38 protein-coding genes (1 of these 38 cut by a window edge) are annotated in these 57,295 nt (G+C 37.2%); 17 read left to right on the forward strand and 21 right to left on the reverse strand.

Annotated elements, in window-relative coordinates:
- From EO244_RS05335 to EO244_RS05370, 8 genes are all read right to left on the reverse strand, one after another.
- A protein-coding gene (locus tag EO244_RS05335; protein ID WP_129253619.1) for a RagB/SusD family nutrient uptake outer membrane protein crosses the window boundary here: on the reverse strand, positions 1–837 show its 5' portion. Its footprint begins 678 nt before the window's first position; only the first 837 of its 1,515 coding nucleotides appear in the window; it begins with the start codon at positions 835–837; the stop codon falls past the left edge of the window.
- An 80-nt stretch (positions 838–917) separates the two neighbouring features.
- Complete coding sequence (locus tag EO244_RS05340; protein WP_129253620.1) at positions 918–3,893, reverse strand: SusC/RagA family TonB-linked outer membrane protein; 2,976 nt, start codon at positions 3,891–3,893, stop codon at positions 918–920.
- Positions 3,894–4,120: 227 nt separating this feature from the next.
- Positions 4,121–5,242 (reverse strand): ROK family protein, encoded by a 1,122-nt coding sequence (locus tag EO244_RS05345; RefSeq protein WP_129253621.1) that lies wholly within the window; start codon positions 5,240–5,242, stop codon positions 4,121–4,123.
- 9 nt (positions 5,243–5,251) lie between these two features.
- A complete protein-coding gene (locus EO244_RS05350; protein WP_129253622.1) occupies positions 5,252–6,406 on the reverse strand; it encodes an MFS transporter in 1,155 nt (384 codons plus the stop codon).
- Between the two features lie 3 nt (positions 6,407–6,409).
- The gene (locus EO244_RS05355; RefSeq protein ID WP_129253623.1) at positions 6,410–7,408 is read right to left on the reverse strand and encodes a LacI family DNA-binding transcriptional regulator; all 999 of its coding nucleotides are present in this window, start codon (positions 7,406–7,408) and stop codon (positions 6,410–6,412) included.
- Positions 7,409–7,555: 147 nt separating this feature from the next.
- Positions 7,556–8,701, reverse strand: coding sequence for a YibE/F family protein (locus EO244_RS05360; protein ID WP_129253624.1), 1,146 nt, complete (start codon positions 8,699–8,701; stop codon positions 7,556–7,558).
- Positions 8,702–8,800: 99 nt separating this feature from the next.
- Positions 8,801–10,333, reverse strand: coding sequence for an alkaline phosphatase (locus EO244_RS05365; RefSeq protein WP_129253625.1), 1,533 nt, complete (start codon positions 10,331–10,333; stop codon positions 8,801–8,803).
- Positions 10,334–10,379: 46 nt separating this feature from the next.
- Positions 10,380–12,281, reverse strand: coding sequence for an AMP-dependent synthetase/ligase (locus EO244_RS05370; protein ID WP_129253626.1), 1,902 nt, complete (start codon positions 12,279–12,281; stop codon positions 10,380–10,382).
- Between the two features lie 389 nt (positions 12,282–12,670).
- Between EO244_RS05370 and EO244_RS05375 the strand changes: the two genes are divergently transcribed.
- From EO244_RS05375 to EO244_RS05385, 3 genes are all read left to right on the forward strand, one after another.
- Positions 12,671–14,146 (forward strand): aminotransferase class V-fold PLP-dependent enzyme, encoded by a 1,476-nt coding sequence (locus EO244_RS05375; RefSeq protein ID WP_129253627.1) that lies wholly within the window; start codon positions 12,671–12,673, stop codon positions 14,144–14,146.
- Between the two features lie 160 nt (positions 14,147–14,306).
- Complete coding sequence (locus EO244_RS05380) at positions 14,307–15,218, forward strand: metallophosphoesterase (RefSeq protein WP_129253628.1); 912 nt, start codon at positions 14,307–14,309, stop codon at positions 15,216–15,218.
- 196 nt (positions 15,219–15,414) lie between these two features.
- A complete protein-coding gene (locus EO244_RS05385; RefSeq protein WP_129253629.1) occupies positions 15,415–16,152 on the forward strand; it encodes a hypothetical protein in 738 nt (245 codons plus the stop codon).
- A 66-nt stretch (positions 16,153–16,218) separates the two neighbouring features.
- Here EO244_RS05385 and EO244_RS05390 read toward each other — a convergent pair whose 3' ends face one another.
- The 12 genes from EO244_RS05390 to EO244_RS05445 all read right to left on the reverse strand — a co-directional run bounded on the left by EO244_RS05390 (position 16,219) and on the right by EO244_RS05445 (position 36,936).
- On the reverse strand, positions 16,219–17,511 hold the full coding sequence (locus EO244_RS05390; protein WP_129253630.1) for a DUF3570 domain-containing protein: 1,293 nt from the start codon (positions 17,509–17,511) through the stop codon (positions 16,219–16,221).
- Positions 17,502–17,729, reverse strand: a complete 228-nt coding sequence (locus EO244_RS05395) for a DUF4266 domain-containing protein (RefSeq protein WP_129253631.1) — start codon at positions 17,727–17,729, stop codon at positions 17,502–17,504. The genes EO244_RS05390 and EO244_RS05395 overlap by 10 nt, the downstream gene beginning before the upstream one ends.
- Positions 17,719–18,762, reverse strand: a complete 1,044-nt coding sequence (locus tag EO244_RS05400) for an FAD:protein FMN transferase (RefSeq protein WP_129253632.1) — start codon at positions 18,760–18,762, stop codon at positions 17,719–17,721. Before EO244_RS05400 ends, EO244_RS05395 begins: the two co-directional genes overlap by 11 nt.
- A gap of 4 nt (positions 18,763–18,766) precedes the next feature.
- On the reverse strand, positions 18,767–19,207 hold the full coding sequence (locus EO244_RS05405; protein ID WP_129253633.1) for a thioredoxin family protein: 441 nt from the start codon (positions 19,205–19,207) through the stop codon (positions 18,767–18,769).
- Positions 19,208–19,386: 179 nt separating this feature from the next.
- A complete protein-coding gene (locus tag EO244_RS05410; RefSeq protein ID WP_129253634.1) occupies positions 19,387–22,770 on the reverse strand; it encodes an alpha-amylase family glycosyl hydrolase in 3,384 nt (1,127 codons plus the stop codon).
- Positions 22,771–22,909: 139 nt separating this feature from the next.
- Positions 22,910–24,646: a SusF/SusE family outer membrane protein gene (locus tag EO244_RS05415; protein WP_129253635.1), complete on the reverse strand. Its 1,737-nt coding sequence runs from the start codon at positions 24,644–24,646 to the stop codon at positions 22,910–22,912.
- Positions 24,647–24,648: 2 nt separating this feature from the next.
- The gene (locus EO244_RS05420) at positions 24,649–25,749 is read right to left on the reverse strand and encodes a SusF/SusE family outer membrane protein (RefSeq protein ID WP_129253636.1); all 1,101 of its coding nucleotides are present in this window, start codon (positions 25,747–25,749) and stop codon (positions 24,649–24,651) included.
- A gap of 20 nt (positions 25,750–25,769) precedes the next feature.
- Positions 25,770–27,335, reverse strand: coding sequence for a RagB/SusD family nutrient uptake outer membrane protein (locus EO244_RS05425; protein ID WP_206734489.1), 1,566 nt, complete (start codon positions 27,333–27,335; stop codon positions 25,770–25,772).
- A 19-nt stretch (positions 27,336–27,354) separates the two neighbouring features.
- The gene (locus tag EO244_RS05430) at positions 27,355–30,327 is read right to left on the reverse strand and encodes a SusC/RagA family TonB-linked outer membrane protein (RefSeq protein WP_129253638.1); all 2,973 of its coding nucleotides are present in this window, start codon (positions 30,325–30,327) and stop codon (positions 27,355–27,357) included.
- Between the two features lie 890 nt (positions 30,328–31,217).
- On the reverse strand, positions 31,218–32,351 hold the full coding sequence (locus tag EO244_RS05435) for a SusE domain-containing protein (RefSeq protein WP_129253639.1): 1,134 nt from the start codon (positions 32,349–32,351) through the stop codon (positions 31,218–31,220).
- A gap of 17 nt (positions 32,352–32,368) precedes the next feature.
- Positions 32,369–33,952 (reverse strand): RagB/SusD family nutrient uptake outer membrane protein, encoded by a 1,584-nt coding sequence (locus EO244_RS05440; RefSeq protein ID WP_129253640.1) that lies wholly within the window; start codon positions 33,950–33,952, stop codon positions 32,369–32,371.
- Between the two features lie 11 nt (positions 33,953–33,963).
- The gene (locus EO244_RS05445; protein WP_129253641.1) at positions 33,964–36,936 is read right to left on the reverse strand and encodes a SusC/RagA family TonB-linked outer membrane protein; all 2,973 of its coding nucleotides are present in this window, start codon (positions 36,934–36,936) and stop codon (positions 33,964–33,966) included.
- 494 nt (positions 36,937–37,430) lie between these two features.
- Between EO244_RS05445 and EO244_RS05450 the strand changes: the two genes are divergently transcribed.
- The 10 genes from EO244_RS05450 to hxpB all read left to right on the forward strand — a co-directional run bounded on the left by EO244_RS05450 (position 37,431) and on the right by hxpB (position 53,488).
- Positions 37,431–38,453 (forward strand): LacI family DNA-binding transcriptional regulator, encoded by a 1,023-nt coding sequence (locus tag EO244_RS05450; protein ID WP_129253642.1) that lies wholly within the window; start codon positions 37,431–37,433, stop codon positions 38,451–38,453.
- Between the two features lie 501 nt (positions 38,454–38,954).
- Positions 38,955–40,352: an MFS transporter gene (locus EO244_RS05455; RefSeq protein WP_129253643.1), complete on the forward strand. Its 1,398-nt coding sequence runs from the start codon at positions 38,955–38,957 to the stop codon at positions 40,350–40,352.
- Positions 40,353–40,395: 43 nt separating this feature from the next.
- Positions 40,396–41,052 (forward strand): beta-phosphoglucomutase, encoded by a 657-nt coding sequence (gene pgmB / locus EO244_RS05460; protein WP_129253644.1) that lies wholly within the window; start codon positions 40,396–40,398, stop codon positions 41,050–41,052.
- Positions 41,053–41,163: 111 nt separating this feature from the next.
- Positions 41,164–43,473: a glycoside hydrolase family 65 protein gene (locus EO244_RS05465; RefSeq protein WP_129253645.1), complete on the forward strand. Its 2,310-nt coding sequence runs from the start codon at positions 41,164–41,166 to the stop codon at positions 43,471–43,473.
- Positions 43,474–43,659: 186 nt separating this feature from the next.
- Complete coding sequence (locus tag EO244_RS05470) at positions 43,660–45,522, forward strand: glycoside hydrolase family 13 protein (RefSeq protein ID WP_129253646.1); 1,863 nt, start codon at positions 43,660–43,662, stop codon at positions 45,520–45,522.
- 76 nt (positions 45,523–45,598) lie between these two features.
- Entirely contained in the window at positions 45,599–47,998 is a 2,400-nt protein-coding gene (locus EO244_RS05475) for a glycoside hydrolase family 31 protein (RefSeq protein ID WP_129253647.1), read from the forward strand.
- Between the two features lie 75 nt (positions 47,999–48,073).
- Positions 48,074–49,735, forward strand: coding sequence for an alpha-amylase family glycosyl hydrolase (locus EO244_RS05480; RefSeq protein WP_206734490.1), 1,662 nt, complete (start codon positions 48,074–48,076; stop codon positions 49,733–49,735).
- 25 nt (positions 49,736–49,760) lie between these two features.
- The gene (locus EO244_RS05485) at positions 49,761–51,155 is read left to right on the forward strand and encodes an alpha-amylase family glycosyl hydrolase (protein WP_241687944.1); all 1,395 of its coding nucleotides are present in this window, start codon (positions 49,761–49,763) and stop codon (positions 51,153–51,155) included.
- A gap of 512 nt (positions 51,156–51,667) precedes the next feature.
- A complete protein-coding gene (locus EO244_RS05490; protein ID WP_129253648.1) occupies positions 51,668–52,531 on the forward strand; it encodes an alpha/beta hydrolase in 864 nt (287 codons plus the stop codon).
- A 267-nt stretch (positions 52,532–52,798) separates the two neighbouring features.
- Positions 52,799–53,488 (forward strand): hexitol phosphatase HxpB, encoded by a 690-nt coding sequence (gene hxpB / locus EO244_RS05495; protein WP_241687945.1) that lies wholly within the window; start codon positions 52,799–52,801, stop codon positions 53,486–53,488.
- 114 nt (positions 53,489–53,602) lie between these two features.
- Here hxpB and EO244_RS05500 read toward each other — a convergent pair whose 3' ends face one another.
- Positions 53,603–54,151 carry a fused DSP-PTPase phosphatase/NAD kinase-like protein gene (locus EO244_RS05500; RefSeq protein WP_129253649.1) on the reverse strand — a complete coding sequence of 183 codons (549 nt, stop codon included), beginning with the start codon at positions 54,149–54,151 and terminating at the stop codon, positions 53,603–53,605.
- 311 nt (positions 54,152–54,462) lie between these two features.
- Here EO244_RS05500 and EO244_RS05505 point away from each other — a divergent pair, with 311 nt between their 5' ends.
- From EO244_RS05505 to EO244_RS05520, 4 genes are all read left to right on the forward strand, one after another.
- On the forward strand, positions 54,463–54,981 hold the full coding sequence (locus EO244_RS05505) for a hypothetical protein (protein ID WP_129253650.1): 519 nt from the start codon (positions 54,463–54,465) through the stop codon (positions 54,979–54,981).
- Positions 54,982–55,161: 180 nt separating this feature from the next.
- On the forward strand, positions 55,162–55,428 hold the full coding sequence (locus tag EO244_RS05510) for a hypothetical protein (RefSeq protein ID WP_129253651.1): 267 nt from the start codon (positions 55,162–55,164) through the stop codon (positions 55,426–55,428).
- 209 nt (positions 55,429–55,637) lie between these two features.
- Complete coding sequence (locus EO244_RS05515; RefSeq protein WP_164977412.1) at positions 55,638–56,393, forward strand: hypothetical protein; 756 nt, start codon at positions 55,638–55,640, stop codon at positions 56,391–56,393.
- 106 nt (positions 56,394–56,499) lie between these two features.
- Positions 56,500–56,952, forward strand: coding sequence for a cupin domain-containing protein (locus EO244_RS05520; protein ID WP_129253653.1), 453 nt, complete (start codon positions 56,500–56,502; stop codon positions 56,950–56,952).
- Positions 56,953–57,295 lie beyond the last annotated feature (343 nt).

Consider the following 57,295-nt stretch of genomic DNA (forward strand, 5'->3'; position numbering starts at 1 on the left):
ATCAAGAGCAAATGCAAATATATTTTCCTTAGAAAATTCATTTGTTGGTAAAAATGGACCTTGCCAGTTTTCATCTAATTCATAGTTTCCAGCTGAAATCACCTGATTACACATATCTATACATTCTGTATAATATTCTTCATTAGTGTATACCTTTGAATTCAGATAAAGTCTGGCAAGAAGTGTTTTAGCTCCTGCTTTTGTAAAATAACCATAGGTTTCAGCATGTTTTTTCACCGGAAGATCATCAATAGTTGCCAGTAGTTCTGTTTCGATGAATTTATAAACCTCTTTACGCGTATTAGTTGCTGGGTATGCAGGATCAGAAACTTTTGTTGTAATAGGTACATTACCCCATAAGTCACATGCTATAAGATGCCAGTATGCACGTAAACATCTTAGTTCTGCGATCATTTCAGCTTTACTAATTGGGACTTGTTTTTCTTCGAAGTCTACAGGATCAATCCCTTGAAGAACACCATTAACAAAGCCAATACCTTCCCATGTAATAGCCCATGCTTCATCAATAGTAGGATGCTCAGAAGTCCATTTGTGCTGATGAAAAGCAATGTTTTTTCCATCTGAATAATGACTACCATCTGATTTGGTAGGAGTGACAACGGCATCGGCAGATAACTCGCTTAATTGAAAAATTGTTAATGGTAACACCCATTGTGTATGTGCCCATGGGCGAGTATAGGCCCCAATTATTTCTTCTTTATTATTATAGAAATTTTCGACTACAGTTTCGCTGTAAATTTCTTCCTCCAAGTCAGAACAAGACACAAAAAGTGTGCTTATAAGGCTGAAAGCTAATAATGTATATATGTATTTCATTTTGATTAATTTTAAAATTGAATTTCAAATGCCATGGGTGTTTGTTTATTGAATAACACTCATGTCTTATATCAATTTAATTAAAACTTGATAGATGCTCCAATGGTAAATGTTCTTGAAACAGGATAAAAGTTTAAGCGATCAGCACCTGGCGTTAGACCACCTGCCTCAAGATCGGGAGTAAGGCCTGAGTACTTAGTAATTGTAAATACATTTGAGCAGGAAACATACAATCTTGCTGATGATATATAGTTGATATTCTTGACATCAAAATTGTATGACAGAGAAATGTTTTCAAGTTTGATATAATCTCCTTTTTCAAGATAATAATCTGAATATTGAGGTGCATCTTTTAAACCATTCTGTCCCGTTGTCGCATAAATGTTTGAATTAGGAAATTTATTAATGTTCTCATAAAACATTTTTCCATGGTTAAGAATGTCAAAATCAAGAGCACTACGGAAGAAGATGTCCAGATTAAAGTTTTTATATCTTAAACTGTTGGTTAAGCCAATATGATATTTAGGAGCTCCGTTTCCTATAATTTCTTTATCACCTTCGCCTTCATCCATTTCTCCGTTGTTGTTTAAATCTTTGAAAACCCAATTCCCATTTTCATCAATTCTATCGAAACGTTTTCCATAAAAGTTACCTAATGGTTCTCCTGTTTCAACTTTATAAATGGAACCTAAACTTGTTTCTTCAACATGGAAAAATGCACTGCCTGACGAAAGATCTAATTTTTCAACTTTCCCTTGATTGTAAGAAGCGTTAAAGGAAGTTGTCCAGCTAAAATCTTCAGATACGATATTTTTGGTATTTATGCTTAACTCAATACCTTCACTATAAAGATCTCCGATATTTGTTAATAATTTATCATTTACAGCAGAAGGTAGGGCTGCAGGTAGTAAATAAAGCAAATCACTGGTTTTTCTTTGATATACATCCAGACTACCATCAATTTTATTGTCAAGGATAGCGAAATCTAAACCAAAGTTTATTTCAGCTTTTTTCTCCCAACCTAAATTTGGGTTAGGGTTATTTGTTAAACCATAGGCAACAATAGGTTTTCCTCTAAAGTTATATGATAAAAATTCCTGACCAATTCTTGCTAAAGATGAATATGGGCTAGCTCCAGCATTTCCTGTTTCACCATATCCAATACGTAGTTTAAGATAATCTATTTCTGGAATAGTCTGCATGAAACTCTCCTCTGAGATAGTCCATCCACCAGATACACCGAAGAATGTTCCCCATTTATTGTTCTTACCAAACACTGATGAACCTTCACGATTGATACTTCCAGTTAACATATACTTATTGTCATATGAGTAAACCAAACGAGCGCGGTAGGATTCTAATTCTACTTTTTGCTTGTATGTATCCATTTTATAATCGGATTGATCCGGGTCTTTCAAAAATGAACCAGACTCAATACTGTTATAAAGGAAAGCATCAGTAGCGAAACCTCTGTTTTCCATTAACATTGTTTCGTAGATGTCTTTCTCATAGGTCCAATTCACCATACCGCTCAATTCATGTTTACCAATTTGTTTGCGATAGTTGGCATTTAACTCGTAGTTGTCTCTATAACTAAATTTTGCTTCTCTTTTAGCAAAACCTTCTTGACTATTTTCTATACTTCTTTCAGATAAACGAGATTCATATTCTCCAATATTCCAATCCTCAATTTTCCAAGCTAATCGACCACCTAGTTTTAACCCTTCGATAATTTTGAAGTCAGCATAAATACTTGATAATAGGATTTTATGTGCATTATCGCTGGTTCTGTTTTTTATAGAAGCAATCGGATTATCTCTGAATCGTTCACTAAAATATTGATAAGTCCCATCTTCGTTATAAATAGAATGAGTCGGATTCATTGTAACAGCCGTGCTAAAAGCTCCATAATCAGGTGCACGATATCTTGTTTGACTTGCAGAAAGATCTGCTTTTACATTTAGTCTGTCGTTTATAGCTTTGTGGTTAATGTTAATTCTACCATTAAGTCTTTTCTTAAATGATTCTAAAACAATACCTGTAACATCGCTGTGCTCGATAGATGCACGATATTTTGTTTTAGAAGAGCCACCACTTATTGCAATGTTGTGCGTGTAATTTCGTGATGTTTGAAGTAATTCGTCATACCAGTCTGTTGAAGCATCACCGGTTTCTTTACTCAGCTTATTTCCTAATGCTCTAAACTCGTCAGCTGTCAACATATCAGGCTTATTGTACACTTGTTCAAAGGATGCATAACCAGAATACTCGACAGTAGCTCTATCTTCTTTCCCTTCTTTGGTTGTAATAATGATAACACCATTAGTTCCTCTGGATCCATAAATAGCAGCAGCAGAACCATCTTTCAGCACTGAGAATGTTTCAATATCTTCTGGTGATATAATATCTAGAGAAGAAACTTCAACACCATTTACAATGATCAAAGGAGAAGCGTAACCTCTAAGAGATGTATTTCCTCGGATCATTATTGATGGACTAGCAGTAGGGTCTGAGCCACTAGGTCTACTAATGGTTAAACCAGCAACTTTACCTTGTAATAACTGCATTGGAGTCGTTGTTGCTTTCTTTTGCAAGCTTTCAGAATCAACAGTTGATACAGAACTGGTAATTTGTTTTCTCTGCATCGAACCATATCCTACAACAACAACCTCTTCAAGTCCTTGAGCATCATCCAACATAACAATGTCGAAACTTGTTGCTGTGGAAGGATCTAACTCTTGAGAAACCATTCCAATAAAAGAAAAGATTAGAGTTTGTCCTTTTTCTAATTGATTAATGGTGTATCTTCCGTCGATGTCGGTAGATGTTCCTTGTGTTGTTCCACTGATTCTTACACTAACTCCAGGTAATGAAAGTCCTTGAGAATCGGTTACTACACCTGTAATTGTGTGATCTTGATCTTTTTGATTAGCGCTTGCAGCTGATACATCAGACTGACTGGATAGTACAATCATAAGGCTTAAAAAGAAAACGATTGCACTCTGTTTAAAACCTTCACGGAAAAGGGAAGATTTATTTAATGATTTTTTTTTCATAAATTTGAGTGGTTATGATTATTAACTTAATGTTTTGATGAACATTATTTGCTTGGGAAATGTTAGCGCATTTCCCTTTTTTAGTTTAGGTTAGTTTTGAGTCATTGGCATTTTATTTTGGATTTAGTTTTCCTATTTTAGTTTTATTATTATTTCATAGATGTTAACTAAACCGATTTAGCAACTTTGTGAAAAAAATAGAATACTAGGGGTTATTATTTAATTTATTAGTTTTTAAAATTTTCAATTTGATTGACCTCATTTATAGCAAAAGCATAGGCACCAATTCCAATGGCTCTGCTTGCTCCCAATTTACTCGAGCATATAGCTAAACGAGGTTCCGGATCATATTTTAAACATTTATTCGTTCCAGGTATCATAATTTCTTTGGAACGATCTTTAATAAATTCATTAAACTCGAGTTCGTTATCAATATTATAAACTTTCTGAACCAATCGGGGGATACTTTCACCCTGAGCCGTTTGCAACTGTCCATTTATTTCATCCATCACTGCTGGCATATATAGGTCACTGGCTCCGGAAAGTCCTCCACCAATGACGGCAATTCCATCTGTAATCGTCAGTAGATTGGCTAAACTATCTCCTAAGCAATTCCCGAATTGTTTAAAAGCAATTTTTGCTGCTTTATTATTAGGATGGTTCTCATCTTTAGCAATCGCATAAATATCAATCGGCATTAAATCCGGATTTAATTCATTTTGAGCATTCTTCTGATAGACTCTCTGAATCGCTCGGGTACTTATCCCTTCTTCAGCAAATTGCTCTGGGAACAGCCTTGAACTTGTTAACCAAACTTCACTAGCGATTGAATTATCGCCAATAAAAAGTTCATTATTTTGTACCAAACCTCCTCCAAACCCAGTTCCCAGAGTTATACCAATTAGATTATTATAGCGTTTAGGACTATTGACAGCTTCCAGTTTTTGATTTATTTCGGGTAAGATGCCTCCTAATGCTTCTCCATATGCAAATAGATCACCATCATTATTGATGTAGACAGGAATCTTAAAGTATTTTTCCAACATTGGCCCCAATGCTATGCCACCACGAAATGCCGGTAAGTTTGTTAAATCTCCAATAATACCTCTTTTGTAATCGGCTGGCCCGGGGAATGCAAAACTAATGGCAACAGGTTCTTCTTCAAGTAAGTTTCTTACTTCCTGAAATCCGTCAACTATTGTTTTTAAACAAAGCTCTAATTGATCAGCGTTTGATGGTTTTTGAATAGGATCTATAATTTCATTACCACCTTTAATTGCTGAAAAAACAAAGTTTGTTCCACCTGCATCAAGGGTTAATACGACTCTTTCGTCACTCCATATATTCATGTTCGTCAATTACTTTCTTTTATAAAATGATAAGACTAAAATATAGCCTATACAAACTAGTGTTACAATAAAACCTGCCATCAATGAAAAAATATCAGCAACTGCTCCAAATATTACCGGAACAATAGCTCCTCCAATTATGGCGGTTACCATTAGTCCTGATATTTCATTACTACGCTCAGGCATTGCATCAATAGTAATTGAAAATACCAAAGGAAAGATATTGGCAAAACCTAAGCCGATAACCAGAATAGCTGCAAATCCGATAATTGAATTACTTGCTATAAACAGGCCTAAAATTCCAATTATAGCAACAAGAGATGTTATTTTTAAGAATCTTTGAGGTGACATCCAGTTTAAAATAATACCGCCTAGAAATCGTCCTGTCATCAATGCCAGAAAGAAGAAAAGTGTTCCCCAAAGACCTAATTCTTTAATATCAAAATTGAATTTGTGTTCCAGAAAATTTGGAAGCTTTGCACTCATACTTACTTCAGCTCCAACGTATAGAAATATGGACAGAACCATAAAAAAAACGTAGGGGTTTTTTAATAGAGATAATACCGATTTGAAGGATGCTGGAGTTTCAGACTCATTTTTCTTTTCTTCGATTTTGACAAACCATAAATAGATAATGGCAACTAAAAGAATGCTTGAATAAATTGGGAAAAGTATTTTCCAGTCTAGGCCCCAGTATTTTGCTGCAAGCAGTGGGAGTAAGGCTCCTGATAATGACCCGATTGCTTTGGTGAATTGTCCGAATGATAGGTTTCTTGAATATTTACCCTCTGGTGATACATCTCTCATGATTGGATTTCCGGCAACTTGTAAAATTGTAGCTCCTGTGCCAAGAAGTAAGAGAGAGCCTAATAATAGGCCAAATGAAGAGAAATCACCCAGGATAGGAAGAGTTAGCCCGGCAAGGGCTGCTATCATCCCCAATATCAAGACTGTTTTTTTACCTTTTCTATCCTGATAGAGTCCCATTGGTACAGAGAGTAATCCAAACATGATAAACCCCATGAAAGTTACCAAGCCTGCCATGAAATTTGATAGCTGATATTCAGCTTGTAATTGGCTTGTTAAAGGGCCCACAACATCGCCAAATCCCATACAAAGGAAGGCTAAGAAAATTGGACCAGATTTTAAGTAATTATTTTTCATTTGTTATTTTCGTTCGATTAGTTTAGGTGTTAATTCAATTCTTTTGTTTTCACTTTTTTTAGATCTTAATATTTCTTCAATTATATCAGTGGTGTGCATTGCTATTTTTTCAATAGGTTGCGCCACAGAAATTACTTTGGGCATTGAATAATCGAACAGATCGACATTATCAAAACTGACGAATTTGATTGCATTAACCTTATCCTTGTAATAAGTATTCATCAGCCAAATGGCAATGACAGCAATCTGGTTATTCGTAAATACAACTGTATCAACACCCGATTCAATTAAAAATTTAAGTTCTTTTTCGGTTCCCTTCTTTAAATTATTGTTGTCAACAATTCTTATTAATTCTTTGTCAAAATCGATCTTGTTGTTTTCCAAGGCCATCTTATAACCTTCGATACGATTTTTCAAGGAATACACATCGGGTGTTAATGATATCAAGCCAAGTTTTTGCGACTTGGAATCGATTGCACTTTCAACTGCGTTTTTCATCGAAATTTTATTTTCAACTAAAATGTAGTTGGCTTCGATTTCCGGATCTTCTCTATCAAAAAATACGAGAGGAAAATCTTGTGACAATAATGACTTGATAGCATCACTTTGTATAAAACAAGAGGCGACTATTAAGGCATCGACCTGACGATTTACAAACATGTTAAGAACCTGCGTTTCTTTATCTTTATTCTCATCAGTACTACCTATAAGCAAGTGATAGCCTTTTTCCCAAAAATGATCTTCAAGCAAACGACCTATTTTAGCAAAAAAGGGGTTGGAAATATCGGGAACCAGATAGCCTATTGTGTTTGTTTTGCCTTTTTTTAAACTTTTAGCTATTTGATTGGGTTGATAGTCCACCTCCCTAACATAATCCAATATCTTTTTTTGCGTTTTTTTACTAATATTTTTCTCATCTCCTTTGTTGTTGAGAACAAAAGAAACAGTCGTTTTTGATAGACCTAAGTCTTGGGCGATATCTTTAATTGACTTCTTCTTCAATGTGTAAATTTTACTAAATCGGTTTACTAAATCGGTTAATCAAAAGTATGTCAATTTTTTTATTTGGCAAAACACATTGCTTTATTTTTTTTTAATCTAAATGATTTGTTGAATTTTATAGCGGGAAGAGTTTCGTTTTGGCTTTTTTTAGTTTAGTATTTTAGAAGCCTTTTGACGGGTAAACACCCAACTTCCAATTATTGCTGTAAAAGGCGCAACTAGAACCAAACCAAAACTACCGACTAGGGTGTGTAACAATTCGCCCGAAACGTAATTGAGATTTAAAATATTGGTCATAGGGGTGCCCTGAGCGATGAAAACCATTAGAAGTGCCGAAAAACCGCCCGAATAGGCGAGTAACAGAGTGGTCGTCATGGTTCCCACGACAACTTTACCAACTTCGAATCCTGATTGGCGTAATTTTTTTGCACCAATTGCAGGGTTGTGATTGATGATTTCGGCTTGAGAGGCTGCAATATCCATTGAGATGTCCATAACCGCACCTGAGGAGGAAATAAAAATTCCGGCAAGGAATATATCTGTGAGATTTAAATGGGCATAACCCGAATAGAGTAAGGTTTCAGAAAAGGGTTTAATTGCTCCGTGTATATTGAACTCTGCACCAAAAATAATGGCCATAATGCAGGTAATAATAATTCCACTCATTGCTCCTAAAAATGCTACCAAGCCCTTTCGGTTTGTTCCGGCAACAAGGAAAATAATGACTGAAGTTAGTAGTGCAACAATTCCTAAAGAAAGAGGGATAGGGGAGAATCCTTTTAAAAAACCAGGTAGGAGTAATTTCCAAATGGTTAAACCTGCAAACATAAAGGATAGGATGGCTTTTAGACCAATCCAGCCTGCAAAGCTAACCAGGAGAATAATGAAGAGAATTAATAACCACAGTTCCATATTTATCCTGTAATGATCAATTACATTGGCACTTTTAATAGTAGTGTGATCCTGATTTAAATTTAAGACTGTTAATGTTTTATCTCCCGGTACAAAAAATTTGTCAAACTCCATACGTCCAACCAACTGATTGAATGCCTGGATTTCGGCATTCTTAAATTTTCCGTTTAATATTTTGATTTGAAGTCTCTGTGTGCCCGTTTTCAATATTCCTGTTTCTACCATCAGATCGTTGTTGGTAGATAAAACCAGTGCTTTTACTCGCAGTGTATTAGATTCTTGTTCCTTATTAAACTCATTCGGTACAACAATTAAACTAAAGCAGGCAATAATTAATAAGACAACTAAAACAAAATCTGATTTTTTAGGAATTTTGATCATGTCGATTGGATTCGGAAGGTGTTTTGAAAAGGAAAAAAGGTGAGTCTTTAAGTTCTGTTAAGACTTAAAAAACTCACCTTATAAAAAAGTTTCAATTGCTTAATTTAATTCTAAGAGTCTGAATATGTTTTTTGCCATATCAGTATTGTCGAAATAGCCTGAAAACAGTTCCGATCCGACACCAATTGCTTTTACCGGGATTGGTGTTGCAGTATGCGAAAAGGAAGTCCAGCCAATTCCTGCTTTTTGAGATAAAATATGGCAAGCTGTTACTGCTAATGGGTTGTAGCTTCCATACAGTAGATAGAATTGGTCATCTTTTTTGATTTCCTTATTGTCTTTCATACTTTGTTCAAAAGCATTCTTAAGTTGCTTTTTTTCAAGAGCTGAGAGCTCTAGTTCTTTAGTCTTATTGCCAAGACCAAAGTGTTTTTCAATTAGGGCCATTCCATCTTCAAGTTTGTAATTACCCATATTGTTTTTTTTGTACTCATTGACAAGTTCAGTGAAACCATCGTTTGAGATATTCTGATATTGTAACAGTTTAAAAGCTGAATGGTAATGACTTCCGGAAAACCCAAGAGACATACCACCTGTTTCATGATCACCTCCCACTACAATTAGAGTTTCTTTGGGATGCTTATTATAGAAATCAACGGCAACCTTAATTGCTGCGTCAAAATTCATAACTTCTTTGATTGCAGTAGCCGCATCATTGGCATGACAAGTCCAGTCAATTTTTCCACCTTCTACCATCATGAAAAAACCTTTATTGTTGTTTAAAAGCTCGATTCCTTTTTTTGTAAATTCGCTTAAAGGGATATCATTTTCATTTTGATCGATAGCGTAGGGTAGAGCTTTTCCACCAACCAAACGCGGAGCAATAGCAATGATTTTATCATCTCCTTTTTTCAGATTATTAAATTCTGCTTTGGTGTTTAAAACACGATAGCCTCGTTCTTTAGCCAAGTCAATAGAATTAGGCTGTTTGTTTTCAATTTGTTTATCACCACCCATGCCAAAGTTGGCCAAAATATTATTCTTTTCCTCTTTGCCATCGCCCACAGGATGGTTGATACCACCACCTGCAAAATAGTTGAAGTTGGATTGACTCAATTCCAAACTAATATCGTAGTACATACTACGAGATGGTTGATGTGCATAGAAAGATGCGGGTGTCGCATGGTCGATAGACACTGATGAAACGATCCCCACTTTATAACCTAAATCTCTGGCTTTTTCAGCTACAGACTGAAGGGGCTTTTGTTTTGAAGCATCCATCCCGATAGTATTGATGCTGGTTTTATGACCTGTTGCCAGAGCTGTTCCTGCAGCGGCAGACCCTGTTATAAATCGATTGGTAGCATTTGTGGTATAAAAACCATGGTGTGGAAACTTATTCATTTCAAGTTTTTGGATACCATCCTGCCCGTTAACGGCTGCCATATAGGCTTCAGCTGCATTAGCTTGTGATAAGCCCATACCATCGCCTATGAAATAGAAAATGTATTTTGGAGCTTTACCTTTGTAATTGTTTCGTTGTTTATCAGCTGCTGAGTCTTTTGCACTGACGCTGATTGATAACAGGAGTAGTGCAAAAAACAGGTTGATTATTTTTGAATTAAACTTCATGCTTGAATTGTGTGTTGATAGTGTCGAGTTATTTTTAAGGAATCTCTTAAAAATTCCTAATGGTTTCTTTATTTTTTGTATTGATGAAGTTCTTCCCATCTGGTGTATAGAGGTAATCGACATAGTCTTTAAAATAGTGAATGACTTTGTCACGAACGACTTTCATTGTTGAATTTACCAGCTTATTTTCTTCAGAGAAAGCTTCAGGAAGAATAGCGATTGCAGTTGGGATCCATCTTTGTGGGAATATATCCTGATAGATTCCTCCTGTTTTATAGGCAGTAAATTCTGCTTGTAAGAGCTTCAGTGCTTCAACTTGACCTTCTTCGGTGTTTGAACTTAAACCGCAAGATTTCAAATAAGTTTGAATAGCCATTTTGTTAGGAACAACTAAAGCAATGGTATAGGGATCCTGATTGTTGTACAAAAGACATTGATCAATATAGGGTGAGTTATGCACAAAGGCTTCTTCAATGCCTTCGGGACTATATTTTTCACCATCGTTGGCAATCAATAAGGATTTAAACCGACCGCAAACGTAGAGAAAGCCTTCTTCATCGATATGACCCATATCGCCCGTGTGCAGCCAATCATTTTTTAGTGTTTCAGCACTGGCTTTATCATTTTTCCAGTAGCCTTTCATAACATTGCCTCCTTTGATAACAATTTCACCTTTTTCACCGGCAGGTAATGGATTACCCTGATCATCACAAATTTTGAAGTCCATATTATTGACAAGGAAGCCCGATGATCCAAGTTTATGACGATGGTGTGCATTGGACGATATGATTGGTGAGGCTTCAGATAAGCCATATCCCTGATACATAGGGAGACCAATTGCATAGAAAAAACGTTGCAATTCAATATCAAGCAGGGCACCGCCTCCCACAAAGAATTTTAAGTTACCTCCAAAGTTGTCTCTGATTTTTGAAAAAAGAATCTTATCGTAAAACTTATATATGGGTTTAAGAAATTTGCGTGAACCTTTTCCTTTATCAATTCCCACTCCGTTGTAACGGTATGCGACATCAAGTGCTTTGTTGAACATACGCTCTACTTTGGGACCTTTTGCTTTGATGCTTTTTTCAATGTTTTTTTTGAAATTTTTAGCCAGAGCAGGAACGCTCAATAGAATATCAGGCTGTATCTCTTTGATGTTGTTTGGAATGTTCTTCAGGGCTTCCATGGGAGAATTTCCTTGCTGAACAGCAGCGATTGAAGCTCCTTTTAACATGAAACTGTAAATACCAGCCGTGTGAGCAAATGAATGATCCCAAGGCAGAATAAGCAGGGTTTTGTAGCTGGGAGGAATATCCATTAAACTGGATGCCTGTTTTACATTAGAGGTGTAGTTGTTGTGCGACAAAATAATGCCTTTGGGGTCGGCAGTCGTTCCTGAGGTGTAGGATATGTTTGCATTATCGTTTGCCTCAATTGTCAACCAGAGGGTTTCCAACTGCATTCTATCGTCATCACTTAAGTTTTGACCAAAGTCTAAAAGGGAAGAAAGGTAAATTTCGTTCGGTTTCAGTTCAACATCTTCATCTATTACGATAATTTGTTCCAGAAAATCGAGTTCATCTTTAATTTCTCTGATTTTGGAGAGATGATTTTTTGAAACGATAAGGAGTCGTGCTTCGGAATGTTGAAGTCGAAACTTTAATTCATTTTGAGCATCTAATTTTACTGAAAGGGGAACATTTACAGCTCCAGCGTAGAGTATGCCCAGTTCAGAAAGAACCCAGGCATTTCTGCCTTCTGATAGTAAGCCAATTCGATCGCCTTTTTTGATGCCTATTGCAAAAAGTCCTGCTGCTAATAGGTGCACTTCAGTTTGAAGTTCTTTATATGATTGAGGAATATATGCGCCATCATTCTTTTCCCATAAAAAAGGATTGTTTGGATACTGTTCTACACTCTTTTCGAAGAGTTGAATAATTGTCTCCATATATTTGAAAATCTTCTGTAAATACTAGTTGTTTTGTAAAGGGTATTTTTTTATTGAAGGCAAATTTAGTGTTTTCCCCTCATATTCTTTTATTCTTCATAAATATGCTCCATTCTAAATAAGAGCTGGAATTGTTTATTGTTAACTTGTATGAGTATTTTCTTAATAATTAGTGTTTGTAATCAGTGTTGTATGTATATTATTTAGAAATTTATGTGGATACAAATAGACTAGTTTCTGGGAATATATCCTATTGCTATTTGTATTCCTTTTTCAGAATATATAAATTTACGACCGTTCTTAAATCAGATGAAACAGTCTGAATATTAATTGATTTGAGACATTCAAAATCTAAACAAACAACAAAACACATAAAACTAATCTAACTAATGAGCAATTTGGAGAACCATTTCAAAAAGTTCCGAAAGAATACGGTGGGAAACGAAGCCCGATTTTATTCTCCCTTTGGTAAGCAAACTATCGTTTACGGCGATTGGATTGCGAGCGGACGTTTATATAAGCCTCTTGAAAAGAGAATGCTGAAGGAATTTGGGCCCTATGTGGCAAATACACATACAGAGACCAATGTTACCGGTACTTTAATGACTCAAAGTTACCATGAAGCTCAAAATCTAATTAAGAAGCATTGTAACGCAGGTCCCAATGATGTATTGATACATGCGGGGTATGGAATGACTGCTGTTGTGAATAAGCTTCAGCGAATTTTAGGACTAAAAGGGTGCGGGTATATGAACGCTACAGTTTGTCAGAAAGAAAGACAAAAGCCTGTTGTTTTTATCACCCATATGGAGCATCATTCCAATCAAACCTCATGGTACGAAACCAATGTTGATGTGGTGGTGGTGCCTCCCGGAGAAGGTTTGAAAGTTGACTTGAATGAGTTGGAAAAACAGTTGGAAAAATATGCTGATCGTAAAATGAAAATTGGTTCATTTAGTGCCTGTTCAAATGTGACAGGGATTATTACCCCTTATCACGAAATGGCCAGGTTGATGCATAAACATGGTGGAATTTGTTTTGTTGATTTTGCAGCTTCAGCCCCTTATGTTGATATTGACATGCATCCTGCTGATGAGGCTTGCAAGCTGGACGGCATTTTCTTCTCACCACATAAATTCCTTGGCGGCCCAGGTTCGTCAGGTGTTATGATTTTCGATTCGGCACTTTATAATCCCGAAGCTGCTCCGGATAATCCGGGTGGAGGAACTGTTGATTGGACAAATCCCTGGGGTGAGTACAAGTATGTGAATAGTATTGAAGCGCGTGAAGATGGTGGAACACCGGGTTTCCTGCAATCGATAAGAACGGCTTTAGCTATTGATGTGAAAAATCAGATGGGAACTGACAAAATGGAAGCACGTGAGGAAGAATTGCTCGATTTAGCTTTTAGCTTGATGCGTGAAGTCAAGGATGTGACGATTCTTGCTGATGATGGTCAAAAGCGTATTGGTGTGATGTCATTTTATATTGAGTACATTCATTTTAATTTGTTGGTGAAATTATTGAATGACCATTTTGGTATTCAGGTTCGTGGCGGCTGTGCCTGTGCTGGTACTTATGGTCATTATATGCTGAATGTTACTCCTGAGAAATCACAAGCTATTACCTGTGAGATTAGTGCTGGTGATTTAACACATAAGCCCGGATGGGTGCGTTGGTCGTTGCATCCAACAACCACAAACAAAGAGGTTATTTATTTTGTTGACTCCATTAAACAGATCATTGCCAACTTTGATGAATGGAAGAATGACTACAAGTATTGTAGTAAAACCAACGAATTTACATACGTTGGTCCTAACCAAGTGAAAAAAGAAGTATGTATTTCTAAATTGTTTAAGCTTTAGCTGCTGATTGATTCGAAGTATTAATTCGATTTAAAATATAAACTCTTCTTATTGTTTGACAATAGGGAGAGTTTTTTTGTTTTTATATCTTTGATAAAAGAGAATTTTGAGTCTTTAGGGGCTTATTACAATTTATTATTCATAATTAAAGGAAAACACATTGTACGATATAATTGGAGATATACACGGGGAATTTGAGAGCCTTGAAGAAATGCTTCAAACTCTAGGGTATAAAAAGGAAGCTGGTGTTTATGCACATTCTGAGCGCAAAGCTGTTTTTGTAGGTGATTTTGTCGATAGAGGATTTCGTGTGATTGATAGTCTTTGCCTGATAAAAAATATGGTTGATTATGGATCTGCCTATGCCATCGTTGGTAATCACGAACTTAATGTTTTGGCTTATTACACAAAGGATGAAGAAGGATTTCCTTTGCGGGAGCACAGTTTGAAGAATAAGGCTCAAATTAGAAGAACTTATCTTGAGTTTCAGGCCAATAAACAGGCTAAAAAAGTTTACTTGAAATGGTTACGATCATTGCCTATGTTTTTGGAATTTGATGATTTTAGGGTTGTTCATGCCTGTTGGGATCAGGAAGCTGTTGATTTAATGCGTGAAAAACATCCCCAAAATAGATTAAGTAAGAATTTTCTACGAAAGATCCATGCTAAGAAAGGCAAGCTTTATGAGGCTTGTATGCTTTTGTTGAAAGGAAGAGAATTTGCTTTACCCAATGATATGATTATCAAGGATAGTTATGGGATTAAACGCAGCATGTTTCGCATAAAGTGGTGGAATAAAATGGAGGGGGAGAGTTTTAGTTCTTTGGCGTTTGGTAATCGTTTCAAGCTGCCACATTATACGATTCCTCCTGAACTTTGTGTGGAAATACCTCCCTATTCGGTAGAAAACCCACCTGTCTTTTTTGGACATTATTGTTTGAATGGTCAGGCTGGTGTTATTCGTGATAACCTGTGTTGTGTAGATGCTTGTGTGGCTAATGGGGGACATCTGATTGCATACCGTTGGGATGGAAATCGAAAATTGAACCCCAATAATATTGTTAAAGTGTAAATCTGTTGTAACCAGCCCTTTTGAATTTTCAATATCAATTAAGTTATTCTTAACTTTTTTGAATGATTATGTTTTCGTAAAATATTTTTGTAGTTTCGGGTTTTGTGTAAAATCATTTAAGATCTTTTAATCTGTTTTTATTGAAAGAAGAGTTAAATGAGTATTATTTTATTTATAAACCTGATGTAATTTTAGTATGAAAATTTTTAAACAAACGTTATTGATTCTTTTAGCCTTTATCAGTTTGGTCGCCTGTGATAAAAACGATGGTGATTCGACCAATGAAATTGAAATAAAGGCAAGTATAAATGCGAAATGGGTTGTAGAAGGAACCAGCGAATTTAAATCATTTGAGTTTAACGAAAGTGGTAATTATATCGTGGTGATGGACAATACGGTGAAGTCAACAGCCGGTCCTTCAATTTTATTTGGTACCTACGAATACGATAATAATCAAACGGTAATTCTTTCTGATTTTGGAACTTTAAAGCTTAGTGATTTGGGGGCAGAGAACATGACTTTTATTGTTGAGCTCGCCGATGGAACGGTTAGTGATATCATTCTGAAGGCCAGTAAGAAAGAGGAAATGGAGAGCTCTGAGAAAACGGATCTGTTATGCAGAAGTTGGAATTTGATTAGTGTGAATGGTGCTAGTGTTGAGGGAACAGAGGAGGAATTAACGGTTCTTTTTTCAAAGGGAGGGACTTATTTTGTTGAGTTTGTTAATCCTGCAGCTGAAGCAGAAGGAGGTTTGTCCGAGTGGAACTGGAGTACCAGTAATCAAACCAACATTGATTATTTATGGAATGCTTATGGGGAAGAAGGACGAGGAACTTTTGAAATTGTTGAATTAACAGATCGTTCGTTGAAAATATTAGAAGATTTTGGGGATGGAGAAAGTGAGTTATCGGTTCTAATTCCCTTGAAGAATTAAATTTAAACAGTTGTTTTTTTAGTGTAATGAGTAAAGAGGTACACGACCTCTTTACTCATTTTTATTTTAGAATGTAAATGCAAAATCGAGGCTAACTAACCAGGCGTTTAAACCATCACTTCTATCGTAGAAGGCAGTTCTTAAACCAATACTTTTAAACTGAACCTGTTTGTTTTTTACAAATGGAGACTTAAATCTTCCAACTCCCAATAAGGGTGAATATTGCAAACCTAAACCTATTTTTGTGCTACTCAAATCTGACAAATCGTAATCAGAAGTATAAAATTGAGTTTCTTTAGCATCCACCATGGCTTTACTCACCTGACCAAATTCATAGAAATAATCGGCTGATGTTTGCGTGTGATACCTGAAGAATGGCGAAGCAATTAAGGATGGTGTGATTTGTATTGGCAATTCAATACTGGCTGTATGAGCTGTAATTCCCCAACTATCGGTATAAAAGCGATAGAAGGTTCTCAGTCTCATAAAATCGTTTAAATAATAATTCAAACGCATTGAGACTGGAATCTTAAGGCGATTATCGTCCAACATCTCAACATGACTGAAACTTCTTAAATTATCATAAGGAATTCCATTAACATCATCGAAAAAGACCCTATGAAATGGTGTACTTAAGAGACCTGTTTGAGAAACAACTTCTGCTGAAAATAAGGCTTGCAAACGCTTGTTGATGACTTGTGAGTACGATAAGCCAAATTTCATTGTTGTACGCTTATCGTCTTTAAGCCAGTTTGTACCATCACTTCTTCTTTCATAGGGATATAATAACTTCCAGCTGTCGTTCATATACAGGGCATCAAGACTTAGCGAGCGGTTTTTATCTTTTGAATTAATGGTGTAAGAGCCACCAAAATTGAATGATGTGACATCAAATTCGGCTGAAAAACCTGCCATTAAGCTATAAGCATTTCCAGAATTCCTCAAATCTCTGCTGTAAGCTGCATTGATATGAGAGCGAACATCTTTTCCTGAAGCTCCTGTTTTACGCCCTTCGAAATAATCGATGTTATTGGTAGACGCCGATGTATAGAAATCAATTCCGAAATTCAAATCCAGATTTGAGACTGTGTCCAAAGGAATGTGCACCACAAATGTAGGGGCTACATTTTCCAGTTTTTCTGTTCCCCGTCCACCCGTTACTGGCGAATGATCGCCGTCTTGTTCATAATAGTTCAACAAGAAGTTGGCTTCAGCATCTTTAAGTTGGGTTTTAGATTTTTTGATTTTTTTCTGACTTTCATTTTGTTTGTCGTCAATACTGTTTTTATCAGTTTGAGCCATTAGAGTATAAGACCCGGCTAAAACTGTTACGAGTAAGATTAATTTCTTTAGTTGCATCCACAACCTCCTCCTGATTTACCGCCATTTGCTCCGGCGGCACCTTCACGGTATGATTGAAAATTTGATTCATAGCTTTCAAGCTTTTTAGCTCTTAGAGCCATTGCCTCGTCGTTTAGATAGGCTTTTTGATAGGCAGCAACTGATACGCAGGAGTTGAGCCCGAACAATAAGCATAAACTGAAAAGAAGCAGCTTTGTCTTATTTTTATTGCGCATGTTTATCTCCAATTTTAATTTGGTATTTGTGATTAGTAATCGGTTTCTTAATATAGTCTAAATGTAAATTTTCTGAGGTGAAAAGTTCTTGTTTGTCGGTAATAAGCAGACATTCTATTCCATTTATTTGATTAATCAATTCGAGGCCTTTATCTTTCCCCAACACAAAAACTGAGGTGGCTAAGGCATCAGCAAGCTCAGCATTAGGACAAATAATACTGACACTGCATAATCCTCTGACCGGATATCCCGTTCTGGGATCGATGATATGCGAATAGGTTTGACCATTTATGGTGACAAATTTTTCGTAATTTCCTGAGGTAACAACAGCTGTTTCGTTGATGTTGAGCCATGAAAAGATTTTATCTTTTTCTTTAGGATTGACAATACCTATTTTCCAGTCTTTCCCACCTTCATCTTTACCCCAACTGATTAAATCGCCAGAGGCATTAACTAGTGCTCCGGTCAGGCCCATTTTCGACATAATGTCCAAAGCTTTATTGGCAGCATAACCTTTACCTATGGCACCAAAGCCAATTTTCATTCCTTTATCTTTCAGAAATACAGTTCTTTTTTCAGGATCAAGGATGATATTTTTGTAATTGATTTTTGATACTGAAGCCGCAACTGTGGTGGAATCGGGGAGTTCTGTCATTTCTCCGTCAAAATGCCAGATTTTATCAAGTGAGGCATAGCTGATATCGAAAGCTCCTTGTGTTAAGTTCGATATTTTTATCGAACGACGAATTAAGTTGAATAACTCCTGATCAACAGCAACTGGTTTTATCCCTGCATTTCGGATGATTTCCGAGGTTTGCGAATTAGGGTCCCATGAGGAAATTAATTTTTCAATTCGTTTGATCTCAGAAATACCTGCTTCTATAGCATTTAGCGCTTTCCCCTGATCAGGACTAACCGCTGTAATATCAAACCGGGATCCCATTAAAAGGAGAACCTTAGTGTGAGATTCTTTTTGACCAAACGAATTTAGTGCGAAAATCAGAAACAATAATGTGATAATATTTCGGATCATATGATTAGTTAATCAGGCTTTTAATGTGATCAACATACTGACTTGGACTCAGGTTTTTATAGCCCGTTTTCGCAACAATATTCATGTCAGAATCCAAAATGATAATTGTAGGGAATTGACCATCCTTATTGTATTTTTCAGCTAGTTTTTCGTTATAATTAGTCTGTTCTGCAGTTAGTTGATTCTTTTTTTTTCTTGGAAAATCAATATCCACAAGGACCAGATTTTTATTTGCAAAAGTTTTAAATTCCGGACTTTCCAGAATTGTCTTTTTAAGAATCATACAGGATCGGCACCAATCTGAGCCTGAAAAATTCATAAAAATGAGTTTTCCTTCTGTTTTAGCTTTTATTTGTGCATCTTCTAATTGATTTCCCTTTGCGAAACTAGATGAAAGACCTGTAATTACAAGGAAAAAAACGATTAATACAGTTTTGTAATTCATAATGCTTTTGTTCAAAATTTAAAAAAAGTATTGCCAAATATAGTGAATATAGTATTGATATATCTAGATAGGTTGTTAAAAAGTATAAATATATTGAGATTTGATTATCTTAAAATGTGGGCGGAAAGAAAAAATCCCACTCAGGTGTGCTGAGTGGGATTATCATGAATAAGAAACACTTATTCTTTTATAACTTTTCTCGACAGTCGGCTATTGTCTTGAAAATCAAAAACGATAATATAAACACCCTGATTTAGATGACTGAGATCAAGTATTTCGTTGCTATTCGGGTTATTCTTATAAAGAATGGTTTTTCCTGTAAGGCTGTAAAGACTGACACGTTTAACCTGGGTCAAATTATCCAGATGCAGCATGTCTTGTACAGGATTTGGATAGATATTTAGTTCTTCATCCACAATATCATCAATTCCTGTTGAATAGTCGATTTCGTCAGAATAGTCAGAATAGACTTGTGTTCCAATCAAATACTCTCCACTTATGGCTTTAGGTGTTACAGAGAAACGTAAATAGCGTCCTACATCTTTACGAGCAATTGTGTATTCAAGTGCATTAGCTCCCTGAATAGCTGACTCATTAGTTCCGGATTGATCATCAGCCCGATACCATTGGATAATAGAGTTTCCTTCAGTATCCCCCTCTCCATCGGTATAAGTATATGAAGCTGTTATAACTGCGTCTTGTATGAATTCACCACTGATAGCTAAATTACTAGCAACAGGAGGATTCATAAGGGAAACTATTTTGTCTGAGTAAGTACTATAGACAATATCTCCCTGAAATAATTCCCCAGTTTGTGCTACAGGTGTAACTGAAAAGCGAATGAATTTATAACGATCATCAGCACCAGGGGTGTAAGTTATATTTGTTGCCCCCGTAATACCTATTTCATTAGTGCCATTGACATCATCTGCCCGGTACCACCTGTAAATTGATGTTCCTTCTGCATCACCATTTATATCGGAGTAGGAGTAAGAGGCAGTTAGTGTTTCGTTTTCTTTGGCTGTTCCGGTTATAAGAATATTTGATGCTACAGGAGCAGAAATTATATTAGGAGTAGTTAATTGTTTTGTTGTATAGATATGATATTCTCCAGGAGCAAGTTCGATGTTGACATTAATGTCTGTTACGCTAATTTCTGAGCCAGAGAAGTAATCATACCATGTACCAGTTTTACTAAATTTTGGAGAGATATTACCCGTTTTAACATCGAAGTTACCAATGATGCGTATATCCATATCGGCGTGGTTAATCTCAATTTGCTTTAAAGGTTGGTTGGTATTCAGGCTGAAATCGCTAGATTCGAAGGCAATTTCTTCCTTTTTGATTTTAGCAAGTGCTGCGAATACCTGGTAAACTCTTTTTCGGTTTGGATCATCTTGATATTCCCAGTGAATTGGCTTTTTGCTCGTTCTCCCCCCCTGATCAATTGAGATATCATATCCCAATTCGCCAAACTGCCAGATCATCTTTGGTCCAGGAATGGGTAAGAAGAATGTAGTAGCGGTTTCTATTCTTGAAAGGGCAGTTTTCAGATTTCTTACATTATAACCATCTAAAGAAGAACCTTCTGTTAGATTTCGGTACATCATGCGTTCTTCGTCGTGACTTTCCATATAGCTAACCACTTTGGGGCCATCCCAACCTCTGTTTTTCCAGGAAGTCCAACTAAAATTTGAACTATAACCTTTAGTAGCTTCGTTATAATCATGATTGGCATTTCCCCAAAGCATAATTCCATGAGCCGCCAGTTCTTTTTCTTCGGAATTTTCTGATAAGTGTTCAAAAATAACGAGGGCATCTGATTTTACGTTCCAGATTTCAGTAGCCATCCTTTCTAATATATCAATTCTTTGTTGATCGTATTGACTTCCCCATGGATCTGTTGAATTACTATGTGGCGTATTTGAAAAACCCTTCGTGAAATCGAATCGAAAACCATCAATGTGATATTCAGTCATCCAATAGGCATTAATTCGATCAACTAGATCTTTGGTAGCCTGACTGGTATGATTGAAATCGTATCCCCAGTGTGCATCCGGGTTTTCGAAATTATTTTCCACATTATACCAAGGACTTTCAGCAGTAGGCTTTGTTCCATCGAAATACATGCGAAGGAACGGAGATTGACCAAAAGAATGGTTCAATACCATATCCATCAAAACGGCTATTCCTCGTTTGTGACATTCATTGACAAAGGCTTTGTAATCCTCTTTTGTACCATAAGCTTTGTCAGGAGCAAAGTAAAAGGATGGGTTATATCCCCATGAATCATTGCCTTCGAATTCGTTGAAAGGCATCAGTTCAATTGCATTAACACCCAATCGTTCCAAATAATCTAAGGTATCTTTTACGGTTTTAATATTACCTGTAGAAACAAAGTCGCGAACATGCAATTCATAAATAACAAGATCTTTTTTATCAGGAACAGTGAAGCCTGAATCGGTCCAGCTGTAGCTTGTTTGAGCGGTTTGGAATACACTCGCAATTTCACTTGTTTTATCACTAGGGTATGCAATTAAATTAGGATAGGTTGTATTGGATATGTATTGATCGTTCCATGGATCAAGTAATTTATCTGCATACGGATCTGCAATTTTTATATCGCCATCAATTACGTATTGGTATATATACTCTTTGCCTGCTGTTAGGTTATCAATTGTTAACCAAAAATAATCCCCATCCTTTTTCATTTGGTAGGTATTGTTGAATTTCCAGTTTGTGAAGTCTCCAATTACATAAATGTATTCCTTTTTAGGAGCATATAAAGCCAGAGTAAGAGTATTGTCATCAATATAGTTTATTCCTGGAATAACCCCGGTAGGTATTGTTGCTGAGACTACATCTTCACGCACAAAGAAATGTAAAGTATCTCTTATTTCATCTAATCCTTTTGTTGCCACGGCAACCAACTCATGATTTCCAGCCATAGCAGTTGAAACTGAAGTTGTGATTGTTGTTTCATTGGTTGTGCTGTTTTGTATACCATCAAAATATAAAGTCAGGTTGTCACTTGCATTTGATTGCACTTCAATTTGTAAGTCTTCGTTTTTGGTTATGATTTTATTGTCAGTGGGAGCGATGAAACTCACGTTTAATCCACCTTCACTAACCTCAACGTAAATGTCTTTTCCCCCCTCATCCTTACCTTCTAAAGAATTGTCTGCAGAACGAAAGACGAAGGCCATTTTTAATATTTTTTCACCCTCGGCTACGCCATAATATTCACGTACGCTAGGTGTGATTGTAAGTTGCCACTTATTGTTTCCGAGTGATGTTAATTTGTATTTTGCGCTGTTATCACCCCAGGTTGGTGCATATTTCCAGTCGGTATCTGAGGTACTTTTATCGGTAATTACACCAGTGTGAGCATAAACATCTCCAGTGTAGTCCTTCAAACCTCCGGTTCCTAATGTAGCGTCATAAGTGATGGTTACTTCATTACTTTCAGTAGGAAAGGTGGGAGAGGTTGTGATAATCTGAGCCTGACTAATGAATGATATTAGCAGGAAAAGTAAGGTGAAATATGTGTAAAGTTTCTTCATAGCAAGCTTCTTCTGTTGATTGAATCCTCTTATTATTTTAGATTAAAAAATGCAATCAGCAACCAGATTAGTTACTAATTGCATTTAGTTATTTGAGATAAGGTAGCCATATGGCTACCTTATATGCTTGTTATTTTTATTACGGAGTTGTGATAGAACCAGCACCTGTTAAAAAGTTAAGAGAGATATTGTCACCTGCGGTAACATTTACTCTTGTCTGATCCCCTCCAGTTCCTCTAAATTCAATCATGCCATCAAGAACGATGAATTCAGCTTGCCACCAGTCACAGTTCAAGGTTGGAGCATCAACATACATTCTTAATTCTCCATCGTTAGGAACACCATCAAATTTGATCACTTTGTTGGCATTGTCAACTGTGAATAGATCGGCAGGATCTCCACCATCCCATCCACCGAATACATTACCCATCCCATAAACCTTAGGTTCGGCAATTTCGATAGTGTTATTTTCCAAATCAACAACAACCATGTAATAGCCTTCAGTTGAAGGAACAGGAATGTCGGTTCCTCCTTTAGTGTAGACACCATTGACAGCATCACCTTCTCTACCAAAGTCATTTGACCATGCTGGTTGAGGTGCACATTTAAAGTTACCACTACCTTTCATCCACACAATTTTCCAGAATAATTCAGGATGACTGTGAACAGGAACAAATTGCAGTTTGTTTTTCCAATCCCAGTTCTCATCATCCGGACCAACACCATTACCTGTCATGTAGAGTTCTGTTGGGTAAACAGGTTTAGCTTCAATGGTATAAGTACCAGCATTAAGGTTGACTGTAATGTTGTAAACAGCATCAGCACCATCAAAAGTGATGTTATCATTCTTTCCTTTAGGAGCTAAGATACCTGACTGGCCTTTTTCAGCGATGTTACCCCAATCAAGATCGCCCCAGCTTTGTTGTCCTATAAATTTGAATTCAGCACCGTCTTGTAATTCTTTTTCAATAGTGAAAACACCTTCACTCTTTTTAGTCATTGCAACCGCATTCGCAGCATCCCAAAATGGGTCTGTAGAATTGTAACCACCTACTATATAAAGATTATCGTAGTCATATCCATAAGTAGTTGATTCAACCATATAAGGAGTAATTGTTAGCGAGCTTGACATAAAATCAGCTGTTACAGCATACCAGCCTGTTTCGCCTGTAAATTTGAAATTTCCGGCATCGTCTCCGGCAGCTTCAATATTTTCAGAAACAGTAGCAAATTTACCAAAGTTATAGTCAAACCCGTCGCTTGCTTGCTTATCTGAAAATTTAAACAGACTATCTTTAGTAAGTTTCAGGTACTTTGTAAAAATATCATCAGAACCAAAAGCTTTTAATGCTGCAGATATTTCAGTAGCACTAGTAGCATTTCCAAAAATGTACAGTTCAGAAGGAATAGCCACATCAAGATATGGAGTCACCTTCATTGTAAACGAAGCAGTGTACAAATTATCAAGATCCTCATTAGCAAAAGCTCTGATTCGAACTTCAAGCTCCACCAATTTAGCAGGGGCATATTTTGTGGATATTAAAGTATTCAGGGCACCTACTGTAATTGATGTGGTAGTTGTAGAAACTCGTTCAAATTCTAAGGCATTTTTGAACTCATTACCTACGGTATCAACCTGAATGTAGTATCTAACCCCAATAGGATCGGCATATGTTGCAGCAGACCAGCTTAAGTTGACTACAGTATCCTTTTCATTTTTTTTCTCAAGAATCAGATCTATAGCCTCTGTGACTTCTTCGAGTACCGGAGCTGTTCCTTGAACAGGTACGGTAACATTTGGCGTTTCAAAATCGTCTTCACAGGCGATAAAGAAAACTGCCAATAGAGATATAAATAAATATTTTATGTTTTTCATTTTTATTCAATTTTACCAGTTTGATTAATAAAGTCAAGCTCTATAGTCTGTTCACCTGCGTTAATATTAAATCTTTTCTGATCACCGCCATCTGCTCTGTATTCAATTTTGCCATTAAGGAATATGAATTCAGCATGCCACCAGTCAGAAGCGGAAATATAAGGATGTGTTACATGAAGTCTTAGTTCGCCAGCAGAATAGCTTTTAGTTAAATACATCTTCTTATTATCAGCATCTAACTTAAATTTGTTCTCTTCAGTAACAGAACTAGTAGGCCACACGTCGCCGATAGTAGGTCCACATACATAAACATTAGCAGGCTCTATAATCATCGTATTTGTTGCCAGATTTACACCAACTGTATAATATCCTGCTGTTCCAGGAACAGGAATATCTTCACCTCTTTCTTCAGGTGTACCTAAATTGGTTCCTAAAGTATATTCTCCATTCACAGGGTCTCCAATTCTTCCGATAACCCCCTTGTAGTTTTCATCAGAACAAAGCTTAAAGCTTCCTGTTGCTTCCATCCAAACAATCATCCAGGCATCATCTTCACCCCAAACTTTGTTTAGTTTAAGTTTGTTGTTCTGTGCTACGCGCCCTACACCATCTCCAAACAGATAGAATGTTTCTGGTGCAAATAGAATATCCAGATACGGTGTTGTTTTAAAGTTTACCACTGAAGAATATTGAGTCTCAACTCCATTTAATGAATTTGTCATTATTCTTGCATAAACTGTAGTTTCTATATCTACAGGTAATTCTAGTGATTCTGTTAGCAGTTCATTAATGGCCCCTACAGTGAATGTGTATGTATTTTCTGACGGACTAATATCAAAACTAACAGGTTTAGAAAAATCTGCTGTAGCAGAAAATTGAAGGATATCTGTTACCACAATATCTATTCCATATGAAGCAGGTGTATACGATACCTGAATAGTCTCAGCTTTTATAGCTTTTGATATTATCAAAGTTTCGCCAAAACCAGTAATATTAGTTGCTGGCATATACTTTGAATCATTCAATTTCAAAATATCATCATCCTCACATGAAAAAAGGCTTACTGCGAGAAGTAATATTAGTATATATTTTAAATTCTTCATAACGTATTATTTAATATCGATTAGTAACCTGAGATGTTCGACAGATTAGGATTTGCATTTATGTCTGAGGATGGAATAGGAAATACATTATATTTTTCATCTGTAGCTTTTCCATTGGCAACAGCGCCTTTCCATGGCCAATTGTATGCACCGCCTGTTAATTTTTTAAATCGAACAAGATCGGTTCTTCTGTGACATTCCCAATAAAGTTCACGTCCTCTTTCGTCAAGAATAAAATCCAAAGTTAAATCGGACTCAGTGATGTTTCCTGATGTATCGCCATATGCTCTGGCTCTAAGTTCGTTGATGTAAATTACAGCTTGTCCTTTTGTTCCACCTGTACCACCAAGAAGGACTGCTTCCGCATATACTAGGTAGAAGTCAGCTAATCTGAAAAGAGGAAAATCTGTATCGGGGAATGATAAATTAGATCCAACAGCCCCGGTCGACGTAATATTCTTAAACTTACGTAATGCATACCCATCTCTAAAGTTGAAAATATCTGCTATTTCCAAATTTTGTCCTTCGGTATAGAACATGCCTCTTTTATCAGTTCCGGTAACATCTGGAAACAGGTTCACAAAAGCTTTAGTGGTTCTGTTACCACCCCATCCACCGTCGATACCCGACTCACTTGCAGGCATATCACCTCCGACTGTTGAGTGAAGAAGGAAAGTCATTCCACCCCAGGTTTGAGTGCTATTACCATCTGCAGCTATTGGGAAAATGATTTCGTTAGTTCTCAAATGATTGTCGGCTAGGAACAAATTGGCATAAGTAGATTCAATTGAGTAGCCACCATTAATAATTTTATTACAGTAAGTAATCGCATCAGTGTATCTTGGTTCATCAATATAGACTTCTGCATTTAAGTACATTTTAGCCAGAATAGCCCAAGCCAGACCTTTATCTGCCCTGCCATACTCATTTGTTCTTGGTTCTGCTAAGTCTGTCTCAATAGCTGTTAGTTCATCCTCGATATATTTGAATAGTTCTTTTTGAGTAACCATTTCGGGGAAGAAAAATGAGCCAATTTGATCTTCTTCGGTTACAAATGGACCACGACCAAACATATCAAGCATGTGATAGTAGCTCAAAGCTCTTAAAGCTCGGGCTTCATCACTGAAGGCTTTATACTCTGGTTTATCGCTTGTGAGTTTAATCAGATTATTGCAATAAGTAATCTGAAGTGCTATTCGATAGTACATTGCCTTAACAAACTCGTTTGAACTGTCCCAGTCCTGATCGTGTAAGTCTCTTAAATTACCATCGTTCCATGCACAAATAGCCTCATCAGTTGGTAGTTCCTGGTGATTCCATAATAGTCTTAGATATGATGAAAAACCACCATTGATACTACTGATATCAGGATTGTCATCAACACCTGTTTGTCCGCCTAGAATTAGGCCTGCATAACATTTTGCTAAAAGTTGTTTATACGACTCCGCATCAGTTAGGACATTTTCTCTAGTTTTTATATCCTCATCAAGAGGTAGCGTATTCAAATCATCAACACACGATACACATGCAAATATTAATGCAAATGCTATCATGATATAATTTGTTTTAAAATATTTCTTATTCATAATTAATAACATTTATCAATTAAAATTTCACGTTTAATCCAAACAAGAAGGTTCTTGGTCTTGGATATACATCATTGTCAATACCTCCATTAACTTCAGGATCTAATCCACTGTAATCTGTAAATACAAATGCATTCTGAACAGTTGCAAATGCTCTTGCGTTCATATCAAAACCTAGAAGAGGTTTTAATAATTTAGTGAAGTTATAACCCAGAGTGATATTATCTATTCTCAAATATGAAGCGTCTTCAAGGAAATAATCAGAATATTGTTGAGCAGTCTCAAACTTTGATTTATTAATTTCTGACGGCATATTAGTCAAGTATTCGTTGACTGTCATCTCCTGGTATCGACCCCCGACAATAACATTATTGTAAATCTGTCCTCCAATGCCGATTCGACCGTTAAATCCAAAATCGAAGTCTTTATATTTGATATAAGATGAAAATCCCATATTGTAATCTTGGGCAGGATCCTTGGCATAATATTTATCGGCAGATGTGATCTGACCATCTTTGTTCCTGTCTACGTATAATCCTTCAATGGGTTTTCCATTAGCGTTGTACACTTGCTCGTATACATAAAATGTATTTAATGAGTGCCCAACAGCATTAATTTGGATCGTATTACCAACACCAACGCCACTAATGTCTCCAGTTTCAACACCTTTGTAATTAGGATCATCATAATTTGTCAAACGAGTAATCTCGTTTTTGTTATAAGCAAGATTAAATCCAAGTTCCCAATACAAATCATCTTTATCCAATACAATTGCGTTAACTGAGAATTCAAATCCATTATTTTCCAAGTCACCAACATTTGTTAGTAATCTATCAGTAAAGTTTGTTCCTGCAGGTACAGGGATTGTGTTCAATAAATCTTTTGTTTTACGTTTATACAAATCAAAAGTACCATTCAGTCTGTTATTAAAGAATCCAAAGTCGATACCTGCATTATAAGTAGTCGTTTTTTCCCATTGTAAGCCTTCGTCGTATCCATCAGGTCTTATTAGAGTATAAAACTGATTCCCGAATTGGTATCGTGTTTTAGAATCACTTAATCGGTAGGTTCCCATATAAGGATAGTCCCCTTGGCCTAATTCCTGCTGACCTGTAATACCATATCCCAAACGAAGCTTAATATTACTAATTGCCTCAATATTTTTAACGAAGGCTTCTTCACTCATTCTCCATGCAAAAGCTGCTGAAGGGAAAGTACCCCATCTGTTGTCTTTGTGGAATCTTGAGGAACCGTCTTTACGTATTGTACCAGTCAGGATATATTTATCCATGAATGTGTAGTTGGCCCGGCCAAAGAATGAAACCAAATAGTTTTCTGTCTCATCTTTTGAATCTTTTTGAATAATATTATTTCTGTCAGTATCTCGAGATGATGATTTTGACCAGAAATGCTGCCACTCATAACCACCCATAACATTAATTTTACTGCTTAATGATGGAAGGTCTTTGTCATAAGTAAGATAAAAGTCGAGTAATTCATTTTTTTTCTCCTGAGTATAATCATTTTTTACTACATCAGATTCTTTTTGTACCCATGAAGCATCCAGGTCAGTATCAACATCACCTTCACTATCAGAGTAGTCATAGCCTAATTTCATACTAGCTTTTAAATCCGGAAGAAAATGTAATTTATAATCTGCTTGAAAATCTGCGATTACTCTTGAAACATTCGATTTATCATCTTTTTGTTGTAATTGAGCAACCGGATTACGGGTTCCATTAACGTTTCTGGATCCATCTCCCATTAACCATGTTGTATAACCACCATAAATTCCAGTCTTGTTAAAAACAGATTGTGTTGGGTCATAACGTAATGCACTTCCGATAGCTCCTTTATCAGCAAATTGGTTTTCAATCATCATGTATTTAACACCCATGTTTATTTTTAAATGATCATCTAAAAAGCTAGGGTTCAAATTTAAAGTTCCAGTAGTTCTCTGCATTTCAGAAGTCTGCAAAATTCCCTTTTGATCGGTGTAACCAGCTGAAACTCGAAACGGAATGTTTTTGTATGAACCTGAAATACCAAGGTTATGTTCCTGACCTGTTGCATCTCTGTAGATCTCATCTTGCCAATCTGTTGATGCTTTGCCCATTAATGCAGGGTTGACTGAAGAGTTTGTTAAAGCTCTTTCATTAACTAAAGCTCTATACTCCTCAGCACTTAAAACATCAACAGTTTCTTTAATTTTACCTATTGAAAATTTATTGTCATATGTGATTTGTATTTTTTGACCAGCTTTCCCTTTTTTAGTTGTAATAAGGATGACACCATTCGATGCACGTGAACCGTAAATTGCAGTTGCTGATGCATCTTTTAAAACGGTAAATGTTTCAATATCGTTGGGGTTTAATGAGCTTAAAACATTACTCATCCCATCAATTGCTTTATTATCCAAAGGCATTCCATCAATTACAATTAATGGATCATTACTTGCTGACATTGAAGATCCTCCACGAATACGAATCGTTGCTCCAGAACCCGGAGCTCCACCATCACTGATGATTTGTACCCCGGCAACTTTACCAACGATTAAATCTTGAGGAGAACTGGTAGACCCTTGGTTAAAGTCATCAGATTTTAATGAAAAGACCGCTCCTGTAGCATCTTCTTTTCGAACTTGACCGTAACCAACAATAACAACTTCGGAAAGCTGTTCTACATCGGCACTCATAGCAATATTAATTTGGGTCTGATCTCCAACAAGTATTTCCTGAGTTTTATAACCAATAAAAGAAAATACAAGGGTTGATGTGGCATCGGCTGTGACGGTGAATTTACCGTCAATGTCTGTACTTGTACCTACAGTTGTTCCTTTAACAACTACAGAAACGCCGGGTATTCCCATGCCATCGTTTGCATCGGTAACTGTACCAGTGACTACTTTTTCCTGAGCTTGTGTAATGGTAAAAGAGCATACCATAACTAACAAGAGAAGTAGTTTTCTGAACATACTAATGTTAAGTTTCATAAATGTAAATTTAAGATAAATAAGAAGTTAGATGTAATGATAGTTTTAAGAGATAGAATTTAATTTCAATCGTTTTCGATAGTAATTAAACTTTATTTCATTATTCTATCAAGTTTAGATTTAGGAACTAGTTTACAATTATTGAACTCAATGTTTCCGACTATGATTCTTCCTTTATTGTACACAAGTGTTGTCTAAATCTTAAGTTAGCCTTAATTATTTTCTATATAAATATATGAAGTGCTTGATTAATCGTATAAGTTAATGAATGTTAAAAGCTTATAAAATCGTCGCAAACGTCACCGCAAACGTTTGATATGTTAGTATATGTATATTTGAATATGTGTGTTAAAGAATAAGGTTTAAATTAATTGTTAAATTATTCTTATATGCGTTTTCAAATTAGAGAGTAGAAGTTTATTTCATGTCATATTTCGTCTATTATCAGTGTTTTACGAAATTCAGTTGACATACTAATATAAGAAAAATTTATGAGAAGTGAATAAATGTTAAAAAGATATCGCTTTAGTTCTTGAGATTTTATAGTCAATACGCTAAAAGTTTCGCGACTATTCAAATTAAAGTCTGAGAAATGAAAGAGGTGGTGGATATTGGGTCTTTTGTTTTTATATAAGTAAGAATGGTTGGATCGGGGGGATATTTTCAACATTTTTTTTTAAAACGGGCTGTTTTTAGGGAGCTGGGGTTAATCGCTGAAGATATATACTCCACTATGTTGTGGGGTGGATGGTTTGATAGGAATCTTGATCCGGTAAAGAGAAGATAACTCAACAATATTTGGCGTTGAGAAATCATATTATTTAAATCATATGAAAATGAAAGTCAAAAAAAAAAGAGGGAATCCGTTTCTGGATTCCCTCTTTGAAGTATCAATAAATTTCTACGGTTTTATTCTCAAGGTCAACAGTTATAATGTGTTTTCCTGCAGTTCCTTTGAACCAGAGGTTTTCATCGCCATCTTCTCTATCGGCTTGTCTGGCATTCTCTAGGTTAGAGCTTACACCACCATTAAAGAATGGAAAATTGTATGAGGTTGGTCCCCAGTCTTTTTGTTCCAGAAAGCGGAAACGATCTATTGCAAATTCAGTAACTGTTTGATACACATTGGGCGCAATGTTTACCATTTCAACTGCTTTGCCAGGATCCCAGCCAGCATCAGGAACACCTGCTCCAACAATATATATTCTGGAATTATCATCTGTATGAGCTGCATCCAGTATAATTGATTGCGTGTTTAAATCAACTGTTATTGTGTATTCGCCCGGAGTTCCTTTAAACCAAAGGTTTTCGTCACCATCTTCTCTGTCTGCCTGTCTGGCATTTTCGAAATTATTATCAACCTTGCCGGTGAAGAATGGGAAGTTGTATGAAACCGGACTCCAGTCTTTTTGTCCCAAGAAACGGAAACGATCTACTGCAAAGGTAGTTGTTGCACGATAAATATTCGGTGCAATATTAACCATTTCAACAGCATCTCCAGGATTCCATCCGGCAGGAACAGCTGCACCCACCATATAAATGCGCGAACCATCATCATTAGGGTCTGCTAATTTGTATAAGGTGAAACTTGTTTCAATTACTTCAGAAGTAATAGGAGCAATGTTAGAAGAAATTGAAGCTGTAACTCTTAATAGAACGATCACTGGTTTTTCAGCTTCAAAATCATTTCGTACCAATATTCCGTTTACAGCACTACTTTTCAGACTTATAAAATTATTGGTTGTTTCCCCCAGTTCGATAGGTTTTGAGAAATCACCACCATCTTTATCAGCTTGTAGTTTATAGGTAATCTCAGTTGGTGCTCCAAAATCAGCATCTGACCATTTGAATGCAAGCTTGTTTTCGCCAGAGGCTTCGCTTATAATATAAGCTTCTCCATTTTCAGGAAGTTGAAGCACTGGTTGTACCGGATTAGCACTCATGTACACCTGATCTTCATCTTCAGTACAGCCTGATAATAGGGCTAATCCAGCAAATAATGTAGAATATAATATTTTTTTCATCTTCAATTGAATTTAGATTAGTAACCAGGAGTTGGAGTTAAATTCGAATTTGAATTTAATTCGCTTAATGGAATAGGATATAGGTTGTAGTGTGCATCTACTGATTTACCATCTTTAAGACCACCTTTCCAAGGCCATAAATATTTAGAGTTACTAAATTGACCAAAGCGGATAAGATCTGTTCTTCTCATACATTCCCAAGAAAGTTCTCTGGCTCTTTCATCAATAATAAAATCAAGAGTTAGATCTGCTTCTGTAATGTTTCCGGAAGTATTACCGTAGGCACGAGTTCTTAGTTGATTGATATATGACGTTGCCTCACCTAATGATCCGCCATTTCCACCGCGTAAAACAGATTCAGCATACATTAAATAAACGTCAGCTAAACGGAATATTGGGAAATCAGTGTCAACAAAATTATCATCAGATCCATTAGTGCCATCAGAATTTTTGTTGGTGTATTTTACCAGCATATAACCTTCGGTAAATTCGCCAATTTGATCAATTTCAAGAGACTGCCCTTCAGTAAAGAACATCGCTCTCTTATCGTTATTCTGATCAAATTTGTTTACGAAAGCAGAGGTTACACGGTTTCCACCCCAACCACCGTTAATACCGGCATTGGCAGGTACATAATCACCACCAATTGCAGCATGAATAAGATAAGTTGTTGCTCCGTATGTTTGAGAATTTAATCCGTCGCATGCAAATGCAAATATCATTTCATTGGTTCTTAAATGATTGTCAGCCATGAATAGTTCCTCATAACTGTCATTTAAAGAGTAGAAAGGCATGATTTTTTTACAGTAATCGATACATTCGGTGTATTTTACTTCGTTGATGTAAACTTCAGCATTTAAATACATTCTTGCCATAAGAGCCCATGCAGCGCCTTTGTCAATACGTCCATATTCATTGTTGCCTGGTTCAGCTAGCAGACTTTCAATTTCACTAACTTCAGCTTCAACAAATGTGAATATTTCTTTACGGGTTTTCTGTTCGGGTTTAAACTTACCTACAGGGTCAGCTTCTGTAAGAATAGGTACACTACCAAATAAGTCTAAAGCATTGTAGTAAACCATTGCTCTAAGTAGGCGTGCTTCAGCTCTATACTGCTCAATGTTTTTAAGATCGTCGCTAGTTAGAGAGCTGATTAGTTTCCCAGGTTCAGTATCTCTTAAATATTGATTGATGAAACCGATAGTTAGGTACAAGCGAGTGTACATATTTCCCACAAAACCGTTACCTGAAGTCCATTTTTGATTATGAAATTCTTTGATGTCACCATCATTCCAAGCAGCAATAGCAGCATCGGTTGAGAGTTCCTGACAATAGAATAATAAACGGGTATAAACCGTAGAACCTGGATCTCCCCCGGCAATATCAGCATTTCCTCCAGCTCCTTCTTGTCCTGCTAGTACAAACGAACCGTAAAGTTTCGATAGCCCTTGTTTGTATGATTCAGCAGAAACATAAATCTTATCTCCTGATTTATAATTAGGATCGATAGGCGTTGTATCCAGGTCGTCAACACACGAAGTTAATGTTGAGCCTAAAGCTACAGCAGCCATCAGTATATATTTTTTTATATTAGTTTTCATATCGAAATGAATTAGAAATTAACGTTTACTCCCAATAGGAATGTTCTTGGTCTTGGGTAGATGTTATTGTCAATACCACCAAATATCTCAGGATCCAATCCTTTGTAATCTGTAATGGTGAATACGTTTTGAACGGTCGTATACAAATAGATGTTTAGTTTATCTTGGCAAACTTTCCCTAAATCATAACCTAGAGTAACATTATCCAGCTTAAAGAATGAAGCATTCTGAATAAAATAATCTGAGTGGTATTGAGCTGTAAAGAATTTAGCGTCATTGGCATCAGCCACACGGTTCGTAATATTGTTTAGTGAACTAACAACCCCTTCGAAATGACCTTTGTCTGATTCGATGTTGTTGTAAACGTAATTACCTAAACTCAAACGTGCATTCATCGATAGTGTCCATTTCTTGTAACCCAAATTAGATCCAAATCCGAAAGTCCAGTCAGCCGATGGTTTTTGGTAGATATAACGATCTCCCTCAAGTGTGATTTGACCATCGTTGTTACGGTCAACATAAACACCTTCAAGAGGTTTTCCATTTACATCATACATTTGTTGATAAACATAGAATGCATTTGTAGTATGCCCCGTGCTGTTAATTTGGATGTTATTTCCGGTACCACCAGAAATTCCGCCTGTAAAGACCCCTTTGAAGTTAGGATCATTTGAGTCGGTTAATTTGGTGATTTCATTTTTATTGTAAGCGGCATTGGCATTCAATTCCCAATTCCAGTCATCATTTGCAATAATAATTCCGTTTAAAGCAATCTCTAGTCCTTCATTTTCAAGAGAACCAATATTGGTTACAATACGGTTTTTAAGGTTTGAACCAGCAGGTACATCAATTAAATTGATCAAATCTTTAGTTTTTCGCTTATAAGCATCGACACTACCATTTAATCTGTTGTTGAAGAAACCAAAGTCTAAACCAATATTATAAGTGGTGGTCTCTTCCCATTTGATATGCTCGTCATAGGCACTAGGACGGATTGTGTTGTAGTAAGTATCTCCAAATTGATAGCGAGCCTGGTCATTACCAATGTTATAGATCCCCTGATAAGGATAATCTCCTTGTCCAATTTCTTGTTGACCTGTTACACCATAACCTAAACGTAATTTCAAGTTAGATAGTTTCTCAAATTTCTTTAAGAAAAGTTCTTCATTCATTCGCCATGCAAAAGCAGCAGATGGGAAAAGTCCCCAACGATTGTCTTTCGAGAATCTTGAAGATCCATCCTGACGAAGAGTGAAGGTTAATAAGTAACGATCTTTGAATGTATAGTTCATACGTCCAAAAAATGAAACTAAGTAATTTTCAGTTCCAGATTGTGAAGCTGGTGATTTTTCAAAAGACTGATCAAATGTGGTTGTTGCACTATTAGCATCTTCTCTCCAAAAATGTTGCCACGAATATCCTCCAACCAAATCAATTTTTGAATCAAATTGGTCAAAATCTTTTTTATAGTTTAAATAGAATTCTACCAATTCGTTTTTCTTTTCTTGCGAATAAGCTTTTCTCGAACCATTCCCGTTATTGGATTCAGTCCAGGCAGCTTCAGCATCTTCAATCACATCACCTTCTGATTTTGAGTAATCGTATGCCACATTCAAATTGGCTCTAAGTTCAGGTAAGAAATGGAACTTATAGTCCAATTGAGTATTACCAATGAAACGTTTTACTTCAGAGGTGTTGCTTTTTTGATTTAATAGAGCTAATGGATTTGTAGGTGCTAATACGTCTCTAACATCACCATTAAAGTAAGTATAGTAGTTGCCGTATTTGTCGTATTTAGAATCCTCTGATTTTACAGGACGGCTTGGGTCAAATGCAAGGGCATTACCTATTGCTCCGGTATCAGCAAAACGATTCTTAATATATAGACCTTTTGCATTAATGTTCACTTTTAAGTGATTTTCAAAGAAACTAGGGTTTAAGGTTAATGCACCTGTATAACGTTCTAAATTTGAAGTCTTCAAGATCCCTTCCTGATCAGTATACCCTATAGATACGCGGTAAGGCGTGTTGTATTCTGAACCGGAGAAGTTAATGTTGTGATCGTGACTGATTGACGTTTCGAAGATTTCTTTTTGCCAGTCTGTATTTTCGGTGCCTAATAAATCAACTTTGGCAGGATAGTATTGTTGAATAGCTTCACCTAGCTCTTCGGTATTAAGCAGGTTAATCTGTTTTGCAATAGTGTTAACCGAAACATTTCCAGAATAATTGACTTTTAAAACCTGTCCCTTTTTACCTTTCTTTGTTGTTACAAGAATAACACCATTAGAAGCTCTTGAACCATAAATTGCTGTTGCTGAGGCATCTTTTAATACCGTGAAAGTCTCAATATCATTAGGATTGATTGTATTTAACGGGTTGCGCATACCTGAAACGGCATCGCTGCTCACAGGTACACCATCAATAATAATAAGAGGATCATTACTAGCAAATAGAGAAGATCCTCCTCGAATACGAATGGTAGAACCAGAGCCTGGTGCGCCACCTCCTGAGGTAATTGTTACACCTGGCATTTTACCTGTTAATAGTTCCTGTGGTGAAGAAATGGATCCTTTGTTAAAATCATCTGATTTGATGGCAATAACAGACCCCGTAGCATCTTCTTTTTTAACTTGTCCGTAACCAATCACAACAACTTCGGAAAGGTTTTCGGTGTTGGTTGATAAAACAATATTAAAATTAGTTTGATCGCCAACGGCTATTTCCTGACTTTTATATCCAATAAAAGAAAATACCAAAGTTGAAGATGCTTCGGCAGAAATGGAAAAATGACCATCAAAGTCAGTACTTGTACCCGTAGTGGTTCCTTTAACAACTACAGAAACACCAGGGATTCCCATGCCATCGTTTGCATCGGTAACTGTACCAGATACTACTTTTTCCTGAGCCTGTGTAATGGTAAAAGAGCATACCATAACTAACAAGAGAAGCAGTTTTCTGAACATACTAATGTTAAGTTTCATAAATAAAAGTTTAATGTAAATAAGAAGTTCGTGTTGATGATGTTTTTTGAAATAAGGTTCTTTTTAAATCGTTTTCGAGATTTGTTGGAATCTATTCCATTATTTTATCATGTTTTTTGATTTAGCAACCAACTTACAATTATTGAACTCAATGTTTCCGACTATGAATTTTCCTTTACTGTAAATTAATTGTTATCTAAATCTATAGTTAGCCTTAATTATTTTCGGGGCTAAAGGTAGAAAGCGTGCCATTAATCATTGAATTGAATGAATGAGAATAGCTCTAAAATCACTGCAAACGTCACCGCAAACGCGTGATATTTCTATATACATATATTTGCATGCTTGAGAGGAGCGGGAAGTCAATATTAATTGTTGATTTATTCTTATATTTACACTTGAAGGAAATCAAAATCTGGATAAAGTCTAATTTTACGGGCTATGAAGACCTTGAATGGGAATATGTTGTTTTAGTAAAAAAAAAAAGAAAATATATGAGAAGCGGACAGGTAACCATAAAAGATATCGCTAAAGAGTTAGGTATTTCAGCTTCAACAGTATCAAGAGCTTTAAAAGATCATCCGGATATAAGCGTAAAGACGAAGGAGGCGGTCAATGCTTTGGCAAAAGCCTGGCATTATAAACCCAATGCCGTTGCTTTAAGTTTGAGAAGTAGTAAGAGTAATGTTATAGGTGTGATTATTCCTGAGATTGTTCATCACTTTTTTTCTTCGGTTATCAGTGGTATCGAGAAAATAGCTCACGACGGTGGCTATAATGTTATGATTTTTCAGTCCGATGAATCTTATGAACGTGAGCTGGATAATACGCAAGCTTTATTATCCAGTCGGGTTGATGGCATTTTGGTTTCGATGTCAAAAGAAACTAAAGATTATGATCATTTCCGTGAATTGAGAAGAAATGGAATACCAATTGTATTCTTTGATCGAATTTGTAATGAATTATCCTCTGATAATGTGATTGTTGATGATTTTACAGGTGCTTTTTCAGCGGTCCAACATTTAATTGATACAGGCTGTAAACGAATTGCGCATTTGTCGGCACCACAGCATATGCTTTTGGGACAAAATAGATTACAAGGCTATCGTCAGGCATTAATTAAGAATAAACATAAGATTGACGAAGATTTGATTATAAAGTGTGACAGTTTTGACGAAGCTAAAGAGTTGGTACCTCTATTATTGAATCTTCCCGAGCGTCCTGATGCGATATTTGCGGTGAACGAATTGACTGCGGCCGGGGCTTTGTCAGTTGTTAAGAAAGCGGGTTTGCGTGTTCCGGAGGATATTTCAATTATTGGTTTTACTGATGGGATCGTGTCTCGTGTGACAGATCCGGCCTTAACTACTTTAGAGCAACATGGTCATGAGGTTGGGTTAAAAGCGACTGAGCTGTTACTTGAAAGAATAAAAGACAGGAGTATGGATTATGAACCTGTTACTCGCGTTGTTAAAACGTCACTGGTGGTCAGGGAATCAACCAGATACAAGGAGTAATTTTAACCTTTTAGATATTGAGGGGATATCTCTATTAGCAATTTGGTGCTTTTAGAGATATTTTTTTATGGCTATAGCTTAAAATGATTCTATTTTAATATTTTTTTTTACTTTTTAAAATTTGTTTCGCAACCGTTTGAAATGCTGTTTAGCTCACTGTTTATGGGCTTTTGTGAATTCTATATTTGTTTTGTTTTTTGATATTCTGTAAAATTTAGTCTAATTTTGAATTCCAGAGGGAAACCTCTATTCCGACTATATTGAATAATTACTTCCTTTATTATTGATCTCAAGCTGAGCTATAGCTCAGCTTAATTGGGATTGGTATCCTTTTTTTTAAGGTGGCACATGCTGAGTTAGCCTATCTTGTGTCTCAATTCTGACGATATTTTTTTGTAATTTACTGTTATCGTTTTCGATAGCTTCGTTTTAAGAAAATATCCCTTTTCAGATTGCAATGTGTAGTTTGATAATTATAATACCATTCAAAACGATAATCTAATGAAGAAACAACCTCGTTTAAATTTTTGGCAAATTTGGAATGTGAGTTTTGGTTTTCTTGGAATACAGATGGGGTTTGCTTTGCAGGGAGCCAACGTCAGTCGTATTCTATCGAATTTAGGTGCTGATTTGCATCACCTTTCACTTTTTTGGTTAGCTGCTCCTGTCATGGGCTTAATTGTTCAGCCTATAGTTGGGGGCGCGAGTGATAGAACCTGGAATCGATTGGGACGTAGAGGACCATACATTTTTGGAGGTGCTTTTGTTGCAGCCTTAGCCATGTTCTTTTTGCCCAATGCGGGTATTGCAGTGTATTTAGTACCAGCCTTGGTATTTGGAGCCTTAATGTTTGCCATTATGGATGGTTCCTTTAATATTACAATGCAACCTTTTAGAGCTTTAGTAGCCGATATGGTACCTTCAGAACAACGTAACCTTGGTTATTCTGTACAGAGTTTCCTGATTAATACGGGTGCTGTTCTGGGTTCTATTTTACCTTTTGTGTTAACCAATGTATTGGGAGTTGCCAATGTTGCTCCTGATGGAGAAGTGCCTTCTTCTGTCGTTTGGTCTTTCTACATAGGTGGTGGTGCTCTCTTGCTTTCTGTTATTTGGACTGTATTCAGAACAAAAGAATACCCTCCTAAGGAATATGCAGAATACAAGGGACTTGATTTGACTAAAAAGAAGGATCCGAGTGAGAAAGGAATCATGGGATTTTTCCGTTTGTTAAAGCAAACGCCTAAGACCATGTTGCAACTTGCTATTGTTCAATTCTTCTCTTGGTTCGCATTGTATTTAATGTGGGTTTATACAACTTCAGCTGTAGCTCAACACATTTGGAGCTGCCCAATAAGCGATACGTCTTCAAAAGCTTATCAGGATGCGGGTAACTGGGTTGGTATTTTATTTGCCGGTTACAGTTTGTTTGCAGCTATATTTTCAATTTTCATGTCACGAATGGCCACTAAAATAGGTCGTAAAACGGTTTATAGTGTATCTCTTTTATTGGGTGGTCTTGGCTTTTTGTCTACCCTGATGTTTTCGGGTGGAGACATGATCCATTTAAACTTATTGATAACACAGGTTGATGTGCCTTCAAGTGCAGTTTATTGGTTAATACCTATGGTTGGAGTTGGAATTGCCTGGGCAGCTATTTTGGCAATGCCTTATGCTATTTTATCTGACACATTGCCAGCCGATAAAATGGGCATTTTCATGGGGATTTTTAATTTCACAATTGCAGGTCCTCAGATTATTAGTGGTTTTGTTGGTGGTCCAATTTTGAAAGAATTTTTCAATGGTGAAGCCATATATGTTCTGGTTTTATGCGGTGTCTGCATGATTTTGGGAGCCATCTCGGTTATGTTTGTTAAGCAAGCTAAAGCTGTGAACTAATTTTGATATTTCAATTACTGTTTATTACTATAAAAAAAATCCCATGGGAGCGATTAGTGCATGTATTTTTGATTTAGATGGTGTTGTCGTTGATACTGCGAAATACCACTATATAGCTTGGAAAAGCTTGGCCAATGGATTGGGCTTCGATTTTACAGAGGAGGATAATGAACGTTTGAAGGGTGTGAGCCGTATGCGTTCTTTGGAGATTCTAATGGAAATTGGAGGCGTTGATCTGGATGAGGAAACGCAATTGAAATTGGCTGCTAAAAAGAACGAGGAATATTTGGAATATATTCTGAAGATGACACCTGATGAAATTCTTCCTGGTGTGAAGGATTTCTTCGAGGATTTAAAAGCCAAGGGTATTAAAATAGCCTTGGGCTCTGCAAGTAAGAATGCTATGACCATTCTCAATCAATTGGAACTAACCCCATATTTCGATGCGATTGTTGATGGAACACATGTTAGTAAGGCTAAGCCGGATCCGGAGGTGTTTCTTAAAGGCGCTGAACTTTTAGGCTACGATCCTGAAAATTGTGTTGTGTTTGAAGATGCAGAAGCTGGTATTGAAGCCGCAATAAATGGCGGTATGCGTTGTGTCGGAATTGGTTCACCTGAGGTGTTAAATAAGGCCAATTTCGTTGTTCCGGGTTTTGAGGGCTTTTCTTTTGAGAAAATGGAATCTGGATTAAAATAAGAGTACGATGGCTTTTGTCGCATGGTAGATCAAAAGCTTTTCAATTAAATGTAGCAGATTACTATCTGCTCTCAATCTTTATTGGGACTGTAATCTAAAACTTGAAGAAAAATGAACGAGTATTTAAAACATGATGAGTGGTGTATCATTGAAGAAGGGTTTACACCTGAAAATCATCGATCATCAGAAAGTATATTTAGTCTTGGTAACGGAAATATGGGGCAACGCGCTATGTTCGAAGAGCAATATTCCGGCGAGACTTTACAAGGAACGTACATTGCAGGGGTTTATTATCCGGACAAAACCCGAGTAGGTTGGTGGAAAAACGGATACCCTGAATATTTTGCTAAGGTGCTTAATGCGCCAAACTGGATTGGCATCGACGTTAAAATAAACGGGGAAATGCTTGATTTAGCAAAATGTGAAGTGAGTGAGTTTGTTCGTACGCTAAACATGAAAGAAGGCGTATTGGAGCGTTCTTTTGTGGCTACAATGAGCAATGGCAATAAGGTGAAAATCGAAGCTAAAAGATTTTTAAGTATTGTGACTTCTGAAGTGGGTGTGATTCGCTATTCGGTGACCGCACTAAACTTCGATGGTAAAATTAGTTTCAACTCTTACATCGATGCTGACGTTAAAAACGAAGACTCGAACTATGATGAGAAATTCTGGGATATCCTGAACACCAAATCGATGACTGGTGAAGCTTATATTACTGCACGTACCAAAAAACTTGATTTCCATGTTTGCATGAACATGCGTTATAAGGTTTTAAAGAACGGACAGGATGTGGCTGCGACTGCTAATATCATCGAAAAGGAGAAATATGTTGCCAACACAGTTGAATTTGATGTTGAGCAAGATGATGAGCTAAGCTTTTACAAATATGTAAGTGTTTTAAGTTCATTGAATCACAGTAAAACTGAAATCAGTGGTAATGCAGCTAAGGTTTCTGCTACAGCTTTCGAAAAAGGATATGGCGCTTTATTAGAAGAGCATGTTGCTGCCTGGGCTGAAAAATGGTCGATCTCTGATATTGTGATTGAAGGGGATGTGGCTGCTCAGCAGGCTATTCGTTTCAATATTTTCCAGTTGAATCAAACCTATACGGGCGAAGATGAGCGTTTGAATATCGGACCTAAAGGTTTTACCGGTGAGAAATATGGCGGATCGACTTATTGGGACACTGAAGCTTATTGTGTACCTTTCTATTTGAGTACATCCCGTCCTGAGGTGACTCGTAATCTGTTGATTTATCGTCATAAACAATTGCAAAAAGCGATTGAGAATGCTGAGAAATTAGGATTTACAAATGGAGCTGCTCTTTATCCTATGGTAACCATGAATGGTGAAGAGTGTCATAATGAGTGGGAGATTACCTTTGAAGAAATTCACCGTAATGGAGCCATTGCTTTTGCCATTTACAATTACATCCGTCACACCGATGATCAAGCGTACCTTGCTGAATATGGCCTGGATGTTTTGGTGGGTATTTCACGTTTCTGGAGCCAGAGAATTACGTTCTCTGAGGCGAAAAAGAAATATGTGATGCTTGGCGTTACCGGACCTAATGAATACGAAAATAACGTGAACAACAACTGGTATACCAATACCATTGCTTGTTGGTGTATGTCGTATACTCAGGAAGCCTTTAAATATGTGAAGGAAAGTAATCCTGCGCGTTACGAGGAAATTATTAAAGCTCTGAATTTCGATTTCGAAACCGAAACGACCAGATGGAATGATATTATTGAAAACATGCATTTCCCTGTTGACGAGGAAACCGGTGTTTTCATGCAGCAAGATGGTTTCATGGACAAGGAGCAATTGATGGCTTCTGATTTGGATCCTCAATTCCGTCCGATCAACCAATTCTGGTCTTGGGATAGAATTCTGCGTTCATGTTTTATCAAACAAGCCGATGTTTTGCAAGGCATTTATTTGTTTGAAGAGAACTACGATCTGGAAACCATTAAGAAGAACTATAACTTCTACGAGCCTAGAACCCTTCACGAGTCGTCTTTATCACCATGTATCCATTCTATTTTGGCTTCAAAAATCGGGGATATCGACAGTGCTTACGAAATGTATTTAAGAACGTCTCGTTTGGATTTGGACGACTATAATCGCGAAGCTCATGAAGGTCTTCATATTACCAGTATGGCTGGTACATGGATGTCAATTGTAGAAGGTTTTGGAGGTATGCGTGTGGTTAACGGACAACTTAGCCTGAAGCCTTTAATTCCTGAAAAATGGCAATCTTATTCTTTTAAAGTATTGTTCCGTGGTAACCTGCTTAATATTTATGTGTCAGCTGAGGAAGTTGGTGTTATAAATGAAGAAGGTGAAGACATTTCAATCTTTATCAAAGATGATGAATATAAAATTGAGAAGAGCAGTAGTCTTGTTATAGAAAACTAATCTCTCTAATGAAAAGTTGGCTTGCTGAATTGTGTATAAGAACAAGGAGTGCAAGCCAATTTTTTTACCTTTTAACTCAGTACAAAAAAGGATTTGCTAAGATGTATTTTCAACCGGTATGTTTTGCGAATCAAATAACTTAACAACCAAGCTTCCGATATTTATCGGGTAAACAACAACCGAACCATGAATAGATTAAGAACCTTATTGATCGCATTGAGTCTCACACTTATCTGTGGAACAAGCTCCTTTGCAGGAAGAATTAAATTGGATCATGTTGAACCCATGTTTTGGTGGGCGAATATGACCAATCCCAAATTACAAGTCATGATTCATGGCGAAAATATTTCAGATTGCCGGGTGGCGATTGACTACCCGGGAGTAACAATCGAAAGAGTCATTAAGACTGATAACCCCAATTATTTGTTTGTTAATCTTCTGATCGACAAATCGGCTAAAGCCGGTAGTTTTGATATCCTTTTCACAGACAAGGGCAAAACTAAAGCGACCTACCAATACGAATTGAAACAAAGGCGAGCGGGTTCTGCTGATCGTAAAGGTTTCGATTCTTCAGATGTGGTGTACCTCACCATGCCCGACCGTTTCTCCAACGGAAATACCGATAACGATACCGTTAAAGGAATGAAAGATATTTGTGATAGGGAAAATCCCAATGCCCGTCATGGTGGCGATATCCAGGGAATCATCAATCACCTGGATTATTTGCAGGAATTGGGTATTACAGCCCTTTGGAATACCCCATTGATGGAAGATAATATGGATAAGGTGTCTTACCATACTTATGCCATTTCGGATTTTTATAAAATAGATGCCCGTTATGGCACGAACGACGATTATGCACGTTTGTCTGCCGAAGCAAAGAAGCGTGGCATCAAATTGATTATTGATATTGTAACCAACCACTCTGCCTCTGCACACTGGTGGATGAAAGATTTACCTTCGAAAGATTGGGTGCATACCTTTCCTGAATTTACCAATTCGAATCACCGTAAGAGCACAACCAATGACCCATATGTATCGAAAGTTGATTACAAGCTTAATTTTGATGGCTGGTTTGATACCAGTATGCCTGATTTGAATCAGAAGAACAATTTGTTGTTGACCTATTTAATTCAGAATACCATTTGGTGGATCGAATTTGCTGACTTAGGCGGGGTTCGTGTGGACACTTACCCTTATAATGATAAAGATGCCATGGCAGTTTACTCGGGCGCAATTATGAGCGAATATCCAAATTTTAATATTGTTGGTGAAACCTGGTTGAGTACGGCTGCCGAAATTTCTTACTGGCAGGAAGATGCCTTAAATCACGATGGCTACAATTCAAACTTGCCTTGTGTGATGGACTTTTCATTACTCGAAGCCATGGTCAAAGCATTTGATGAGAAAGAAAACTGGAATACAGGTTTGATTCGTTTGTACAATTCTTTAGCCTTTGATTATTTCTACCCGCATCCTGAAAATATTTTCACTTTCATGGAGAATCACGATACGGACAGAATGATGACCGTTTTGAATGGTGACATGCGTAAATATAAAATGTTGATGAGTTTCTTATTGACCACGCGTGGAATTCCGCAATTGTATTACGGTGGAGAAATCCTGATGGAAGGTCGTAAATCTGATGGTGATGGTGTGATGCGTGTTGATTTTCCAGGAGGTTGGGAAGGTGATGCCCGAAATGCCTTTACCAAAGAAGGACGAACCGATCGCGAAAATGAAGCCTTCGATTTCTTAAAAAAACTGTTGAATTACCGCAAGGATAATCCCGTATTACACACAGGTAAACTCAAGCACTTTGTGCCTCAGGATGAAACTTACGTTTATTTCCGTTGGAATGATGAAAAAACAATCATGGTGATCATGAATAATGATGATGAGGAGGCTAAAACTGTCGATCGCAAAAGATTTGACGAAGTGATGTCGGGTTTTACATCTGCTAAAAATGTGATGACGGGTGAAAAATTAAACGACATCAGTACAATTGAAGTTCCGGCAAAATCGGTAATGATTTTAGAATTGAATTAAGTAATGATTTAAAATCGGATAGAGTCGACGACCTGTCAGCCTTTAAATGTAAGGTATTTGATACGATAAAATAAAAATGAGAAAAAATTTCTTTATAAAGATTCAGGTTCTGTGTTTGCTTGTATTCCTTTCCGGAATTGCAACTGCACAAAACATCCAACGTACTTATAAAAGTTACGAATTAAAAAATGAGCATTTAATCGTCAATACGAACGATGGTCAGTATCTGATCAGGTTTTACGATGAGAATATTGTTGAAACCAGTTTTATCCCTCAAGGAGAACATTTTAACGCAGAGTCGCATGCGGTTGTTTTAAAGCCAGATGTAGTTAAGGCTAAATTAACAGACAGCAAGTCTGAATTGACTTACGCCACTGCAGGCATGAAAGTTTTATTAAACAAATCGCCTTTTCAGATCACTTACAGCTACAAGGGAACGCAACTGATTTCTGAAAAGAGAGGTTATTTTGCTTCTGATAAAACTGAAAATATCGAATTCAATCTGGACAGCACTGAATCTCTAATGGGAGGAGGGGCTCGTGTGTTGGGTATGAACCGCCGGGGTTACAAACTGCAGTTGTATAACAGAGCCCATTACGGTTACGGCACACATTCCGAATTGATGAATTACACCATGCCTTTGGTGATTTCATCGAAGCGTTACGCGGTTCATTTCGATAATGCACCCATTGGTTTCCTCGATTTGGACAGTCAGAAAAATAACACATTGGCCTACGAAACCATCTCCGGAAGAAAAACCTATCAGGTGATTGCGGGTGATACCTGGCCTGAATTTATGGAAGAATTTACCGATCTGACCGGGAAACAGGCTCTTTTGCCTCGATGGGCTTTGGGTAATTTTTCATCTCGTTTTGGTTACCATTCCGAAAAGGAAACACGAGAAACAGTAGAAGCATTTAAAAAGGACAGTATTCCTTTGGATGCCATCATTCTGGACTTATTTTGGTTTGGAAAAGAGATGAAGGGGAATATGGGAAATCTTGAATTTCTAAGAGATTCCTTTCCTCATCCGAAACAGATGATGGCCGATTTTAATAAGCAGGGTGTTAAAACCATTTTGATTACAGAGCCATTTGTTTTGACCACATCAAAGCGATGGGACGAGGCTGTTGAAAATAAGGTATTGGGGACTGATTCTCTGGGAAATCCATTTCGATACGATTTCTATTTCGGAAATACAGGACTGATTGATGTCTTCAAGCCTGAAGCGATGGATTGGTTTTGGAACATTTACAAACAGCACATCAAGGATGGTGTTGGAGGCTGGTGGGGCGATTTAGGCGAACCTGAGGTTCATCCTTCAGCCTTGCAACATGTCAATGGATCGGCTGACGAGGTGCATAATATTTACGGACACCAGTGGGCGAAGTTGGTTTTCGAAGGCTACCAAAAAGATTTCCCCAATCAACGCCCTTTTATTTTAATGCGAGCTGGCGCTGTGGGGTCACAACGCTATGGCATGATTCCATGGTCGGGTGATGTGAGCCGTTCGTGGGATGGACTAAAACCTCAAACAGAGATTTCATTGCAGATGGGCTTACAGGGTATTGCTTATATGCACTCCGATTTGGGTGGTTTTGCAGGAGACAATTTGGATGACGAGTTGTATGTGCGTTGGTTGCAATATGGTGTTTTTCAACCCATTTTCCGTCCGCATGCTCAAGAAGCCGTGCCTTCTGAACCTGTATTCCGTGAAGCTAAAACCAAAGCTTTGGCTAAAAAAGCCATTGAGTTGAGATACCGCATGTTGCCTTATAATTATTCTCTGGCTCATGAAAATTCGGTTTCGGGTCTACCATTGATGCGTCCGCTGTTTTTCGAGGAGCAGGACAATGCCAGCCTTTTTGATATTTCGGATACTTATATGTGGGGGGATGCCTTTTTGGTTTCTCCGATAACGGATGCTAAGGCGACAAAAAAAGAGGTTTACTTCCCGGCTAACAATACCTGGTTCGATTTCTATACCGATCAGATGATTGAAGGCGGCTCAGCTAAGAAAGTTGATGTTGCGGAAGATCATATTCCGGTTTATGTTCGAGCGGGTTCGTTTGTGCCGATGGCCAAACTGGTGCAGTCAACGCTTGACTATTCAAGCAAGCAGATCGATTTGCATTATTATCATGCCAATACAGTTACTGAAGGTAAAGGCAATTTGTTCGATGATGATGGGCAGACAGCTCAGGCTTTTGAGAAAGGCAATTATGAGATGATCCGATTTTCATCTCGCAGTCATAACAAGAATTTGACGATTCGTTTCGAGTCGGAGAAGGGGGCGGCCTTTGCTGCTGTTGATCGCGAATTTGAACTGATTATTCACAATATCAGCAGACAACCTAAAAAGGTAAAGCTTGCCGGTAAAAAACTTGATTACAGTTGGGATGCCAGCAGGAAACTTTTATCTGTAAAAGTGAAAATCAAGTCGGGTGATGCAACCACTGTGAATGTAAAATTTTAGTTTAAACCAGACAGGTTTATTAACAAGGTGTAAATCAAACCTGTCAGGTTTGGTTTTTAAAACTATAAGTATAAAATGATGAAACTTCAATCAAAACTAATTAGTCTGCTTATGTTTCTTTTGGTTTTGGGCGGATGTACGACCTCCGACAAACAAGAGAAGAAGAGCGATGTGCCTTTCGTATGGGAAGGAGCGAATGTCTATTTTCTATTGACTGACCGATTCAATAATGGCGATCAATCCAATGATATTAATTTTGATCGAACTCAGAAAACGGCAAAGTTACGTGGCTTTGAAGGCGGTGATATCAAAGGGGTGACTCAGAAAATTAAAGAAGGATACTTTAATAATCTGGGGATAAATGCCATTTGGATGACACCCATTACCGAGCAAATACACGGAGCTGTTGACGAAGGAACGGGTGCAACTTACGGGTTTCATGGCTATTGGACAAAGGACTGGACAGCACTTGATCCTAACTTTGGAACAAAAGCCGATTTGGCTGAGCTGGTTGAAACGGCTCATGCACATGGCATCCGTATTCTGTTGGATGGGGTGCTTAACCATACCGGACCAGCTACTGAAAGTGATCCGGCTTGGGAAGAATCGTGGGTGAGAACCTGTCCGACCTGCGACTATACCAGCTACAAAACCACCATTGAGTGTACCTTGACCAATAATCTGCCTGACGTGAAGACCGAGAGCACACAAGAGGTTGATATTCCGGCTGAACTGGCAAAGAAATGGAAAGCTGAGGGCCGATACGACGAAGAAATGGCTGAATTGGATGCCTTCTTCAAAAGAACGGGCTATCCCAGAACACCCAGATTTTATCTGATTAAATGGCTGTGCGATTACATCACCGAATTTGGAATTGATGGCTACAGAGCCGATACCGTAAAACATACCGAAGAATCGGTTTGGGCTGATCTGAAAAAGGAATGTGAAGCAGCATTCAGAAGCTGGAAACAAGCGCATCCCGAAAAAGTTTTGGATGACAACGATTTTTATCTGGTTGGAGAAGTTTACAATTTTAATATCAGTGCTGCCAAGGCTTTCGATTTTGGAGACAAGCAGGTGAACTACTACGATTATGGCTTTAACAGCATGATCAACTTCGAATTTAAATACAATGCCACGACTAGTTACGAGGATTTATTCTCACGCTATTCAACTATTCTGAACGAAGAATTGAAAACAGTGGGCGTCTTAAATTATCTGACCTCGCACGACGATGGCAGTCCTTTTGATTCGTCGCGAAGTAAAACCTACGAAACGGCAACCAAGCTTTTGCTTTGCCCGGGAACCTCACAGGTTTATTATGGCGATGAGTCGGCTCGTTCACTGGAGATTGAAGGAACAGTAGGCGATGCCACTCTACGTTCGTTTATGAACTGGGAAGATATTGCCAAAGATGCCAAAACACAAGCCTTACTTAAGCACTGGCAGAAACTGGGACAGTTCCGTCGCAATCATCCGGCAGTGGGAGCAGGTGTGCATCAGATGATTTCAGAGAAGCCTTATGTGTTCAGTCGAAGCTTTGCACAGGAGAACTATCAGGACTACGTTGTGGTGGCTCTCGATCTTGAAAAAGGTAAGAAGGAAATTCCGGTTTCCGGTTTTGAGGAAGGTACGCAATTGCGAGATGCCTATTCGGGGAAAACCGTTAAGGTGCTTGATTCTAAAGTTAGTTTAGACAGCGACTTTTCAGTGGCCCTTTTTGAAAAAATGGATTAATATTTGACAATTAAAAATATAAATGATGAACAGAATTCTTAATTCAGCACTGAGCCTGCTTTTGATGGCCGGTTTATTGATGTCTTGCCAAAATTCGCCAAAGGCAAAAAAAGAGGCGGATGCCAAGCATGAAAAGTCATGTTGCAGTCACTCGATGCATTTGGATTGGACCCGTAATGCGAACATCTACGAGGTGAACATTCGCCAGTACACGCCTGAAGGAACCATCAATGCTTTTGCCGAGCACATGCCTCGTTTGAAAGAGATGGGTGTGGATATTCTTTGGATTATGCCTGTGTATCCTGTTTCTCAAGCCAAGCGTAAGGGCAGTTTGGGTTCTTATTATGCCGTGGCTGATTACCGTGCCGTGAATCCTGAGTTTGGAAGCATGGACGATTTGAAAAATTTGGTTAAGAAAGCTCACGATATGGGCATGAAGGTTATTCTTGACTGGGTGGCTAACCATACCGGATGGGACAATGTGATCATGAAAGATCATAAGGACTGGTATACACAAAACGATAAAGGCGAAATTATTATGCCGGAGGGAACAGATTGGTCGGATACGGCTGATTTGAACTACGAAAACAAAGATATGCGTGAATACATGAAGGGGTCTTTGAAATTCTGGATCAACGAAGCAGATGTTGATGGTTTCAGATGTGATGTAGCCGGTATGGTGCCAACTGATTTCTGGAACGAGGCGAGAGCTGAATTGGATTCGATTAAACCCGTGTTTATGTTGGCTGAAGGATGGAAACCTGAGCTTTTGGAAAAAGCTTTCGATATGGGATATGCCTGGGATCTTCACCATTTGATGAATGATATTGCTAAGGGAGAGAAGAACGCCAACGAGCTTGATGCTTATTTTGCTAAAATCGATACCCTTTACCAAAAGGATAATTACCTGATGAATTTCATCACCAACCACGACGAGAATTCATGGAACGGAACCGTTAAGGAACGTATGGGTGATGCGGGCAATGCCTTTGCTGTTTTGTCGTTTACAGTACCGGGTATGCCTCTAATCTATAGCGGTCAGGAAGCCGGAATGGACAAGCGTTTGAAATTCTTCGAGAAAGATGAGATTGACTGGACTCGTAAAGACTTAATTCCTTTTTACACCCAATTGATTGATCTGAAAAAGACCAATAAAGCCTTATTCAATGGCGTTAAAGGTGGCGATTTGGTAAGAATCCCTACCGATAAAAACGAAGCCGTTTATGCCTTCGTTCGCGAAAAAGACGGCGACAGAATTGTGGTGGTTCTTAACCTAAGCAAGGATGCTGTGGACGTTAAATTAAATACTGAGGCTTATGCAGGTGCTTACAGCGACTTTTTCACCAAAGAGAAGCAAGAACTTGCTAAAGAAACAGCCATGTCTTTAAAGGCCTGGGAATATAAAGTATTTGTAAACTAATTTGCTTTCTGTTTTACGGAAAGTGGGTACCCCTCAAAAAGCCATTCTCTTCGGGGAATGGCTTTTTTATTGGAAAAAGAATGAGGCTTTAATCTCAAAATGAAATTCAGTTTTACCCCAGCCCTAAAGGGAGCCTGAATTTCAACGATTCATTTAAGTCCCCTTTAGGGAACTGTAGCGAAGCGTAACTCGACGAAGTCCATAAAAGGGAAAAGTCGTTGCCTGGTATAGGTTTTTACTCTTTTAGGACAACTTTTTTATTGGAAAAAGAATAAGGCTTTAATCTCAAAATGAAATTCAGTTTTACCCCGGCCCTAAAGGGAGCCTGAATTTCACCGACTCATTCAAGTCCCCTTTAGGGGATTTAGGGGTAGTGAACTGTAAGCAGAATTCGACGAAGTCCATTTAAGGGTAAAAGTTCTTGCTTGATATAGGCTTCTACTCTTTTGGATAGCTTTTTATTGGAAAAAGAATAAGCTTCGAATCTCAGAATAACTAACGAATTTACCGATATGAAACACATAGCTCTTGTTTTGATTTTTTGCAGCAGCTTGTTGGCCTGTAACAAACAAAAGAAACATTCACCTCTAAGTTTTAAAGATTACCCGGCATTTCAGTCGGCATACATTCCGGCTCGCGATGTTAAAGTGATGCTGCCTCCGGCTTATGATGCTAAAAAATCGTATCCCGTTATTTATATGCACGATGGGCAGATGCTTTTCGATAGCACAAGAACCTGGAACAAACAGGAGTGGGGTGTTGACGAGACGATTGATAGCCTGATTAAGGCTCAGAAAATACGACCGGTTATTGTTGTGGCGATTAATAACACCACCAACCGTTATTTGGAGTATATGCCCAACAAGCCACAGGAGGTCTTGAAATCGATAGACAGACCGGAAAAGTTCAAAGGCAAAATTCTGTCTGACGACTACCTGAAATTTTTGGTTGAGGAACTCAAGCCTTTTATCGATAAGAATTACAAAACCCGTTCAGATCGGGATAATACCTTTATACTGGGTTCGAGTATGGGAGGCCTGATTTCCTGTTATGCCATATCGGAATATCCTGATGTGTTTGGTGGCGCGGCTTGCATGTCGACGCACTGGCCAGCCATTGATGGTGTTTTTCTGAAGTATGTGGCGGCGAATTTACCCGATCCGCTAACGCACAAAATCTATTTCGATTATGGGACACAAACACTCGATTCGCTTTACGAACCCTATCAGTTAATTGCGGACAGTCTGATGCAAGAACGGGGCTATCATCGAAATGAGAATTGGATGACCCAAAAATTCGAGGGGGCTAAGCATGACGAGAATGCCTGGAAAAGCAGGTTGCACATTCCCCTTGAATTCTTACTGGGTAAAGAATAAGGCTTCGAATCTCAGAATGAAATTCATTTAAGTCCCCTTTAGGGAACTGTAGCGAAGCGTAACTCGACGAATCCCATTTAAAGGGTAAAGTCGTGCTTAGTATGAGGTTTTATTTGTGAGCTCTTCTCTTTTTTATTCTTTATTGTTTCGTAGATTTGAACTCTCAAAATAGGGTACATTAAGCTCGTAGGCTATGTACTGCATGCTAAAGACTGGCAGAAAATAAAACCAATTTTGAATAGTCAGTCTGGTGCTAGATTAAAAGTAATGACAAACACGAATTCAATAGATATGACGTGCCGGAAAGCGGTAATATTTGATATGGACGGGGTCATAGTTGACTCAGAGAAACTTTGGAAACAGGCGGAATATGAGGTTTTTACATCTTTAGGGGTAAAAGTGACTGACGAAGATTCTAAAATAACCCAATCGATGACAACTTCTGAAGTCACAGAATTTTGGTATGATAAGTTTCCCTGGGATAACAAAGATTTCCATACTGTAGAACAAATGGTTGTATCACGGGTTATCGACCTGATTGAAACCCAGGATTGTCATATAAATGGGATAAAGCCTTTTATTGAGAGATTAAAGGATAAGAACTATAAAATAGCCCTGGCGACCAATTCACCCAGCAGAATTATTCCTGCCGTATTAAAAAAAGCGGGTATCATACATTTATTTGACACCTTATCTTCAGCCGAGTTCGAAGATAAGGGCAAACCCGATCCTGCCATTTATTGCAATACAGCAAAAAAACTAAATATTAAACCCGAGAATTGTTTGGTTATTGAAGATTCATATTCGGGGATGTTGGCTGCAAAGAATGCGGGAATGACTACAGTTGCCTTTACTAATGGGAATAAAGAAATTGACTTTGATATAGCAGATTATAGAATTGACAATTTTGAAACTCATGAGATTGAATTTCTGAGCGAGTTGGGATTGAAAGCATAAAGTATTTGTGCAACGGGATAGGTTATATTCCCGAAAGCTTTTATTCTAAATTGATAAATTAACAAAGCCATTCTCCGCAGAGAATGGCTTTTGTTTTTTCAGATTGCTTTAATCCTAGTCGTTTATTTCCAGGCTGATTTCCTTGCCCAGCATTTTTTCAAAGGGTAAGGCGAATTTAAGCTTGCGACCGACCCTGGCTGCCTCGTTTGCCGAATAACCTTTGTATTGAATCAGGTAAGCCATTAAAACGTTTGTCACTCTACCAGCGCTACGACAATGTATCAGGAGTTTTTCTTTTCCCTCGAGTAATTTGGCAAAGGCCTCAAGATTTTCAGGCGTATAATCTTTATTGCCCCCTATGGGTAAGTTGTGGTAGTCTAAACCCAGTTCGCTTGCCATATTTTCTTCGTTGTAGGCATAAGTGGCAAAGTCCTGATTTTCTTTTTCGGTGCGTAGGTTCACAATTTTACGAACCCCTTGCGATTTGTACCAACGCAGGGCTTCCAGGCTGGGCTGTGCACTGATGTAGTAGTTCTGATATTTAAAGGCGCTGTTGAAATCTTTGATGATTTCAACCGAATCGGCTTTTACGGTTTTGTTTTTAGCCTGAGAGCTAAATGCCAAAATAAGGCTTAGCATGAGAGCGATAATGGGTGTTTTCATTTTGTTTGTTCTGTGTTTGAGTTTTTGTGTGTTCCTTTTCTGAACGAGGCCAAACTTCGCTAAAATATTAGTCTTAGGCAAGGCTAATTGACTATTTCTGATACAGAATAGAAGCTAAATAAGCGACATAAAAATAGAGAATTGTTTTTATTTCTTATTGTTTCTTTTGTTAAGCCTGCTTCTTTTACTAGTTTTAATCTTGACAAACATAAAAGGCACAAGTTATCTTTGCGAGTTTTGTATGTTACACTTTTGATAACGGCTATTGAAAATAAGTGCAAGGGTGCATAAACTAGTTACAGCAATATAGAATGGGATATGAAATTTTCGAACCTCAAGTAAAAGCTCCTTTGCACACATTGGCAAGAGCTGAAGCAAAACGGCACTTTAATTTGCACTTATCAAGTATCGGTGAAAGAATTAAAGAACTAGAGAAGCTTATGAATTCAGTTAATATTGAATTAGACTTTACGATTGATAGTATAGTCAAAATTGATAATTGGTTCCCTGATATAATTGAACCTAACCCCCAAAAAAATAATGAACCCAATGGGAAATCTTTTTCAATATGTAATGACTTGGGAATGTATCTCGGAGAAATACTCAAGAAAGAAAGTGAATGGATCAAGTGGGAATTAAATACATTAAGAAAAAGTGATATTTCTTATCATAGACCTGTCCTGACTAATTTTAGGGGTGTAAAAAACAAAAATTATTATATAGATTTTGATTTAGTTTTATGTCAATATGCTCATAGAATAATAGATGGCAAAGTTGAACTAGGGACAATTAAGAGAATGATTGAATATGCTATAGAAAAGTCTAATTAAGATAATGCTGCTACATACGCTATATACCATAGGCGGGTAGTGAATTTCCAAAGATTTAGTGCTTTAATGAGCTATCTTTCCTTTTAATAAATATTGAAATATAAATCAACAAAGGCATCTACGTTATATAGCGCCATCCGTTGGCTTTAATACCTGAAAATAAAACTTAAAAAAATACTAATGGAAAAAAATAAATTAGTTGAACTTACAAACGAAGAATTACAGATTGAAAAAAAGAAATTAAAAAAACGTAAATTCTTAAAAGCATTATTAATCGGAATTTTAGTAGGGGTTTTATTTATGTTAGGCTCTGCTATAGTACATTACGAAAGTCCTTTTGGAACTATACCAATATTCCTTTTACTCTTCATAATTTTTAAAATTGCAAAAAGTCCTGATAAAGACAAAACCCTTGAAGAAACTTTAAAAGAACGGAACATAAATTAACCAAGTCTTAAACCTAAAAATTGATTGAGTTAAAAAATAAAAGTACTAAAGCCAACATACGCTATATACCATAGGCGGGTAGCGAAGTATGTTGCACTTCTGATAAAGGATGCTGAAAATAAATACAAGGGTGCATATATAAACTAGTTAGGGGTAATTTTAAAATGCTCTTAATAAAATCAAATCTTAAGAAACAATTGAATAGCATAATGACACGATTGAAATATTTATACAAAAGAAAATCTGAAGGTATTTTTCTATGGATATTAACATTTATATCGGTATTCCTAATTATTAAATCCTCAGATGACCCTTTATTACCTCTTTTAGAAGGGGGGATTTTTGAAAGCATTTTTCACCAATTTAGTTATGGTAATCTTATAGTTCAGACAATTTCACTAGGTTTTGTAGTTAGTTTAATATTTTATTTAATAGTTGTGTATATACCGAATAAAAGGAAGGAGAAAGATGTTGATCCTTATGTCAAAATTCAATGTGAATCCATCATATTCTCCTCTTCTGTTATAATAAAGGATATCATTTCAAAATCAGATTCGGGGCATGATTTTAAAAACCTAACAATTGAACAATTTAAAGAGATTTGTGAAAAAGTTAACCCCCTAGATCACATTACAAAATTCCACAATGGTATTGGAAATTACTTTGATCAGCATTTGGGTTACAAAATAAACAACAATTGGATTAGAATTGAGGAAGAGGTAGATAACCTTCTCAAATTATTACCACATATTGATACGGGTATATTAAACAGAATATACGATCTAAAGAATTGTACTTTTAGAATATTTGCAAAAGATTTATCTCAAGTGGAAAAATTTAAAAATGATAATTTAAATGCCTGGTCAGAACCTCTTTTTGAAATATATACACTCTCAAAAGAATTAAGAGAGTATAGTAGTTTGTATTTCAAAACAGACCTTAAAAATGATCCATGGAATAAATAAAAACTACCCCTAACAAAAGTAACCGTTGCACAAGCCCCTAATAGTGCTGCAAGAGAGAATCATTTAGAAATTTAGATAATAGAATTGGATTAAAAGAAATATAGAGATGAAACAATCGGAAAATAAAGATTATACGGCTGTAAATATAGGACCACTGGATGAGATCAAATCCCATTCACTCATTCACCCCATATCAGGAAAAGAGGTTAAGGGGAAAGTGTTTTTAAAAGAGCTGACCAAAGCAAGCGGTACCGAAATATCCTTTAACGCCTTGCCCCCTAAAACCGAGCTGGGGTATTTTCATATTCACAATCAGGATGAAGAAACCTATATTGTGCTTAAGGGGTCGGGGTATTATCAGGTGAATGAGGATTGCTTTCCCATTGAGGAAGGAAGCATCATACGCGTTGCACCCGAAGGGGTGAGAAGTTTATGCAACAGCTCAGATGAGGAGTTGGTTTATATTTGTGTTCAATCGAAAATGAATTCATTGGAAGAACATACCACTGACGATGGTTCGCGGGTGGCATACGATTCGAAAATGAAAGCATTCGTTTAAAAGCCTCCCCTGATCGTTTGTATCAGAAATAAAAGGCGATCAATCTGTAGGGGAGAGAGCAAGGAAGGGCATCAGCGGCCAGACCTTGTAAAATTTACCGTAAAAAAAATATCTAAGCCAAGCCAGCCGCTTGGCTTTTTCTTTTGGCAATGCCCCGTCTTTTCAAAAAACGGGCTTATTCGTGTCACGAAAAGCTTCCCCAAGCAAAAAGACGCCTTTGTAATACCCTGAAATAGCTTGACACAAAAAGTCAAGGTAATGGAAAAAAGAAAAGAAGGGATGCTCACCAACGAAATGAGTGGATTTAAACGTGAAAGTATAAATTACAATAACTATGAAATAA

Origin of the sequence: Ancylomarina salipaludis, assembly GCF_004122035.1 — a bacterium.
Lineage (GTDB): Bacteria > Bacteroidota > Bacteroidia > Bacteroidales > Marinifilaceae > Ancylomarina > Ancylomarina salipaludis.

What these genes read in the sequence shown, in the direction of transcription:
- EO244_RS05510 (WP_129253651.1), top strand. Translation starts at nt 55,162, where the DNA reads ATGGAAAAAAATAAATTAGTTGAACTTACAAACGAAGAATTACAGATT.
- EO244_RS05470 (WP_129253646.1), top strand. Translation starts at nt 43,660, where the DNA reads ATGAATAGATTAAGAACCTTATTGATCGCATTGAGTCTCACACTTATC.
- EO244_RS05390 (WP_129253630.1), bottom strand. Translation starts at nt 17,511, where the DNA reads ATGCAACTAAAGAAATTAATCTTACTCGTAACAGTTTTAGCCGGGTCT.
- EO244_RS05445 (WP_129253641.1), bottom strand. Translation starts at nt 36,936, where the DNA reads ATGAAACTTAACATTAGTATGTTCAGAAAACTGCTTCTCTTGTTAGTT.
- EO244_RS05480 (WP_206734490.1), top strand. Translation starts at nt 48,074, where the DNA reads ATGATGAAACTTCAATCAAAACTAATTAGTCTGCTTATGTTTCTTTTG.
- EO244_RS05405 (WP_129253633.1), bottom strand. Translation starts at nt 19,207, where the DNA reads ATGAATTACAAAACTGTATTAATCGTTTTTTTCCTTGTAATTACAGGT.
- EO244_RS05520 (WP_129253653.1), top strand. Translation starts at nt 56,500, where the DNA reads ATGAAACAATCGGAAAATAAAGATTATACGGCTGTAAATATAGGACCA.
- EO244_RS05420 (WP_129253636.1), bottom strand. Translation starts at nt 25,749, where the DNA reads ATGAAGAATTTAAAATATATACTAATATTACTTCTCGCAGTAAGCCTT.
- EO244_RS05425 (WP_206734489.1), bottom strand. Translation starts at nt 27,335, where the DNA reads ATGAATAAGAAATATTTTAAAACAAATTATATCATGATAGCATTTGCA.
- EO244_RS05475 (WP_129253647.1), top strand. Translation starts at nt 45,599, where the DNA reads ATGAGAAAAAATTTCTTTATAAAGATTCAGGTTCTGTGTTTGCTTGTA.
- EO244_RS05400 (WP_129253632.1), bottom strand. Translation starts at nt 18,762, where the DNA reads ATGATCCGAAATATTATCACATTATTGTTTCTGATTTTCGCACTAAAT.
- EO244_RS05395 (WP_129253631.1), bottom strand. Translation starts at nt 17,729, where the DNA reads ATGCGCAATAAAAATAAGACAAAGCTGCTTCTTTTCAGTTTATGCTTA.
- EO244_RS05500 (WP_129253649.1), bottom strand. Translation starts at nt 54,151, where the DNA reads ATGAAAACACCCATTATCGCTCTCATGCTAAGCCTTATTTTGGCATTT.
- EO244_RS05455 (WP_129253643.1), top strand. Translation starts at nt 38,955, where the DNA reads ATGAAGAAACAACCTCGTTTAAATTTTTGGCAAATTTGGAATGTGAGT.
- EO244_RS05430 (WP_129253638.1), bottom strand. Translation starts at nt 30,327, where the DNA reads ATGAAACTTAACATTAGTATGTTCAGAAAACTACTTCTCTTGTTAGTT.
- EO244_RS05505 (WP_129253650.1), top strand. Translation starts at nt 54,463, where the DNA reads ATGGGATATGAAATTTTCGAACCTCAAGTAAAAGCTCCTTTGCACACA.
- EO244_RS05465 (WP_129253645.1), top strand. Translation starts at nt 41,164, where the DNA reads ATGAACGAGTATTTAAAACATGATGAGTGGTGTATCATTGAAGAAGGG.
- EO244_RS05350 (WP_129253622.1), bottom strand. Translation starts at nt 6,406, where the DNA reads ATGAAAAATAATTACTTAAAATCTGGTCCAATTTTCTTAGCCTTCCTT.
- EO244_RS05485 (WP_241687944.1), top strand. Translation starts at nt 49,761, where the DNA reads ATGAACAGAATTCTTAATTCAGCACTGAGCCTGCTTTTGATGGCCGGT.
- EO244_RS05410 (WP_129253634.1), bottom strand. Translation starts at nt 22,770, where the DNA reads ATGAAGAAACTTTACACATATTTCACCTTACTTTTCCTGCTAATATCA.
- EO244_RS05375 (WP_129253627.1), top strand. Translation starts at nt 12,671, where the DNA reads ATGAGCAATTTGGAGAACCATTTCAAAAAGTTCCGAAAGAATACGGTG.
- EO244_RS05450 (WP_129253642.1), top strand. Translation starts at nt 37,431, where the DNA reads ATGAGAAGCGGACAGGTAACCATAAAAGATATCGCTAAAGAGTTAGGT.
- EO244_RS05345 (WP_129253621.1), bottom strand. Translation starts at nt 5,242, where the DNA reads ATGAATATATGGAGTGACGAAAGAGTCGTATTAACCCTTGATGCAGGT.
- EO244_RS05440 (WP_129253640.1), bottom strand. Translation starts at nt 33,952, where the DNA reads ATGAAAACTAATATAAAAAAATATATACTGATGGCTGCTGTAGCTTTA.
- hxpB (WP_241687945.1), top strand. Translation starts at nt 52,799, where the DNA reads ATGACAAACACGAATTCAATAGATATGACGTGCCGGAAAGCGGTAATA.
- EO244_RS05365 (WP_129253625.1), bottom strand. Translation starts at nt 10,333, where the DNA reads ATGAAGTTTAATTCAAAAATAATCAACCTGTTTTTTGCACTACTCCTG.
- EO244_RS05515 (WP_164977412.1), top strand. Translation starts at nt 55,638, where the DNA reads ATGACACGATTGAAATATTTATACAAAAGAAAATCTGAAGGTATTTTT.
- EO244_RS05435 (WP_129253639.1), bottom strand. Translation starts at nt 32,351, where the DNA reads ATGAAAAAAATATTATATTCTACATTATTTGCTGGATTAGCCCTATTA.
- EO244_RS05360 (WP_129253624.1), bottom strand. Translation starts at nt 8,701, where the DNA reads ATGATCAAAATTCCTAAAAAATCAGATTTTGTTTTAGTTGTCTTATTA.
- EO244_RS05415 (WP_129253635.1), bottom strand. Translation starts at nt 24,646, where the DNA reads ATGAAAAACATAAAATATTTATTTATATCTCTATTGGCAGTTTTCTTT.
- EO244_RS05385 (WP_129253629.1), top strand. Translation starts at nt 15,415, where the DNA reads ATGAAAATTTTTAAACAAACGTTATTGATTCTTTTAGCCTTTATCAGT.
- pgmB (WP_129253644.1), top strand. Translation starts at nt 40,396, where the DNA reads ATGGGAGCGATTAGTGCATGTATTTTTGATTTAGATGGTGTTGTCGTT.
- EO244_RS05490 (WP_129253648.1), top strand. Translation starts at nt 51,668, where the DNA reads ATGAAACACATAGCTCTTGTTTTGATTTTTTGCAGCAGCTTGTTGGCC.
- EO244_RS05370 (WP_129253626.1), bottom strand. Translation starts at nt 12,281, where the DNA reads ATGGAGACAATTATTCAACTCTTCGAAAAGAGTGTAGAACAGTATCCA.
- EO244_RS05340 (WP_129253620.1), bottom strand. Translation starts at nt 3,893, where the DNA reads ATGAAAAAAAAATCATTAAATAAATCTTCCCTTTTCCGTGAAGGTTTT.